General features: G+C 71.4%; 61 protein-coding genes and 2 pseudogenes (1 of these 63 only partly in view). 43 read left to right on the top strand and 20 right to left on the bottom strand.

Going from position 1 to position 53,938, the window contains the following annotated elements:
* On the top strand, positions 1 to 594 hold the 3' portion of the coding sequence (locus HD596_RS44250; protein WP_185075355.1) for an SWIM zinc finger family protein. The gene continues 528 nt to the left of window position 1, outside the view; only the last 594 of its 1,122 coding nucleotides appear in the window; its start codon lies beyond the left edge, outside the window; it ends in the stop codon at positions 592 to 594.
* Positions 595 to 629: 35 nt separating this feature from the next.
* Here the strand turns inward: HD596_RS44250 and HD596_RS44255 are convergent, their stop codons facing one another.
* The gene (locus HD596_RS44255; RefSeq protein WP_185075356.1) at positions 630 to 1,499 is read right to left on the bottom strand and encodes a LysR family transcriptional regulator; all 870 of its coding nucleotides are present in this window, start codon (positions 1,497 to 1,499) and stop codon (positions 630 to 632) included.
* 70 nt (positions 1,500 to 1,569) lie between these two features.
* Between HD596_RS44255 and HD596_RS44260 the strand changes: the two genes are divergently transcribed.
* On the top strand, positions 1,570 to 2,256 hold the full coding sequence (locus HD596_RS44260; RefSeq protein ID WP_185075357.1) for a CTP synthase C-terminal region-related (seleno)protein: 687 nt from the start codon (positions 1,570 to 1,572) through the stop codon (positions 2,254 to 2,256).
* A 12-nt stretch (positions 2,257 to 2,268) separates the two neighbouring features.
* Here the strand turns inward: HD596_RS44260 and HD596_RS44265 are convergent, their stop codons facing one another.
* From HD596_RS44265 to HD596_RS44285, 5 genes are read right to left on the bottom strand one after another with little or no spacing between them, the layout of a single operon-like run.
* Positions 2,269 to 2,739 carry an SRPBCC family protein gene (locus tag HD596_RS44265; RefSeq protein ID WP_313046332.1) on the bottom strand — a complete coding sequence of 157 codons (471 nt, stop codon included), beginning with the start codon at positions 2,737 to 2,739 and terminating at the stop codon, positions 2,269 to 2,271.
* The gene (locus tag HD596_RS44270; protein WP_185075358.1) at positions 2,736 to 3,542 is read right to left on the bottom strand and encodes a hypothetical protein; all 807 of its coding nucleotides are present in this window, start codon (positions 3,540 to 3,542) and stop codon (positions 2,736 to 2,738) included. The genes HD596_RS44265 and HD596_RS44270 overlap by 4 nt, the downstream gene beginning before the upstream one ends.
* Positions 3,458 to 3,934, bottom strand: coding sequence for an AfsR/SARP family transcriptional regulator (locus tag HD596_RS44275; protein WP_185075359.1), 477 nt, complete (start codon positions 3,932 to 3,934; stop codon positions 3,458 to 3,460). Before HD596_RS44275 ends, HD596_RS44270 begins: the two co-directional genes overlap by 85 nt.
* A 35-nt stretch (positions 3,935 to 3,969) precedes the next feature.
* Positions 3,970 to 5,301 (bottom strand): serine hydrolase domain-containing protein, encoded by a 1,332-nt coding sequence (locus HD596_RS44280; protein WP_185075360.1) that lies wholly within the window; start codon positions 5,299 to 5,301, stop codon positions 3,970 to 3,972.
* Positions 5,302 to 5,319: 18 nt separating this feature from the next.
* Positions 5,320 to 6,873 (bottom strand): hypothetical protein, encoded by a 1,554-nt coding sequence (locus HD596_RS44285; protein ID WP_185075361.1) that lies wholly within the window; start codon positions 6,871 to 6,873, stop codon positions 5,320 to 5,322.
* A gap of 266 nt (positions 6,874 to 7,139) precedes the next feature.
* On the opposite strand from HD596_RS44285, the gene HD596_RS44290 reads away from it, so the two are divergent.
* The 6 genes from HD596_RS44290 to HD596_RS44315 are packed head-to-tail and all read left to right on the top strand — an operon-like array spanning position 7,140 to position 12,698.
* On the top strand, positions 7,140 to 7,850 hold the full coding sequence (locus HD596_RS44290) for a phosphoribosylaminoimidazolesuccinocarboxamide synthase (RefSeq protein WP_221519842.1): 711 nt from the start codon (positions 7,140 to 7,142) through the stop codon (positions 7,848 to 7,850).
* Positions 7,847 to 8,548: an SDR family oxidoreductase gene (locus HD596_RS44295; RefSeq protein ID WP_185075362.1), complete on the top strand. Its 702-nt coding sequence runs from the start codon at positions 7,847 to 7,849 to the stop codon at positions 8,546 to 8,548. The genes HD596_RS44290 and HD596_RS44295 overlap by 4 nt, the downstream gene beginning before the upstream one ends.
* A gap of 46 nt (positions 8,549 to 8,594) precedes the next feature.
* Positions 8,595 to 9,749 carry an NAD(P)-dependent oxidoreductase gene (locus tag HD596_RS44300; RefSeq protein ID WP_185075363.1) on the top strand — a complete coding sequence of 385 codons (1,155 nt, stop codon included), beginning with the start codon at positions 8,595 to 8,597 and terminating at the stop codon, positions 9,747 to 9,749.
* On the top strand, positions 9,746 to 10,702 hold the full coding sequence (locus tag HD596_RS44305) for an HD domain-containing protein (protein ID WP_185075364.1): 957 nt from the start codon (positions 9,746 to 9,748) through the stop codon (positions 10,700 to 10,702). The genes HD596_RS44300 and HD596_RS44305 overlap by 4 nt, the downstream gene beginning before the upstream one ends.
* Entirely contained in the window at positions 10,702 to 11,904 is a 1,203-nt protein-coding gene (locus tag HD596_RS44310; protein ID WP_185075365.1) for an MFS transporter, read from the top strand. The genes HD596_RS44305 and HD596_RS44310 overlap by 1 nt, the downstream gene beginning before the upstream one ends.
* Entirely contained in the window at positions 11,901 to 12,698 is a 798-nt protein-coding gene (locus HD596_RS44315) for an HAD family hydrolase (protein ID WP_185075366.1), read from the top strand. Before HD596_RS44310 ends, HD596_RS44315 begins: the two co-directional genes overlap by 4 nt.
* 366 nt (positions 12,699 to 13,064) lie before the next feature.
* On the opposite strand, the pseudogene HD596_RS62785 reads toward HD596_RS44315, so the two are convergent.
* A pseudogene (locus HD596_RS62785) lies at positions 13,065 to 13,487 on the bottom strand (sigma factor); the annotation flags it as partial.
* Positions 13,488 to 13,836: 349 nt separating this feature from the next.
* Here HD596_RS62785 and HD596_RS44325 point away from each other — a divergent pair.
* From HD596_RS44325 to HD596_RS44345, 6 genes are all read left to right on the top strand, one after another.
* Positions 13,837 to 14,592 (top strand): SDR family oxidoreductase, encoded by a 756-nt coding sequence (locus HD596_RS44325; protein ID WP_185075367.1) that lies wholly within the window; start codon positions 13,837 to 13,839, stop codon positions 14,590 to 14,592.
* Positions 14,593 to 14,792: 200 nt separating this feature from the next.
* Positions 14,793 to 15,584, top strand: a complete 792-nt coding sequence (locus tag HD596_RS44330; protein WP_185075368.1) for a class I SAM-dependent methyltransferase — start codon at positions 14,793 to 14,795, stop codon at positions 15,582 to 15,584.
* Positions 15,581 to 15,715, top strand: a complete 135-nt coding sequence (locus HD596_RS64240; RefSeq protein WP_281398315.1) for a hypothetical protein — start codon at positions 15,581 to 15,583, stop codon at positions 15,713 to 15,715. The genes HD596_RS44330 and HD596_RS64240 overlap by 4 nt, the downstream gene beginning before the upstream one ends.
* 40 nt (positions 15,716 to 15,755) lie before the next feature.
* Complete coding sequence (locus HD596_RS44335; RefSeq protein ID WP_185075369.1) at positions 15,756 to 16,658, top strand: RNA polymerase sigma-70 factor; 903 nt, start codon at positions 15,756 to 15,758, stop codon at positions 16,656 to 16,658.
* A gap of 170 nt (positions 16,659 to 16,828) precedes the next feature.
* The gene (locus HD596_RS44340; protein WP_185075370.1) at positions 16,829 to 17,545 is read left to right on the top strand and encodes a sigma factor; all 717 of its coding nucleotides are present in this window, start codon (positions 16,829 to 16,831) and stop codon (positions 17,543 to 17,545) included.
* A 50-nt stretch (positions 17,546 to 17,595) separates the two neighbouring features.
* Complete coding sequence (locus HD596_RS44345) at positions 17,596 to 18,081, top strand: Ohr family peroxiredoxin (protein ID WP_221519843.1); 486 nt, start codon at positions 17,596 to 17,598, stop codon at positions 18,079 to 18,081.
* A 43-nt stretch (positions 18,082 to 18,124) separates the two neighbouring features.
* On the opposite strand, the gene HD596_RS44350 is transcribed toward HD596_RS44345, so the two are convergent.
* From HD596_RS44350 to HD596_RS44365, 4 genes are read right to left on the bottom strand one after another with little or no spacing between them, the layout of a single operon-like run.
* Positions 18,125 to 19,303, bottom strand: coding sequence for an amidohydrolase (locus tag HD596_RS44350; RefSeq protein WP_185075371.1), 1,179 nt, complete (start codon positions 19,301 to 19,303; stop codon positions 18,125 to 18,127).
* Positions 19,300 to 19,599 carry an antibiotic biosynthesis monooxygenase gene (locus HD596_RS44355; RefSeq protein ID WP_185075372.1) on the bottom strand — a complete coding sequence of 100 codons (300 nt, stop codon included), beginning with the start codon at positions 19,597 to 19,599 and terminating at the stop codon, positions 19,300 to 19,302. Before HD596_RS44355 ends, HD596_RS44350 begins: the two co-directional genes overlap by 4 nt.
* The gene (locus tag HD596_RS44360; RefSeq protein WP_185075373.1) at positions 19,596 to 20,564 is read right to left on the bottom strand and encodes an ornithine cyclodeaminase family protein; all 969 of its coding nucleotides are present in this window, start codon (positions 20,562 to 20,564) and stop codon (positions 19,596 to 19,598) included. The genes HD596_RS44355 and HD596_RS44360 overlap by 4 nt, the downstream gene beginning before the upstream one ends.
* The gene (locus tag HD596_RS44365) at positions 20,561 to 21,373 is read right to left on the bottom strand and encodes a PhzF family protein (protein ID WP_221519844.1); all 813 of its coding nucleotides are present in this window, start codon (positions 21,371 to 21,373) and stop codon (positions 20,561 to 20,563) included. Before HD596_RS44365 ends, HD596_RS44360 begins: the two co-directional genes overlap by 4 nt.
* A gap of 71 nt (positions 21,374 to 21,444) precedes the next feature.
* On the opposite strand from HD596_RS44365, the gene HD596_RS44370 reads away from it, so the two are divergent.
* From HD596_RS44370 to HD596_RS44405, 10 genes are all read left to right on the top strand, one after another.
* On the top strand, positions 21,445 to 22,332 hold the full coding sequence (locus HD596_RS44370) for a LysR family transcriptional regulator (RefSeq protein WP_185075375.1): 888 nt from the start codon (positions 21,445 to 21,447) through the stop codon (positions 22,330 to 22,332).
* 263 nt (positions 22,333 to 22,595) lie between these two features.
* Complete coding sequence (rsgA, locus tag HD596_RS44375; protein ID WP_246555307.1) at positions 22,596 to 23,678, top strand: ribosome small subunit-dependent GTPase A; 1,083 nt, start codon at positions 22,596 to 22,598, stop codon at positions 23,676 to 23,678.
* 76 nt (positions 23,679 to 23,754) lie between these two features.
* A complete protein-coding gene (locus HD596_RS44380; protein WP_185079080.1) occupies positions 23,755 to 24,264 on the top strand; it encodes a GNAT family N-acetyltransferase in 510 nt (169 codons plus the stop codon).
* 119 nt (positions 24,265 to 24,383) lie between these two features.
* Entirely contained in the window at positions 24,384 to 25,370 is a 987-nt protein-coding gene (locus tag HD596_RS44385) for an NAD-dependent epimerase/dehydratase family protein (RefSeq protein ID WP_185075377.1), read from the top strand.
* A gap of 299 nt (positions 25,371 to 25,669) precedes the next feature.
* Positions 25,670 to 25,915, top strand: a complete 246-nt coding sequence (locus HD596_RS65935; RefSeq protein WP_376776167.1) for a hypothetical protein — start codon at positions 25,670 to 25,672, stop codon at positions 25,913 to 25,915.
* Positions 25,916 to 26,538: 623 nt separating this feature from the next.
* Entirely contained in the window at positions 26,539 to 27,432 is an 894-nt protein-coding gene (locus tag HD596_RS44395; protein ID WP_185075379.1) for an SRPBCC family protein, read from the top strand.
* Positions 27,429 to 28,598 carry a zinc-dependent alcohol dehydrogenase gene (locus HD596_RS44400; protein WP_185075380.1) on the top strand — a complete coding sequence of 390 codons (1,170 nt, stop codon included), beginning with the start codon at positions 27,429 to 27,431 and terminating at the stop codon, positions 28,596 to 28,598. Before HD596_RS44395 ends, HD596_RS44400 begins: the two co-directional genes overlap by 4 nt.
* Positions 28,599 to 28,801: 203 nt before the next feature.
* A complete protein-coding gene (locus HD596_RS64245) occupies positions 28,802 to 28,924 on the top strand; it encodes a hypothetical protein (RefSeq protein WP_281398316.1) in 123 nt (40 codons plus the stop codon).
* Positions 28,925 to 29,330: 406 nt separating this feature from the next.
* The gene (locus tag HD596_RS64250; RefSeq protein ID WP_281398317.1) at positions 29,331 to 29,459 is read left to right on the top strand and encodes a hypothetical protein; all 129 of its coding nucleotides are present in this window, start codon (positions 29,331 to 29,333) and stop codon (positions 29,457 to 29,459) included.
* Positions 29,460 to 29,921: 462 nt separating this feature from the next.
* The gene (locus HD596_RS44405; RefSeq protein ID WP_246555309.1) at positions 29,922 to 30,800 is read left to right on the top strand and encodes a dienelactone hydrolase family protein; all 879 of its coding nucleotides are present in this window, start codon (positions 29,922 to 29,924) and stop codon (positions 30,798 to 30,800) included.
* A 139-nt stretch (positions 30,801 to 30,939) separates the two neighbouring features.
* On the opposite strand, the pseudogene HD596_RS44410 reads toward HD596_RS44405, so the two are convergent.
* Positions 30,940 to 31,204 (bottom strand): annotated as a pseudogene (locus tag HD596_RS44410) (OTU domain-containing protein); the annotation flags it as partial.
* 260 nt (positions 31,205 to 31,464) lie between these two features.
* Here HD596_RS44410 and HD596_RS44415 point away from each other — a divergent pair.
* The 3 genes from HD596_RS44415 to HD596_RS44420 all read left to right on the top strand — a co-directional run bounded on the left by HD596_RS44415 (position 31,465) and on the right by HD596_RS44420 (position 32,573).
* On the top strand, positions 31,465 to 31,956 hold the full coding sequence (locus HD596_RS44415) for an ATP-binding protein (protein WP_281398318.1): 492 nt from the start codon (positions 31,465 to 31,467) through the stop codon (positions 31,954 to 31,956).
* A gap of 45 nt (positions 31,957 to 32,001) precedes the next feature.
* Complete coding sequence (locus HD596_RS64255; protein WP_281398319.1) at positions 32,002 to 32,247, top strand: hypothetical protein; 246 nt, start codon at positions 32,002 to 32,004, stop codon at positions 32,245 to 32,247.
* A gap of 71 nt (positions 32,248 to 32,318) precedes the next feature.
* A complete protein-coding gene (locus HD596_RS44420; RefSeq protein ID WP_185075381.1) occupies positions 32,319 to 32,573 on the top strand; it encodes a hypothetical protein in 255 nt (84 codons plus the stop codon).
* 16 nt (positions 32,574 to 32,589) lie between these two features.
* Here the strand turns inward: HD596_RS44420 and HD596_RS44425 are convergent, their stop codons facing one another.
* Positions 32,590 to 33,207 carry a TetR/AcrR family transcriptional regulator gene (locus HD596_RS44425; RefSeq protein WP_185075382.1) on the bottom strand — a complete coding sequence of 206 codons (618 nt, stop codon included), beginning with the start codon at positions 33,205 to 33,207 and terminating at the stop codon, positions 32,590 to 32,592.
* A 72-nt stretch (positions 33,208 to 33,279) separates the two neighbouring features.
* On the opposite strand from HD596_RS44425, the gene HD596_RS44430 reads away from it, so the two are divergent.
* Positions 33,280 to 34,029 (top strand): MBL fold metallo-hydrolase, encoded by a 750-nt coding sequence (locus HD596_RS44430; RefSeq protein WP_185075383.1) that lies wholly within the window; start codon positions 33,280 to 33,282, stop codon positions 34,027 to 34,029.
* Here the strand turns inward: HD596_RS44430 and HD596_RS60855 are convergent.
* Complete coding sequence (locus HD596_RS60855; protein ID WP_221519845.1) at positions 33,951 to 34,580, bottom strand: hypothetical protein; 630 nt, start codon at positions 34,578 to 34,580, stop codon at positions 33,951 to 33,953. The two genes, HD596_RS44430 and HD596_RS60855, sit on opposite strands and share 79 nt — an antisense overlap.
* Here HD596_RS60855 and HD596_RS44440 point away from each other — a divergent pair.
* Positions 34,552 to 34,782 carry a hypothetical protein gene (locus tag HD596_RS44440; RefSeq protein WP_185075384.1) on the top strand — a complete coding sequence of 77 codons (231 nt, stop codon included), beginning with the start codon at positions 34,552 to 34,554 and terminating at the stop codon, positions 34,780 to 34,782. The genes HD596_RS60855 and HD596_RS44440 overlap by 29 nt on opposite strands.
* 44 nt (positions 34,783 to 34,826) lie before the next feature.
* Here the strand turns inward: HD596_RS44440 and HD596_RS44445 are convergent, their stop codons facing one another.
* Both HD596_RS44445 and HD596_RS44450 read right to left on the bottom strand, forming a co-directional pair.
* Positions 34,827 to 35,693: a TIGR03620 family F420-dependent LLM class oxidoreductase gene (locus tag HD596_RS44445; RefSeq protein ID WP_185075385.1), complete on the bottom strand. Its 867-nt coding sequence runs from the start codon at positions 35,691 to 35,693 to the stop codon at positions 34,827 to 34,829.
* On the bottom strand, positions 35,690 to 36,592 hold the full coding sequence (locus HD596_RS44450; RefSeq protein WP_221519846.1) for an NmrA/HSCARG family protein: 903 nt from the start codon (positions 36,590 to 36,592) through the stop codon (positions 35,690 to 35,692). Before HD596_RS44450 ends, HD596_RS44445 begins: the two co-directional genes overlap by 4 nt.
* A gap of 119 nt (positions 36,593 to 36,711) precedes the next feature.
* On the opposite strand from HD596_RS44450, the gene HD596_RS44455 reads away from it, so the two are divergent.
* A complete protein-coding gene (locus HD596_RS44455; RefSeq protein ID WP_246555311.1) occupies positions 36,712 to 37,311 on the top strand; it encodes a TetR/AcrR family transcriptional regulator in 600 nt (199 codons plus the stop codon).
* Positions 37,312 to 37,397: 86 nt separating this feature from the next.
* Positions 37,398 to 38,171, top strand: coding sequence for a hypothetical protein (locus HD596_RS44460; protein ID WP_221519847.1), 774 nt, complete (start codon positions 37,398 to 37,400; stop codon positions 38,169 to 38,171).
* Between the two features lie 21 nt (positions 38,172 to 38,192).
* Here the strand turns inward: HD596_RS44460 and HD596_RS44465 are convergent, their stop codons facing one another.
* Positions 38,193 to 38,582: a cupin domain-containing protein gene (locus HD596_RS44465; protein WP_185075386.1), complete on the bottom strand. Its 390-nt coding sequence runs from the start codon at positions 38,580 to 38,582 to the stop codon at positions 38,193 to 38,195.
* 38 nt (positions 38,583 to 38,620) lie between these two features.
* A complete protein-coding gene (locus tag HD596_RS44470; RefSeq protein ID WP_246555313.1) occupies positions 38,621 to 40,087 on the bottom strand; it encodes an MFS transporter in 1,467 nt (488 codons plus the stop codon).
* Positions 40,088 to 40,565: 478 nt separating this feature from the next.
* Between HD596_RS44470 and recD2 the strand changes: the two genes are divergently transcribed.
* The 3 genes from recD2 to HD596_RS44485 all read left to right on the top strand — a co-directional run bounded on the left by recD2 (position 40,566) and on the right by HD596_RS44485 (position 44,620).
* Entirely contained in the window at positions 40,566 to 42,770 is a 2,205-nt protein-coding gene (gene recD2 / locus HD596_RS44475) for an SF1B family DNA helicase RecD2 (protein WP_185075387.1), read from the top strand.
* 121 nt (positions 42,771 to 42,891) lie between these two features.
* On the top strand, positions 42,892 to 44,100 hold the full coding sequence (locus tag HD596_RS44480) for a L,D-transpeptidase (RefSeq protein ID WP_313046334.1): 1,209 nt from the start codon (positions 42,892 to 42,894) through the stop codon (positions 44,098 to 44,100).
* A 1-nt stretch (position 44,101) separates the two neighbouring features.
* Positions 44,102 to 44,620: a GNAT family N-acetyltransferase gene (locus tag HD596_RS44485; RefSeq protein ID WP_185075389.1), complete on the top strand. Its 519-nt coding sequence runs from the start codon at positions 44,102 to 44,104 to the stop codon at positions 44,618 to 44,620.
* Positions 44,621 to 44,785: 165 nt separating this feature from the next.
* Here HD596_RS44485 and HD596_RS44490 read toward each other — a convergent pair whose 3' ends face one another.
* The gene (locus tag HD596_RS44490) at positions 44,786 to 45,763 is read right to left on the bottom strand and encodes a radical SAM protein (protein WP_221519849.1); all 978 of its coding nucleotides are present in this window, start codon (positions 45,761 to 45,763) and stop codon (positions 44,786 to 44,788) included.
* A gap of 106 nt (positions 45,764 to 45,869) precedes the next feature.
* On the opposite strand from HD596_RS44490, the gene HD596_RS44495 reads away from it, so the two are divergent.
* The 5 genes from HD596_RS44495 to HD596_RS44515 all read left to right on the top strand — a co-directional run bounded on the left by HD596_RS44495 (position 45,870) and on the right by HD596_RS44515 (position 48,133).
* Positions 45,870 to 46,193: a DMT family transporter gene (locus tag HD596_RS44495; RefSeq protein WP_185075390.1), complete on the top strand. Its 324-nt coding sequence runs from the start codon at positions 45,870 to 45,872 to the stop codon at positions 46,191 to 46,193.
* Complete coding sequence (locus HD596_RS64260) at positions 46,190 to 46,813, top strand: TetR/AcrR family transcriptional regulator (protein WP_185075391.1); 624 nt, start codon at positions 46,190 to 46,192, stop codon at positions 46,811 to 46,813. Before HD596_RS44495 ends, HD596_RS64260 begins: the two co-directional genes overlap by 4 nt.
* Before the next feature lie 20 nt (positions 46,814 to 46,833).
* Positions 46,834 to 47,388, top strand: a complete 555-nt coding sequence (locus HD596_RS44505; protein ID WP_185075392.1) for a GNAT family N-acetyltransferase — start codon at positions 46,834 to 46,836, stop codon at positions 47,386 to 47,388.
* Positions 47,385 to 47,678, top strand: coding sequence for a DUF952 domain-containing protein (locus HD596_RS44510; RefSeq protein ID WP_185075393.1), 294 nt, complete (start codon positions 47,385 to 47,387; stop codon positions 47,676 to 47,678). The genes HD596_RS44505 and HD596_RS44510 overlap by 4 nt, the downstream gene beginning before the upstream one ends.
* A gap of 80 nt (positions 47,679 to 47,758) precedes the next feature.
* Entirely contained in the window at positions 47,759 to 48,133 is a 375-nt protein-coding gene (locus tag HD596_RS44515) for a nuclear transport factor 2 family protein (RefSeq protein WP_185075394.1), read from the top strand.
* A 64-nt stretch (positions 48,134 to 48,197) separates the two neighbouring features.
* On the opposite strand, the gene HD596_RS44520 is transcribed toward HD596_RS44515, so the two are convergent.
* Positions 48,198 to 48,485, bottom strand: coding sequence for a hypothetical protein (locus HD596_RS44520; RefSeq protein WP_185075395.1), 288 nt, complete (start codon positions 48,483 to 48,485; stop codon positions 48,198 to 48,200).
* A gap of 348 nt (positions 48,486 to 48,833) precedes the next feature.
* Here HD596_RS44520 and HD596_RS44525 point away from each other — a divergent pair, with 348 nt between their 5' ends.
* The 4 genes from HD596_RS44525 (at position 48,834) to HD596_RS44540 (ending at position 53,928) form a co-directional block, all read left to right on the top strand.
* Entirely contained in the window at positions 48,834 to 49,040 is a 207-nt protein-coding gene (locus HD596_RS44525) for a hypothetical protein (RefSeq protein ID WP_313046335.1), read from the top strand.
* A gap of 515 nt (positions 49,041 to 49,555) precedes the next feature.
* Entirely contained in the window at positions 49,556 to 51,259 is a 1,704-nt protein-coding gene (locus tag HD596_RS44530) for an enoyl-CoA hydratase-related protein (RefSeq protein WP_185075397.1), read from the top strand.
* 16 nt (positions 51,260 to 51,275) lie between these two features.
* Entirely contained in the window at positions 51,276 to 52,805 is a 1,530-nt protein-coding gene (locus HD596_RS44535; protein WP_185075398.1) for a helix-turn-helix domain-containing protein, read from the top strand.
* Between the two features lie 118 nt (positions 52,806 to 52,923).
* Complete coding sequence (locus HD596_RS44540) at positions 52,924 to 53,928, top strand: tyrosine-type recombinase/integrase (RefSeq protein ID WP_185075399.1); 1,005 nt, start codon at positions 52,924 to 52,926, stop codon at positions 53,926 to 53,928.
* Positions 53,929 to 53,938: the final 10 nt, after the last annotated feature.

Below are 53,938 nucleotides of genomic sequence, written 5' to 3' on the forward strand. Positions count from 1 at the left end.
GAGGCGCTGCAGGGGCGCCAGGCCCCGAAGAGGCCGGCCGCGGCCGCGGCCGCAGGGGTGCCGGCGGTGGAGGCGCTCGCGGCGGGCGTGCCCGCGCTGCCGGAGCCGCCGCCGGTCGAGGTCGCCTTCGCCCCGCCCGTGCTGGACCCGGCGCCGGGCGTGGACGTGGCCGCCCTGGGGGTGCTCATCGCCTCGGCCGCCTGGCGGGCGCGCGAGGTGCTGCTCCACGGGCGGTTGCCGGAGCTGTCGGAATACCAGGACCGCGTCCGCCTGGCCGCCGACCACGACCTGGACCTCGGGCTGGAGGCGGCCGTGCGGGCATGGCGGTACGGCGGCGCGCACGGCCTGGAGGTGCTCGAGCACGCCTGGACGCCACCCCGCCAGGACCTGGCCAGGTCGCAGGCCCTGCTGGAGGCCGGTTGGGAGGGCGAGCAGCCGCCGCCGCTGCAGGCCTGGCGCAACCGCTGGACCCTCGGCCCCCTGCAACTGCGCTACGGCCGCGACGGCCGCTGGTACCCCTTCACCCGCATCGAGGGTGAGTGGTGGCCCGCCGGCCCGCCGGAGCGCGACCCGGCGGCGCTGGTCAGCGGGTGAGCCGTCAGGCGCGGCGCCGGTAGAGGTGCCCGTTGTCAGCCGGACAGGACGGCGGCCAGGTCGGCCGCCGGCCCCGGGGGCAGGGCGCCGTGCAGCAGCTCGACGCGGTGCACCAGCCGGGGCGCGGCCAGCGGCAGCCCTGCCGCTGCCGCCCCGGACAGGGCGGAGGCGGGCAGGAGGGTCAGGCCGTGGCCGGCGGCCACCAGATTGAGCACGGTGTGCACGTTGTCCCCCTGATAGTCCAGCCCCACCGGGAACCCGTCGCCCACCAGGTCGCGCAGCCGGGCCAGCGGGCACAGCGGGGTCTGCAGCCAGCGCGCGTCCACCAGGTCGGCCAGCGCCAGCGCCGCCCGCCCGGCCAGGGGATGACCGGCAGGCAGGGCCACGACCAGCTCCTCCTCGCTCACCCCGACGGCCGTCATCGGCCCGGCGTCCAGCAGGCGCAGCGGGTCGGACGGGGCGGCCAGCCCGTCGGCCAGGCCCAGGTCGGCCCGCCCTTCGGCGACCATCGCGACGGCCTGGTCGCGCCCGCAGGTGTGCAGGCTCACCTCCAGGCGCGGATTGCCGGCACGCGCCCGCGCCAGCCGGGCGGCCACGACGGGGTTGACGGCCAGCGGGGTGACGGCCAGCCGCAGCCGGTGCCCGGGCCGGGCGGCGGCGCGCAGCACGTCGGCGCGGGCCGCGCGCAGGCGCAGCAGCAGCGGCCCGGCGTGCTCCAGCAGCCGCCGGCCGGCCTCGGTGGGCTCGACCGGGCGGCGCAGCAGCAGCGGCAGGCCGAGGTCGGCCTCCAGCGCGGCGATCTGCTGGGAGACGGCCGACTGGGTGTAGCCGAGCTCGGCGGCGGCCGCGGAGAACGAGCCGTGCCGGGCGACGGTCACGAACGTGGTCAGCAAATGAGGATCCATCAGTGTTGCTTATAGCAGGTCCAGAAATCATCGTTGGCGCTTAACCAGGGGTGGCGGTCAGGATGAGGGCATGAGAATCGCCCTCGTGGGGGATCGGTCCCCCAGTGTTCGTTCGCATGCCCGGATCCCGCTGGTCGTCGAGGCGCTGCGGGAGCGGGAGGGCATCGCGCTCGACCCGTACTGGATCGCCACCACCGACGTGTCCGGCCTGGAGCGCTTCGACGGGATCTGGATCGTGCCCGGCAGCCCGTACCGGGACGAGGAGGGCGCCGTGGAGGCGGCGCGCGTCGCCCGGGAGCATGGGATTCCGCTCCTGGGCACCTGCGCCGGGTTCCAGCACATGCTGCTGGAGTTCGCGCGGCACGTGTGCGGGCTGGACGTGGCGCACGCCGAGAACGAGCCGGACGCGCGTGAGTTCCTGCTGACGCCGCTGGCGTGCTCGCTGGCCGGGCACGAGGGGCGGGTGCGGATCTCGCCCGGGACGCTGATGGAGCAGATCGTGGGCGGGCCCGTCACGATGGAGTCCTACGTCTGCTCCTACGGGCTCAACGAGACCTACACCCGGACGCTGGCCGAGCACGGGCTGGTGTTCTGCGGGCACGCCGACGACGGGGCGGTGCGGGCGGCCGAGCTGCCCGGCCACCCGTTCTTCGTGGGCACGTTGTTCCAGCCGGAGCTGTCGGGGGACGGGCGGCGCGCGCACCCGGTGATCGCCGCCTTCGCCGCCGCGGTGGCCCGCCAGGCGGTTCGAACCTGACCAGTGCCCTGTCTACACCGCCCGCGCCGCCCGGGTTTCCTGGGCGAGCAGGCCGGACAGGTTGCGCAGCGAGTGGCGCAGGAGGGCGACGCTGACGGGGCGGACGAGCGGCCACAGGGCCCGGCCCAGCGGCCCGAACGGCAGTTGCAGCCGCTCGGCCCAGATCACGCGGCTGCCGCCGTCCTGGGGGCGGATGCGGATGGCGCCGTCGCCGCGCACGAACCGGCCGGTGTGGGTGACCAGCACCAGGGTCGGGGGCTGCCAGGTCGTGATCGTCATGGTGTCCAGGAAGCCGAACGGCCGCACTCCGGTGTAGGCCTCGACCGCGTGCTCGCCGACCTGGCGGGCCTCGGTCATGAACATCCACTCCCGCTGCCGCGACCAGTCGGTGATCAGCGCGAACACCTGCTCCGGCGGCGCCGGGACGTGCACGGCGGCGCCCGCGTGGACGTACCTCATCGTGGACCTCGCCGTGGACCTCACCGTGGACCTCCCCTGGCCAGCTCCACGGCGCGGGCGCGGTCGAGGGCGCGGCCGCGGGCGAAGGCCGCGGCGAAAGCCTCCTCGCCGAGGTCGTCGCGCAGGCGCGCCGCCACGCGGGCCACGTCGGGGTTGGCGGCGTCGGGGGCGCCGCGCAGCTGTTCGGCGGCGCCCAGCGTGGTGGCTCCCGCCAGCAGGTCCCCGCGCGCCGCGCACAGCTCGGCCACGGCGACCGCGACCCGCGCCAGGACCGGCATGTCGGACGCCGCCACGACCAGCTCGGCAGCCGCCTCCGCGTGGCGGGCCGCCGTCTCGTGGTCGTGCGCGGCCACCGCCAGGTGGGCCCGCCCGACCAGCAGCAGCGTGCGGAACTGCGGCGCGATCGCCGTCGTGTCCCCCATCACGTGGCAGGCCGCGGCGTAGTGGCGCCCGGCGGCCGGCAGGTCTTTCTCGTGGCGGGCCAGATGACCCAGCTCGGCATGCGCGAACGCGACATTGCGGGCGGGTGTCTGCCGGCCCTCCGGCGCGTCGATCAGCCCCCGCAGCACGGCCCTGGCCCGCTCCACGTCCCCTTTGCGTACCAGGATGGTGGCCTGCCAGCCCCGCTGGTGGGCGACGTCAGAGTCGGGGTTGAGCTCGAGCAGCAGCCGTACGGCCTCCTCCATCGCCTCCAGCGCCTGGTCGAAGTCCCCGAACACGGCATGCGTCTCGGCCAGCGACGTCAGCGCCATCGACAGCCCCCACCGTTCGCCGGCCTGCCGCAGCTCGGCGCAGCCGGCCAGCAGGTCGGCCCGCGAGCCGGCCATGTCGCCGCCACCTCGCCCAGCGCGGCCCCCCGCCACAGGCCCAGGGCCTGCTTCAGCAGCGCGGCCCGGACCGCCGGGTCGTCGTGCTGCCTGGCCCGGGCGGTGAGCCGGTCGAACTCGCCGGCGTCGGTGTCGGCCTCCAGCCGGTAGGCGCCCGGCACCGACACCAGCGCGCCGGCCTCCGGCAGCGTCCGGCGCAGGCGGGAGATGAGCGACTGCAGGGCGTTGCCGGGGTCGGCGGGCGGCTCCTCGGGCCACAGGTCCGCGGCCAGCTCCTCGACCGTGACGGCGCGGCCGGCCGCCAGCGCCAGGCGCACCAGCAGCCGGCGCAGCCGGGCACCGCCGACCGCGGCCGACTCGACCTCCAGCGGCCCCAGGATCGCCACACGCACACGACCATGCTGCCACCCCGGCGGCGGCGTGCCCCTCAGGCGTGCCAGTCGCCGGCCCCGCCCGGCACCGGCGCCTGCGGGTCGTAGGGGGTGCGGGTGAAGATGAACGTGTTGAGGTCGAGATGGTCGGGGGCCACCCGCAGCGTCTCCCCGGCGTAGTAGCCGTCCAGCCCGAGCCACGTCCCGTCGGCCTGCGGCACGAACCGCGAGGCCCGCCCGCCGCCCCCGACCGGCTCCAGCGACAGGGCGCGCTCGGGCAGCAGCCGCAGCGTGTACGGCTTGGGCCCCCAGTGCCACAGCCCCGTCAGCGCCAGCAGCCCGGGATCGGCGGCGACCGGCTGCCATTCGTCCGGCAGGCGCGGCTCGTACTCCTCCAGGATGTCCAGCAGGTCGGTCAGCAGCGAGCCCTTCATCCCCGAGGTGGTGTTGGCCATGAACAGCACCCCCACCCCGTCGCCGGGGTCGGCCCACACCGTGGCCAGGAACCCCGGCATCGACCCGGAGTGCCCCGCCAGGCGCCGCCCGCCGGGGCGGTACAGCTGCAGGCCCAGCCCGAACCCGACGCTCCAGGAGTCGCCGTCGTCCACCCCGACCGGCTCGCGCATCTCGGCCAGCGTGTCGCCGCACAGCACCCCCGCGGTGTCGCCGCCCAGGAACGCCGCCCATCGCGCCAGGTCGTGCGGCGTGGACCACAGCTGCCCGGCCGGCCCCATCGCCTCGGCGTCGTGCTCCGGCTCGGCCAGCACCACGTCGGCGTAGGGGTGGACGGCGTATCCGGTGGCGTGCGGGGCGCGCGGCCGGGCGGTGGTGTCGTCCATGCCGAGCGGGTCGAGCACCTCCGACTGCAGCGCCTTGAGCCAGGTGGTGCCGCGCAGCCTGGCCACCAGCTCGCCCAGCAGGGCGAAGCCGACGTTGGAGTAGTGGAAGCGGCGCCCGGGCCGGTGCTTGAGCTCGCCGGGCCCGAGGCGTTCCAGCAGGTCGGCGACGGGGACGCCGGGGGTGCGCTCCCACCAGGCGGTGGGCGGCTCGGCGGTCAGGCCGGCGGTGTGCGACAGCAGCTGGGCGATGGTCAGGTGGCCCAGCGGCGTGCCCGGCAGGTGCTCCTGCAGCGGGTCGGACAGCCGCAGCGCGCCCTCGTCGCGCAGCCGCATGACCACGACGGCGACCATGCTCTTGGTGATCGACCCGATCCGGTACTGGGTGGCCTGGGTCGGCGGCGCGCCGTCCACCCGGCCGCGCCCGCCGAACCACGCCGGCCTCCCGTCGCGCACGATCGCCGCCGCCAGCGACGGAACTCTGCTTTCGGCCTGTTCGACGGCCAGTCTGCGCAGCAGAGCGCGCGCCGTCGCGTGTCCCACCTGGCTCATGAGCGACAAGATTAGCCGCTAGATGAGCACCAGCTGCGGGCCTATCAGCTCACCTTGGTGCGGCTGCGGGTGGGCCTGGTCGTGGTAGTAGTGGCCGGCGTACCAGACCACGACGTTGGCGCCGTCCAGGCTCTCGCCGTTGAGGAAGCGGTTGAGCGCGGCGCGGTCGCGCGGGCCGGGGTTGCCGTCGTCGAGCTCGCGGGGGTGGTGGCGCAGGAACCACAGGTCGGACACGCCGTAGGCGTCGGCGGTGCCGTCGAACTCGCCGGGGTGGATCTGGTAGCCGCGGCCCGAGGACTTGTCGCGTACCTGCCAGTACAGGGCGGGGTGGAGGCGTTTGCGGGAGGTCTCGCGGATGATCGGCACGGGTTCGGGGATGATCGAGCCGGTGTCGTCGATCTGCTCGACCACGTCGTTGCCGGCGCCCTCGATGTCGAAGTCGAGCCGCCAGTAGGCGTGGTGGCGGTGCACCATGCACGTCATCGGGTTGGCGGTGGCGGCGAACCCGAAGCGGGGGCTGATGTCGCCGTTGTCGGCCAGGCGCCAGTCGCTGGCGTAGCGGTACCAGCCGGCGGCCAGCTCGCTGACGATGCGCAGCTGCTCGCCGTCGTGGTGGAAGGCCACGCCCTGGAAGTTGCCGGCGTCGGTCGAGGGGCGTTCCAGGATGGTACGGGGCGGGCTGTCGCACAACCGCCACCCCCAGCCGACCGGGTCGGTGCCGACCGCGTTGAAGCGGGTCTCGAAGCTGGCGTCGTCGCGGAAGGTCGTGCCCTCCTCGTACTCGACGTTCAGGACGGGCACGTGGGCCTGCCGGAGCACCAGCCGGCCGCGGTAGCGCACCTCGCGCAGCTCGACGCCGCCGCCCACGCCGGGGTTCTGCGGGGCCGAGGCGCGCGGGCGGACCACCAGCAGGTTCCACAGCTCGGTGGAGCCGCGCCGCACGCGTACCCGCACCTGGTCGGGGCCGCCGCGGTCGGTGAGCGCGTCGACGCCTTCGGGGACGCTGTGCTCGCAGTCGTGGTGCATGCGCACGTTGATCCCGGACGGGGTCCAGTCGACGGCGCGGTTGACCAGGTCGACGGCGACGATGCGGTGGCGCAGCCCGGTGGGCTCGCCGGGGGTGTAGAGGCCGAGGGTGGGGCGGCGCACGGTGGTGCCGTCGGGGTTCTCCAGGTCGGCCAGCGGCGGCATGGGCCGGTAGACGACCACGTTCTCGCCGGCCGGGAAGCGCGGGTCGGCGCGCAGGATCTCGGCGGCGGCCGCCAGCTCCTCGCGGCTGGGCTGCGGCCGGTAGGCGCTGGGGCGCAGCTCGGCGCGTTCGGGCCGGTCGAGGGTGCCGCGCAGCTCGACGGCGCGGTTGCCGACCGGGTCGAACACGGTGGCCTGGAACGGGGCGTTCTCGCCGGGGTCGTGGCCGAGGCCGGGCGCGAAGGCCACGGTGAGCCGGTCGGGGTCGGCGACCTCGAGCGCGGCCAGCGCCTCCGGGTGCTCGGCGACCGCCTGGCGCAGCCGCTGCGCGGTCAGGCCCGTGCGGGGGACCGCTTCGATCGTGACGCGTACATCGTCGCTCATGGGCTGTCTCCTCGGCACGCTGGTCGGCGCGGCTGGTCGGAAGGGCCGCTGGTGCGTTATCGGGCCGGGACGCCGCGACGTTAGCCTGCCGCGGCGATCCCGAAGCCACTTAAAGCGGATATCGACGCGTATTTCGCTTATCCGTTAGGGCGATGACAGGCGATAATACAAATAGTCTGATCAGTGAATATCTCCGGAAAGGGCTGAAGATTTCCCGGCTGAATTACGCTTGACATCGCCACTCATAAGAATGACCATGCTGTTCTGTGACCCCTCCCAAGAATGGCATTATCGGGCCGCCCACGGTCGAGGGCCGCAGCAAACGGATCTGGCGGCGCGACGACGGCACCTGCACGGTCGAGCTGATCCCCAGCCTGCGCAGCCACACCTTCGACCGCGACGAGCTCGTGCCCGCGACCGCGCGCCTGCGCCTCGACTTCTACGAGCGTGCGGCCCGCGCGCTGCACGCCTGCGGCATCCGTACGGTGTTCCGGGAGCGGCTCGGCGAGACCACCTATCTCGCCGACTACGTGCCGGCTCCGCCCTTCGAGGTCATCGTCAAGAACCGGTCCGTCGGATCGACTCTTCGCAAGTATCCCGGCCTCTTCCCCGAAGGCCATGTCTTCCGCCCCGCGGTGGTGAAGTTCGACTTCCGGACCGATCCCGAGGACCAGCCCATCGGAGAGGACTATCTGTGGGCCTACGGAGTGGATGTCGAGGAGTTCCGCCGCATTGCCCGAGAATGCAATGACTGCCTCCGGAAATGGCTGGAACCACTGGATCTCTGGGATTTCTGCCTGATCATCGGTCCGAACCCCGAAGGCGATCTCATCATCAACTCCGAAATATCGCCCGACTGCATGCGGCTGCGCGATCACCAGGGCCACTCGCTGGACAAGGACCTGTTCCGGCAGGGGGCCAGCCACGAGCACATCGTCTCCGTCTGGTCCGAACTGGTCGGCAGGCTCCCGGCATGACCGAGGCGCACCGCCCGGTCGCCATCGTGACCGGCGCGAACCGCGGCACCGGTCTGGCCATCGCCGCCGAGCTCCACGCGGGCGGCTGGGAGGCCTGGGGGCTCAACCGCACGTCGGCGGGCCAGCCCTGGCTCGCCGAAGCCCCGTGCGACCTGGAGTCGGCCGATGCGGTGACGGCCGCCGTCGAGACGGTCGCGCGCCGGCGGGGGCGGATCGACTCGCTCGTCGTCAACGCGGTCACGCGGTCCCTGGGCAGGATCGGCACGCTCAGCCTGCCCGACTGGCGGGCCGCCTTCGAGGTCAACATCGTCTCCGTGCTGCCGCTGCTCCAGGCGGCGCTGCCGTACCTGCGCCCGCGCAAGGGCAGCATCGTCCTGATGGGCAGCCACGCCGCCAGCCGCTACTTCGAGGGCGGCGCGGCCTACTGCGCCAGCAAAGCGGCCCTCAAAGCGCTGGCCGAGGTGCTCCTGCTGGAAGAGCGGCCGAACGGCGTGCGCACCACGCTGATCAGCCCCGGCGCGATCGCCAACGAGATCGGTGACGACTCACCGTTCAAGCTGTCGACGTCCTCCGTCGCCCAAGCCGTGCGGTGGGTCGTCGAGGCGCCCGCCGACACCGCGATCGGCGAGCTCGAACTGCGCCCGGCGCACCTGCCCGACATGGCTGTGACCGGCCTGAACCGGCTCCAAGCGGTCTGAAGCCGTCCGCCCGCCATCTCTCCATCTCCGCGAGGGGGACCTTCCCATGACATCCATTCTCGAGCGCAAACCCGTGGCCTCCCGCGCCGGACACGCCTCGCGCGCCTGCGACCTGCCCGTGCTGCGCAGCGCCCAGGCCGACTGGCCGATGCCGCCCGCCCGCACGATCCTGATCGCGCACCTGCTCGACACCGCCGTGCCGTACGTGCGGCTGCTGAGCCGCTCCACCGAGCTCGCCCAGATCGTCCCGGTGCCCTACAGCGCCCAGCCGGAGGCGCTGTCGCTGCTGGCAGACCTTCCGGTGAGCATGCCGGCCTCCATCGAGGAGGTAGGGCCGATGGCGGTCGCCGCCGCCCGGCTGGCCGCCCGGCCGGGCGAGCCGCCCGTGATGATCCAGGAGGTCGGCGGATACTGCGCCGGGGCGGTGCGAGACCTGGCCGCCGTGCCCGGCTTTCGCGGCATCGTGGAGGACACCAAGCAGGGGCAGTGGCAGTACGAGCGCGCCGCGCCGCTGCCCCTGCCGGTGTTCACCATCGCCGACAGCCCGCTGAAGGCCCTGGAGGACGTCCAGGTCGGGCGGTCGGTGGCCTACAGCGTCGAACGGCTGCTGCGGCTGCGCTTCTACCGGCTCCTCAGCGAACGCCGCGTCCTCGTGCTCGGCTACGGCGGGATCGGCACGGCCCTGGCCGAGCACCTGCGACGCGCCGGAGTCCAGGTCGCCGTCTACGATCCCGACGACATCCGGATGTCGGCCGCCCTGGTGCACGGGTTCCGCGTGGGCCCGCGCCAGGACCTGCTCTCCTGGGCCGAGGTGATCATCGGCGTCTCCGGCCACCGCGCCCTCACCACCGCCGACCTGCCGCACCTGCGCGACGGCGTCGTGCTGGCCAGCGGAAGCTCCAAGCAGGTCGAGTTCGACGTCGAGGGCCTGCGCCGCGCCGCGTCGGCCTCGGCCGAGGTCGACGAGGTGCTCGAACTGCGGGTGGCCGATCGCACCGTCTATCTGCTCAACGACGGCAAGCCCGTGAACTTCATGGAGCACAGCATCCTCGGATCGGTCCTTGACCTCGTCTACACCGAGCTGTATCTGTGCACGCGGGAGCTGGCCAGGCAGACCTGGGAGCCGGGGCTGCACCGCCTCGACCCGCGGCTGCAGCAGGAGCTGGCGCAGCGCTGGCGGGAGGAGTACGGACAGCGGTGAATGCGATTCTGGACAGGGTGCGGGCCCGGGTGGCCGTCGACTTCGCGACCGCCGACTCGGCCCACGACCTCGGGCACGTCGAGCGGGTCGCCGCCCTGGCGGGCGAGCTCGCGGCCCGTACGGGCGCCGACCCCCGCATCGCGCGGGTGGCCGCGTACGTTCACGACTACCACCGGGTGGAGGAGGCCAGGCAGAACCGCCGGCCCATCCGGCCCGAGGACGCCCGCGCGGCCGTGCTGGACGTCCTGGAGGGCTGCGGCGTGCCGCACGACTGGCATGCATCGATCTTGCGTGCGGTCGAGCTGACCGGCCGCTACCGTTTCGCCGACGAGGAGCTCGACGGCGGGTGCGCGATCGCCGCGGCGGTCCACGACGCCGACAACCTCGACGCGATGGGAGCCATCGGCATCGGCCGCGCCTTCGCCTACGGCGGGCTGCTCGGCGAGCCGCTGTGGGACCCGGCGACCGCCCTGAAGGACGTCTACCGGGAGGGCGAGACCTCCTCGGTGCTGGCCCACCTCTACGAGAAGCTGGTCCGGCTGGAGCAGGACATGCTCACCGAGCCCGCGCGCCGGATGGCGGCCGACCGGGCGCTGCTGCTGCGCCGCTTCGCCGCCGGGTTCCGCTCCGAGTGGGACAGCGGGCAGCCCGCCTGCTCGCGGGTCCTGTGGGACCCGCGCACCCGCTACCTGTCGGTGGCAGAGCCCCGCGGCGACGCCGACGAGCCGCTCGTGCGGGTCAGCTTCCGCGGGCGGATCTCGCTCACCTTCGACGAACAGGGACAGCCGGCGGCGGTCCACCTGCCGGACGCGCCGGACCTGCTGGCCACCGACGTGCGGATCGCCCTGTCCCAGGAACGGCCGCACCACCACATCGAGGGGACCGCCGACATCGAGCTGCACCTGCGCAAGAACCACCCGGTCGCCCTCCAACTGCACCTGTGGAGCCGGTGATGGGCTACTTCGGCCTGCTCCGGGCCCCGTACGTGACCCGCCTGCTGCTCGGGACGCTGGTCGGGCGGCTGCCCAGCGCGATGGCGGCGCTGGCGATCCCGCTGGTCCTGCGGCAGGGGGGCGCGAGCTACGACTTCGTCGGCCTGGCCGCCGGAGCCTTCGCCATCGCCGCCGCCGGCGGCGGTCCGGTGCTCGGCCGGCTGGTGGATCGGGTCGGCCAGGTCCGCGTCCTGGTGCCGGCCGCCGTCGCCGCCGGCGCGGGCCTGATCGCGATCGCGCTGGCCCCCTCCGAGCCGGTGCTCGTCATCGCCGGCGCCCTGCTGGCGGGGGCGGCGACCCCGCCGCTGGAGCCCTGCCTCAGGGTGCTGTGGCCTGACCTTGTCCCGCCCGCCCGGCTGGAGTCGGCCTACGCCATGGACTCGGCCTCCCAGGAACTGGTCTTCGTCGGTGGCCCCCTGGTCGTGGCCGGCTGCGTGGCGGCCGGATCCACGGCGGGCGCCCTGTGGGTGGGGGCGCTGCTGGGCCTGCTGGGCGTGTTCGTGGTCGCCACCGCGGCGCCCACCCGCAACTGGAAGGCTCCCGTCCGTTCGCCCGACTGGCTCGGGCCGCTGCGCAGCCGTGGCCTGAGCGTGCTGCTGGTGAGCCTGACCGGGGTCGGCGCCGCCATCGGCGGCCTCAACGTCCTGGTGGTCTTCTACACCGAGCACCGCTACGTGGTGGGCGGGGCGGCCACGCTGCTGGCGTTGAACGCCTTCGGCGCCCTGGCCGGGGGTCTCGGCTACGGGGCGGTGCGCTGGTCGTCCTCGCCGCCGCGGCGCACGCTGCTGCTGACCCTCGGGCTGGGCGGCGCGTACGCGTTGCTGTGCCTGGTGCCGTCCCCGCCGTACATGGCCGCCCTCATGATCCTCACCGGGCTCTTCCTCGCGCCCGTGCTGACGGCCGCGTTCGTCCTGGTCGGCAAGCTCGCGCCGGCCGGTACGGTCACCGAGGCCTTCGCCTGGCTGGTCACGCTGATGACGGCGGGAATCGCCCTGGGATCGACCGCGGCGGGCATCATCCTGGAACACGCCACGGAGTCCTGGGCCGCCTCCGTCGGGGTGCTGGGCGTGGCCGTGGGCGTGGTCGTCCTGGCGGCCGGGCAGCGGTGCCTGGCGGCCGGGAGCGCCGAGACCGCCGACGACCCCGCGGGGGCCGCCGTATGACACCGGTCCGGCTGCTGTGCACGGATCTGGACGGGGTGCTGCTCACCAGCGCCGGCGGCCTCAGCCGCGACACCGCCAAGGCGCTGGCCGCCGCCCGAGCCGCCGGCCTGCAGGTCATGGTCGCCACCGGGCGGCCCACCCGGGACGCTCTGGAATGGGCGCGGGAGGCCGGACTGCGGGGCCTGCTCGCCTGCAGCAACGGCGCGGTGATCTGGGACACCTGCGCCGGGCGGGTGCTGTTCGACCACTGCTTCACCGCCGGCCAGCTCAAGCGGGTCGTCGCCTGGGCCGAACGGTCGGTGCCAGGCGGTGTCCTGGGGCTGGACACCGAGCACGAGCTGGTGCTGCAACCCGGCTTCGCCGACCTGGTGCCCGGCTGCTGGCCCCACACCGCCTCGGCCGACCTCCTCGGCCGCGCCAGCCGCGGCAACCGCGCGGTCAAGGTGCTCCTGGCCCACCCCGAGCTGTCGGCGCCGCAGCTCGCCGGCGCGTTCGCCGGCGAGGCGGTCACCGGGCTGCGGGCCACGTTCTCCACCGCGCACTTCCTGGAGATCTCGCCGGAGCACGCCAACAAGGGCGAGGCCCTGCGGTGGGCGGCCGCGCACCGGCGCATCCCCCTTGCCGCCACGGCCGCCGTGGGGGACATGCCCAACGACCTTCCCATGCTCCGCAGGGCCGGCCTGCCCGCGGCCGTCGCCAACGCCCACCCCGAGGTCAAGGCGGCGGCCCGGATCCTGCTGCCCAGCAACGACGACGACGGCGTGGCCTCGCTGATCCGCGCCCTCTTGCGCTGACCGCCTCCACCTGGACCCTCGCCAACCGCTCCCCGGTAAAAGACCAGAGGCTGTGCAGACCGTGCAGAACTGCCCGTCGCGGCCCGGCCGCGTCCGGCCCGTCGCTTTCGCGCGGGTCACGCCGGGTCCGCTCCAGAACCGGTTGGCGAACGCGGCCGGGAACCGGCAACCGCGAACGGCGCCGATCACGTCCGCGGCGAAGAGCTCCTCCAGCGCGCTCATGTCGCCGCGGCGGGCGGCGGCGACGAAGGCGATGAGCAGCCTGCGTTGTTCGGCCCTGGTCACGGGGGTGCGGCGGGCGATGAGGATGCGTCTGCGGGCCCTGCTGACGAGCTGGCGTACGGCCGGTTCGTTGAGCTCGATGATGCCGGCGATCTGCCGGTAGGGGTAGTCGAACGCCTCCCGCAGCACGTACGCGGCACGTTCGGTGGGCGAGAGCCGTTCCAGCAGCAGCAGCACCGCGAACTCCAGGGCCTCGGCCCGCTCGGCGCCAAGGCAGGGATCGGCGCCGGCGTCGACGGGTTCGGGCAGCCACGGGCCGAGGCGGGTCTCGCGGCGGACGCGGGCGGACTGCGTGGCGTTGATCGCCAGCCGGGTGGTCGTGGTGGCCAGGAACGCGGCGGGATCGTCGACCGTGGCACGGTCGTAGACCTGCCAGCGCAGCCAGACGTCCTGCACCAGGTCCTCAGCCTCGGTGACGCTGGCCAGCATCCGGTAGGCGATCCCGAACAGGCGTGGCCGCACGCCGGCGAACACCGCCGCCGCCTGCTCCAGATCGGCCACCGCCATCGCCCCCTGCTGCTCACAAGTGCGATTCCTCGACTGTTACCCCCCGAACGCCGAGGTCAGGCCGGCGGGCAGGTACAGGCCAGGAAGATTTCTTCCTGTCACACCTCACGGCGCTACCCGGTCTTGCTCCCGTAACGGCTTTGCCCACCTGCGGCCAGAGGCCATCGCGCCCGTTCCCGCCGAGATCGCGGCGCTCAGGCGGGAGGTCTCAACCGTCGGTCTTGACGAGGTCTTCATCCAGAAAAGGGGAAAAGATTTCGCGGCGGCTGTCACAAGCCCGAAGGCTGCCCTGTCTTAGCTGGCGACCGGTCGGCACACGGGTGCCCCGGCGGATGGACAAGGGGACGCCATGAAGATCGTCGTGATCGGCGGGACCGGCCTGATCGGGTCTAAGCTGGTGGCCAAGCTGGCCGAGCAGGGGCAGGAGGCGGTGGTGGCGGCGCCGAGCACCGGCGTCAACACCCTGACCGGTGAAGGGCTGGCGGAGGTGCTGGCGGGCGCGCAGGTGGTGGTCGACGTGTCGAACTCGCCGTCGTTCGAGCCCGCGGCGGTGATGGAGTTCTTCGAGACCTCCACGCGCAACCTGCTGGCCGCGGAGGCGGCGGCCGGGGTCGGCCATCACGTCGCGCTGTCGGTGGTGGGCACGGAGCGGATGCCGGACAACGGCTACTTCGCAGCCAAGATCGCCCAGGAGCAGCTGATCGAGAAGTCGGGGATCCCGTTCTCGCTCGTGCACGCGACACAGTTCTTCGAGTTCGTACGTGCCATCGCCGACGAGGCCACGGACGGCGACACGGTGCGGATCGCGCCGGTGCGGTTCCAGCCCATCGCCGGTGAGGAGGTCGCGCAGGCGGTCGGCCGGGTCGCGGTCGGGGAGCCGCTGAACGGCCGCATCGAGGTGGGCGGCCCGGACGACGTCCGGATGGACGAGTTCTTCCGCGACGCCCTGGCCGCCTGGGCGGACCCGCGCACGGTGGTCACCGACCCGCAGGCCCGCTACTACGGCAGCGTGCCGGGCGAGCGGACGCTGGTGCCGGGCGAGGGCGCGATCCTCGGCACCATCCACTACCGCGACTGGCTCGACCGCACCCCCACCGGCCAGTAGTGCGCCCCAGGCAGGAAAGGTTGTTCCAGGTGCGGCGGCGACACGGCGACCATCGGGCGCGGCGACGCGGCGACCATCGGGCCCAGCCGTCGTGCCCCAAGCCCGGCCTGGGCGCCGATGGCTGCCATGACGACGACCGGACGGCCGGCGGGCAGCGCACGCGCCCCCGACGGGACCCTCGACGGGACAGGGGTTACGCGGTGACCGCATCGGCGATGGTCGCCGAATTCGATGATGTCGCCGCCTGGACCGCCGACGCCGTCGAGCAACTGGGGGAGCGCCACGCCATCCCGGCCGCCTGCCGTGGCAGCGCGAGTCCGGCGGCACTGGCCTGGCTGGCCGAGGCGTGCGAGCTGTCGCCCGGCATCAGGCTGCTGGACGTGGGCGCGGGCGCCGGCGGGCCGGCGGCCTGGGCCGTAGAGCGGTTCGGGGTCCGGCCGATCCTGCTGGAGCCGATGCCGGCCGCGGGCCGGGCCGCCGCCCGGCTGTTCGGGTTGCCCGTCATCGCGGGGGACGGGCGGCGCATTCCCCTCCGAACGGGGTCGGCCGACGCCGCCTGGTGTCTGGGGGTGCTGTGCACCGTACAGGACAAGGCCGCGGTGCTCGGCGAGATCCACCGGGTGCTGACGCCCGGCGCCTCACTGGGGCTGCTGGTGGTCATCGCCCGGGGCCCGCAGCTCCTTCCGGTGCCGGACGGCAACCACTTTCCCACCCAGGGGGAGCTTGCCGGGCTGCTCGCCGGCGCCGGGTTCGAGATCGTCGAGCAGACCGACCAGCCCGGCGGGATGCCGCCGTCCTGGTCGCGTCGCGCCGAGCAGGTCGCCGCGGTGATCGCGACCCGCCACCGGGCCGAGCCCGCGTACGCGCTGGCCGCTCACCAGGGTGAGCGCTTCACCCGCCTGTTCGCCTCCGGCCAGATCGCTGTACGACTGATCCACGCGGTCAGCCGGCCTGCCGGGCATCCACTCAAGTCACGCATGGAGGAAAGATGAGCGCTCCCAGCGGCGAGGAGATCGGCCTGCGGGGCCTGCTCGACGCGGTCGAGGCGCTGGAGGACGCCTCCCGGCCCGGCGATCACGTACGGGAAGAAGCATCCACCCCCTGCGACCGTCAAGGCAGCTGATGAACCACCTGCACCAGCGGCGAACCCGGATCGGACAAACATGCATGTGGAATCACCGGAACAGGTAAACGCACTCGAACGGGCCGCGTCCGCCTTCGTCGAGCTGCGCCCGCGCCTGTTCGGCATCGCCTATCGGATGCTCGGCAGCGCGGTGGAAGCCGAGGACATCCTTCAGGAAGTCTGGTTGCGCTGGCAGAACACCGACCGCTCGACCGTCGAGAACCCTCCGGCGTTCCTGGCGTTGATCACCACCCGCCTGGCCATCAACGTCGCCCAGTCCGCCCGTTCACGGCGCGAGGCCTACATCGGGCCCTGGCTCCCCGAACCGGTGGACACCAGCATGGACCCCACGCTGGGCGCCGAACGGGGTGAAGCGCTCGAACTCGCCTTCCTGCTGCTGCTCGAAAGGCTCACCCCCACCGAGCGGGCCGCGTACGTGCTGCGTGAGGCCTTCGTCTACCCCTACCCGCAGATCGCGGAGATCCTGCAGGTCAGCACGGTCAACGCGCGCCAGCTCGTGAGCCGCGCCCGCAAACGGCTGACCGCCGCGCGGCGCGAGCCCATCGACAAGACCGAGCATCGACACCTCCTGGCGGTCTTCCTCGACGCCGCCCAGACGGGCAACGTCGCCGCCCTGGAAGACCTCTTCGCCGCGGACGTCGTCAGCTCCTCCGACGGCAACGGCATCCGCGGGGCGGCCCGCTTCCCCCTGCTGGGCAGCGCCCGCGTGGCGAGGTTCCTGGCCGCGTACGCGCCGCGGTTCTGGCCGGGCGCCGACATCACCTGGGTCGAGGTGAACGGGCGCGCCGCCGTGCTCGTCCCGCGCAGCCGCACCGAGGTCACCCTGCTCACCATCGAGGCCTCGCCGCAGGGCATCCACCACGTCATGTGGATCGTCAACCCGGCCAAACTCGGCTCGTTCGACCGCTCGCGAGGAGGCTAGACGGGTTCGGCTGGCCTGGGGTGTCACAAGACGAGCGGCTGTCCTGTCTTAACTGCCGACTCCGAAAGAACAGAGGACATCGTGCGGACGACCCCGTTGCCCGGCGGCCACGCCGGCACCTCCACAGCGCGGAAACCGGCCTGCTCTCCTGGCTGTGAAGGTGGCCGGGCATGACCGACGTGAGCGCCGGGACGCTGGCGGAGATGCTCGACGAGCGGCAGCACCTGCTCGAGATCGCCTTGTGGATGTTCGGCTCGGAGAGCACGGCTGACCGGATCGTCCAGGAGACCTATCGCCGCTGGTACGCCCTCGACGACCAGGAGCGCGCCGGCATCGCGGTGCCGCGGGCCTGGCTGACCCGGGTCGCCGGAGGCATCTGCCTGGACCTCCTCGCCGCCGCCCCGCCTGTACCCGGCGTGTCCGGAGTGCCGTTCCCCGCCTCAGCCCCGGCACCCCACCCACACCCCCACCCCCATCCCGCCCTGCTTGCGGCACACCGGCAGGCCCGGCCCGACCGGGCGATGCTCCTCCGGCACGACCGCGTCGCCCGCCGCTTCGCCGCGGCCTGCGACCTGGGAGACACGGCCGCGCTGCGGGCGGTCCTGGCCGCGGACGCGATAGTCGTCAGCGACGGCGGCGGCAAACTCCGCGCCCCGGTACGCCCCACCTACGGCGCGGACGCGGTCGCCCGGTTCGTCACGTCCTTGCTGGCCGGCCGGCCCGTCACCGAGGTGGCCGCCGAGTCCGTGAACGGCCGGACGGGCCTGGTGCTGCGCCAGGCGGGCCGGGCCGTGGCGGTGGTGGGCGTGAGCGTCGCCGGAGCCGAGATCACCGCCGTGTGGATCGTCCTGAACCCCGACAAGCTGCGGCGCTGGCACCGCCCATGACCAGCGTGCCCTCACCCCAGGCGCCTCGCGCGCCGCTGAAAGGCGGACCGGTGAACAATCCGATGCTGTCCACGGAGCACGACTACAGCGGCTCCACGTTCAAGCCCCTCTATGTCACGCGCGTCGCCGTCAGCGGCGGCAGCTCCGCCCACGGCCGGGCCACCGGCCGGGCCCGCTCCACCGACGGCGCCCTCGACCTGCGGCTGCGGATGCCCGAGGAGCTCGGCGGCGACAACACCGGCCCGAACCCCGAGCAGCTCTTCGCCGCCGGATACGCCGCCTGCTTCCACGGCGCCCTCAGCCTGCTGGCCCGCCGGCACCTGCTCGACCCCTCCTCGATCACCGTGCAGGCGAGCGTGGCTTTCGGCCGCGACCCGGCCGACGGCGGCTACCAGCTGAGCGCCGACCTCGTCGTGACCTGGCCCGGAGTCGACCGCGACCGGGTCGCCCCGCTGCTCGCCCAGGCCGCCGCGCTGTGCCCGTACGCCAAGATGACCCGCCAGGGCATCCCCGCCACCATCGACCTCGCCCCTTGAGAACCTTCCGGCCGCCCACGTGCGCGGCGTGCGGCAAACCCCTTCAGGACGGCGGACCGGTGAGCGTGCCGGAGGACGAACCCGTCCGGCGTTGATCGCCCCCACCCGCCCCTGCCGCGTCTGTCGCGTCGGCCCCTTGACGGTAGACCTCCCGGCCCGCCACGAAGACCCGTACGGCCCGGCTCATCACGTCGAGCGGATCGCCCGACCAGAGCACCACGTCACCGTCCAGGCCGGGCCGCAGCGAACCCACCCGGTCGGCGAGGCCCATGATCGTGGCCGGGTTGACGGTGATCGACCGCAGCGCGCTCTCTCGGTCCAGCCCCTCCTTCATCGCCAGCGTCGCCTGGTGAACCAGGAGTTGAATCGGCACGCAGGAGTGGTCGGTCGTGATGGCGACCTGCACGCCGGCGGCGGCCAGCAGGCCCGGGCTGCGCAGGGTACGGTTGCGCAGTTCGACCTTCGACCTGCTGGTGAACAGGGGTCCGCTGATCACCGGGACGGCGCGCTCGGCCAGCAGGTCGGCCAGAAGGTGCGCCTCGGTGCCGTGGTGGATGACCAGCCGGTAGCCGAACTCGTCGGCCAGCCGCAGGGCGGTGGCGATGTCGTCGGCCCGGTGAGCGTGCTGGCACCACGGCAGCTCCCCGTCCAGGACGCGCCGAAGGACCTCCTGGGCGGGATCCTCGCGGGCGGCCCGGAACGCCGCGCGGATGACCGCCGCCGTGCCGAGCCGGGTGGAGGTCGCGTGGCGCTTGGGATTCTCGCCGAGCGCGCTCTTCACTCCCACCGGGTCACGTACGACCATCTCGTCGACGGTGCGTCCCGCGCACTTGACGGCCACCGCCTGACCGCCGATCGGGTTGGCGGAGCCGGGCAGGATCACGGCCGTGGTCACCCCGCCGGACAGCGCGTCGCCGAAGCCCGGCTCGGCGGGGTTGATGCCGTCGATCGCGCGCAGGTGAGCGCCGTTGAGGACGCCTTTCTCGTTCAGGTCCTCGCCGGCGGCGTCCTCGCCTTCCTCGCCGAGCCCGAGATGGGCGTGCGCCTCCACGAAGCCCGGCAGCACCCACAGGCCCGTGGCGTCCACGACGGGCATGCCCTCCGGTACGCCGATGCCCGAGCCGACGGCGGCGATGCGGCCGCCGTCGATGAGCACCGTGCCGCGCTCGATCGGCGGGCCGTTGACGGGGACGACATAACCGCCCGTGATGGCGACGTTCATGTCTCGATCTCCTCATGTTCGACGGTGGCGGACGCGCGCAGTTCGTAGGCCTCGTCGCCCGGGTAGAGCACGGCCTTGCCGATGTCGGGGCCGGCGAAGAGGCCGATCGCCTCCCAGGACTGCCAGCGGCTGATGAACCGGAACTCCACCCACCCGTCGATCTCGGTGCGTACCGTCCGGCTGCCCAGGCAGCCGGGCACCGTGGCGCATTCGGCCGCTCCGGTGGCCTGCAGATGGCGGGCGAACGCGGCCGCGTGGCGGATGGGGACTCGTCCGGTCCAGGTACGGACGATCATGCGAGGTCACGTGCCGAGGCCGGCACGGGTCGTCCGGCCGGCTCCTGCTCCAGCAGGCGCAGCGCGGTCTCGGCGGCGACGAGGTCCTGGATGCCCAGCCCCACGAGCTTGGCGATCGTGATCTGAGCCGGATCCACCCGCCCCAGGTGGCGGCCGAGCAGCACCTCGCCCAGCTCGGCATCGACGTCCGTGCCCGCGGCCCGCAGGTCGCCCGCGAATCGCCGCACGGCCGCACGGCTGTCGGCCACCACCAGGTCGGCCCGGTGGAAGCACGCGGTGTCCAGTTCGGCCTTGGTGGGGTCGTCGGCCCCCACGCCGGTGACGTGCTGGCCTGCTCGCAGCCAGTCTCCGAAGAGGATCGGCGCCGTGCTGCCCGTCGCGGTCACGATCACGTCGGCGCTGCGTACGGCCTCCTCGGCCTGGCTCGCCGCACGCGCGGTCACCCGGGGGAGCCGATCGGCCAGTGCCGCGCACATGGCCGTCGCCGCCGCCTGCCGCCGGCCCCAGACGATCACCTGCCGCACGGGCAGGACGGCACACACCGCCAGTGCCTGCAGGTACGCCTGCACCCCGGTCCCGAGCACGGTCAGCGCCGTGGCGTCCGGCCGGGCCAGCACGCGTGTCGCCACGGCTCCGGCCGCCGCGGTCCGCACGTCGGTGAGGTGGTGTTCATCGCGCAAGAGGGCCACGAGCGCGCCGGTGCGGGCGTCGTGGGCGGCGATGAACCCGCCGGCCGGCGGCTGGGCGTCGGCGAACCAGGTGGCCACCTTGACGGTGAAGATGGATCGTCCCGGCATGCACGCGGACTTGACGTGCACGTCGCCACGTTCTCCGGCGGGCCGCAGGACGGCGATCGGCGCCTCACCGCGGCCCTGGCTGAACTCGGCGAAGATCTCCGCCACCGGCTCGATGAGGTCGGCGAAGCCGACGGCGCGCCGGATCGCGGGGGAGTCGTAGACCTTCACGGCAGCTCCCGTAGCGTGCCGGTGCCGACCATCGCCACGGTGCCGCCGACGGTGACGTGGTCCTCGTGGGAGGTCACGAGGATGCGGCTGGGCCGGCCGGCGAATCGCCCTTGCGCCAGGGAGATCTCCTGGCCTGCGCGGACGCGGCCGTTCCTGAGCAGGTACGCGCCGACGCACCCGGCCGCGCTGGCGGTGGCCACGTCCTCCACGACGCCGTCGTTGTTCCAGTGCCTGCCTTCCAGGCGGTCCGCGTCCAGCAGGTAGGCGAACCGGGCGTCGCGCTCGCGCAGGAAGACGTCGAAGTCCGGCCGCGTGATGCGGGCGCGGGCCAGGGCGTCGCCCATGACCGGCACGATCAGGTACGGCAGGCCGGTGGAGACCACCTGCGGCGGCAGCCTCGCGTCGAGATCGCCGGGCGACAGGCCGAGCGCCTGCGCAATGCCCTCGTCCGGCACCGCGTCGCGGACGAATGTGGCGCGTCCCTGGTCCATCACCGCGGTACGGCCCGAGGTGGTCACATGGACGGTCCCGGTCTGGAGCTCGAAGGTCCACTCGGCCTTGCCGTGCAGTTCGTGCAGGACGGCGGCGGCGCCGAGGACCGGATGACCGGCGAAGGGCAGCTCCTCGAACAGGTCGAAGATCCGGATCCTGCGGGCGTCCCAGACGAAGGCCGTTTCGAAGTGCCGCAGCTCCTGGGTGACGGCGAGCATCTGCCGCGGGTCCAGCGGCGGCGGGTCCAGGAAGACCGCCAGGCTGTTGCCGGTGTAGGGACGGTCGGCGAACACGTCGACGTGGTGGTAGGTGAGCACGTCACGACGGTAATGACCCATCCGTGACATTGGGAAGCGCAATAATCATGTGCCTTGCATAATGGATGGTTATGGGAAAGGATTTCCAGACCGCTGATCTCCGCTCCTTCGCCGCGACCGTACGGGCCGGGAGCATCACCAGGGCCGCCACCGCCCTGCAGCTCAGCCAGCCGGCGGTGAGCCAGCGCATCCAGCGACTGGAACAGGCCGCCGGGGAGCTCCTGCTGATCAGGGACCCGAACGGGGTCAGGCTCACCGCGGCGGGCGAGATCCTGCTCGCGTACGCCGAACGGATGCTGGCCCTGCACGACGAGGCCCGCTCCATGGTCGGAGGCGCCGGTCCCACGCCGGCCGGACGGCGCACGATCGGCCTCTTGGAGGACCTCGCGATCACCACCTTGCCCGGCGCCCTGGCCGACTTCGCCGCCCTGCATCCGCACGTCGAGCTGGACGTGACCGTCGGCCCGGCGGCCACACTGCGCCGGATGGCCGACAAGGGCCGCCTGGACCTGGTCTTCGGCGACCCCACCGTGATGCCGGAGTCCACGGTGCGCTGGCAGCGGCAGGTGCCGCTCCTGTGGACCTGCGCGCCGGGCTTCGACGTGGACGCCGATCCGCTGCCCCTGGTGATGTTCGCACCGCCGTGCCGGTGGCGGCAGCCGGTGCTGGACGCGCTCAGCCGCCATGGCCTGCGGTGGCGCATCGCCTTCCAGAGCACCAGCCTGCCGGTCATCCAGTCGGCGATCTGCGCCGGCATCGGACTGGGCGCGCTGCTCGTGGACAACCTTCCGCCGACGGCGGTGCGCGCCTCCGGGCCGCTGCCGCCCGCCCCGCTGGTGGACCTCGCCATCGCCCGGCGCGCCGGCACCGACACCGACAGCGCCCTCACCACCCTCGAACGCCTGCTGCGCCGCGCCGCCTACAACAGCCTGCCGCACGAGGAGCCTTCGATGGTGTGAAGCGCGGTGAGCGCCGGCCCTCACCGCCTGCGCGATCTTTGCGCGCCGGCCGCTCGCGCTGCTATCTTGTCCAGCGCGTGACAACAGGAACTCTTCGAGGGAGGTGAGGATCAATGACCGTCGTGGTGATGGCTGCCATCTGCGGCACTCGGTCCATCCTCACGTCCCCGGGCCTTGGCTGACCCTTCCAGGCGCCTTCCCTGGCACGGATGCGGCATGTCCCATCCGCCAAGGCCCCCTTTTCTGCAAAGGGTTCCCTTCCCTTGTCATTCGAACATTCCCTTGACGATGGCCTGTCCGCGTACGGCTGGGACGCAGGGCTCGAACAGTCCTTCGCCTCCTACCGCTCCGCGGGGCTCATTCCCGCCCGCGTGGCCGGCGTCGATCGCGGCGCCTGCGACGTCATCACCGAAACCGGCCCGCAGCGGGCCCGCCTCTCGCTCCCGGCGGCGGCGGATCCGGTCGAGTCCCCGTGCACGGGCGACTGGGCGGCGCTGCGCCCCGGCCCCACGCCCGAGCTGGTCGCGCTGCTGCCGCGGCGCGGTGTCATCGTCCGGTCGTCGGCCTCGCGTACCTCCTACGGCCAGGCCCTGGCCGCCAACGTCGACACGGCGCTCGTGGCCGTCTCGCTCGCCGGCCCGCCGAATCCCAGCCGGATCGAGCGGCTGCTGGCGCTGGCGTGGGAGAGCGGCGCCCAGCCCGTGATCGTCCTGACCAAGGCGGACGAGTCAGCCGATCCCGGCCAGGCGGTGACCGCCGTCGCCGAGCTCGCCCCGGGCGTGGAGATCATCACCACCAGCGCCGCCACCGGCCAGGGCGTGGACGCGCTCGCCGCCGCGCTCACCGGCACCGTGGTCCTGCTCGGCCCGTCCGGGGCGGGCAAGTCCACGCTGGGCAACGCGCTGCTGGGCACCGAGGTCCTGCAGACCGGCGCCGTACGCGCGCAGGACGGCAAGGGCCGCCACACCACGGTCCGCCGCCGTCTGCTCCCGCTTCCCGGTGGCGGCGTGCTGATCGACACCCCCGGTCTGCGCGGCGTCGGCCTCCTGGATGCCGACGAGGGCCTGCAGCAGGTCTTCGCCGACATCGAGGAGTTCGCCGGGCAGTGCCGCTTCAGCGATTGCGGCCACGACTCCGAGCCCGGCTGCGCGGTCCAGGCGGCCATCGCCTCAGGTGATCTGAGCGAACGCCGCCTCGACAGCTACCGCAAGCTCCAGCGTGAGAACGCCTGGGCCGGCTCCCGCAGCGACGCGCGCCTGCGCGCCCAGCACGACGACCGCAAGAAGGCGATCACCCGCTCGCTGCGCGAGACCTACGCCTTCCGGGACCGGCAGCGCCGGTCGTGACCCGGGCGCGAGCATGCGCCACGGGAACGCCACCGCTAGGCCCACGACCACGACCTTGAAGAAAGACGAGCTCACCATGTCGCACACCTGGATCACCCGCCCCGAAACCCCGCAGGACATCCCCGCGATCCGCGCGGTCGCGCTCGGCGCCTTCCCCACGCCGCTGGAGGCCGACCTCATCGAGGCGCTGCGCGCCGATGCGGCCTGGTCGCCCGAGCTGTCCATCGTCGCCCAGGCCCTCGACGGCACCGTGGCCGGGTACGCGCTGCTCACCCGCTGCCACGTCGGCACCGCGCCGGCCCTGGCCCTGGGCCCGTGCGCGGTCCTGCCGCAGTACCAGAGGAGCGGAGCCGGCTCGGCCGCCATCCGCGCCGGTTTGCAGGTCGCACGCGACAGGGGCGACAACCTCGTCCTCGTGCTCGGCCACCCCGAGTACTACCCGCGCTTCGGCTTCACCCCGGCCTCGGCGTACGGGATCCGCCCCTCCTTCGAGGTGCCCGACGAGGCGATGATGGCGCTCGTCTTCGACGACACCGTCCCGGTGCCCGGCGGCACCATCGTCTACCCGGCGCCCTTCGGCGTCTGACACCCAGCCCGCCCGGGACGAGCCGCGTCCCGGGCGGGCCCGCTCCGCTCTGGGCGAATACGGTCCGCTGTCAGTGAACCGGGCCGGGTGCCCGGCGTTCGCGGTGGTTGGGTGTCGGAATGGAGATTTTGGTTCTGGGGGGAACGGCGTGGCTGGGCCGGGAGCTGTCGCGGCAGGCGATCGAGCGCGGCCATCAGGTGACGTGCCTGGCGCGCGGCGAGAGCGGCCAGGTCGCGGACGGAGCGCGGCTGGTGGCCGCCGACCGGCGTGATCCTTCAGCATATGAGCCGCTGCTCGACCGGGAGTGGGACGCCGTCATCGAGGTGTCCTGGCAGCCGGGGTTCGTCCGGCAGGCCCTGCAGGCGCTGGGCGGCCGGGCCCGGCACTGGGCCTACGTCTCCTCCGTCAGCGCCTACGCCTCCCATGCCGTACCGGATGCCGACGAGTCCACGGCCCTGCTTGCCGCGACCGATCGGGACGAGGTCGACCGCGACCTGTACGGCGAGGCGAAGGCCGCCTGCGAGCTGGCGTCGACGGCGGCGGTGGGCGAGCGGCTGCTGATTGCCCGCGCCGGCCTCATCGGCGGCCCCGGCGATCACAGCGGGCGCACCGGCTACTGGGCGGCCCGTGCCGCCCGCGACCGGCAGGGGCCGATGCTGGTGCCCGACACGCCGCACCTGGCGACCCAGGCGATCGACGTACGGGACCTGGCCGCCTGGCTGCTGGACGCGGGCGAGAAGGGCGTTGTCGGCACCTTTGACGCTGTCGGGCCGGTCGTCCCGTTCGGGGAGTGGCTGGAGTTGTCGCGTGCCGCCGGCGGGCACACCGGCCCGGTGGTCGCCGCCGACTCGGCATGGCTGCTGGCCAACGGCGTGGCCGAGTGGATGGGGCCCGAGTCGCTGCCGATGTGGGTGGTCGAGCCGGGCTGGGAAGGGTTCGGGTCCCGGACCGGGGCCGCGGCGCGCGCCGCGGGGCTGCTCCATCGGCCCAGGGAGCAGATGGTGGCCGACACGCTGGATTGGGAGCGCGAGCAGGGGCTGGAGCGTGACCGGCGGGCCGGCCTGAGTGCCCAGCGGGAGCGCGAGCTGCTCACCGCTCTCAGCTGAGAGGGTTTCTCCCATACTGGCCAGGCCGAATGCCAGCGGCCTGCGCCCGGGCAATAGGGTGCGGTATTGGCCCGACGGCGCCGACGACAGTGCCCGCTACCAGCCCGGCGGCCACCTCGTGCTGACCGCGGCGCTGCTGGAGGCCAGCACCCGGTGAACGCCCTCGTCGAGCGGCTGGTCAACGAGCCGCTCAGCAAGCGGGAGGTCGTCGAGCGCTACGCCGACGTGCTGCTGGCGATTCCGCGTTCGGAGGTCGTCGCCCAGTTCGAGGCCTACCTCGACGCCTCCAGGCGTTCGGAATTGGAGCAGGTCGTGCACGGCGTGCTCGCTCGTTCGAGGAGGTCGCCCGCCGTACTCTCGCGGCCGAGGGAGTCGAGCGGCCGGAGGAGGCGGCACGAGCCTTCGTCGCTCTGGCCGACGGTTTCGCCCTGGCCCGGATGGCGCGGCCGGAGCCGCAGGCGGATCGGCGGGCGCTGGTCGAGGGCATGAGCGCGCTGCTGGTCGGTTACCTGGCGTCACGGGGTCCCGGAGAGGGGACCCCGTGACGGGAGGCGTCAGGCGGCGTCGAGCGTAGCGGTGATCTTGCGCTGATCCTGGCCGGCCAGTGCGTCGGGCGCGGCCGCCGACATCTGCCCCGTCACCGGCCGCGGCCGGCTGTGCTATCCGCGCGCCGAGTACCTGTTCAAGACCGCCTCCGCCGACCTCGACCCGCACGGCGAAGGATGGACGCTGCATCAGATACGCCACAGCACGCTGGCCCACCTGTCCGCCGCCGGCCGCACCGCGCCGGAACTGCAGGCCAAGTCCGGCCACCAGCACCTGTCCAGCCTCGGTCGATACGTGCGCCTCGGCGAGGAGACCTCCGCCCGCATCACCGCTGAGCACGACCCCGCGGCCCGACGGCGCAAGCGCTGACACCAAGGCGCCTCTACTCACGCGGTGTGTTTCTGGCGTACTCCGGCCGTACCCCTTGTTCGGTCGTCAGCAGGTCCAGCCGGAAGGGGAAGCCCTTCGTGAACGGCCATCCAGGCGACGTGCACCTTTCGTGCCTGAATCCGCTGGTGTCATCGGTTTTGTCAGGGGCAAGGGACGGTGGACGCGGGGGCGTCAGCAGATCGGAGGCCGCCTGCGGCGTACGCACATACCACCACAACCTGCGTGAGGACACATGATGACCGACAGATTCGCCCGTGCGCTCGGGTGGGCCAGCCTCGCGCTGGGAGCGGCGCAACTGGCGGCACCACGGGCCGTGACCCGCCTGTGCGGCGTCGACGACGCGCCCGGGGCCACGGCCGTCGCCAGGCTCGCCGGCGGGCGCGAACTCCTGCACGCCGCGCTCCTGCTCGGCGCCAAGAACCCCGCCCAGTGGGCGTGGACCAGGGTCGCCGGCGACACGATGGACCTGGGCGTCCTGGGCAGAGCCGCCGCCAACCGCACCGGCGCCCGCCGCGCCCGCGCGCTGGTCGCGCTCGGCACCGTCGCCGGGATCACCGCCCTGGACGCCGTCTGCGCCCGGGGCGGCACCGCCAAGGCCAAGGGCCCGCTGCAGGTGCGCGCCTCCATCACCATCAACAAGCCGCGCGAGGAGGTCTACCACTTCTGGCGGGACCTGGAGAACCTGCCCTCCTTCATGGTCCACCTGGACTCGGTGCGCACCCTCGACCAGCGCCGTTCCCGCTGGAAGGCCAAGGGTCCGGTGGTTGACCTGGAGTGGGAGGCCGAGATCATCGACGAGCGGGCCGGCGACCTGATCGCCTGGCGGTCGGTGCCCGGCACCGGCGTCTCCACCGCCGGCCTGGTCAGCTTCACCGACGGCCCCGGCGGGCGCGGCACCGTCGTGGACGTCTCCCTGGAGTACAGCGTGCCCGGCCGCAAGCTCGCCGCCGGCGTCGCCCGCATGTTCGGCGAGCACCCCGAGCAGCAGGTCCGCGACGACCTGCGCCGCTTCAAGCAGGTCATGGAGACCGGCGAGGTGGTCCGCTCCGAGGGCAGTCCCGAGGGCCACCGCGCCCTGCGCCAGCTCCACCAGCGTCCCGCACAACCGATCGGAGGACGGGCATGAAGGCCAACGTGTGGGCGGGCCGCAACCGCGTGGAGATCCAGGACGTTCCGGACCCGCAGATCCTCAACGCGCGTGACGCGATCGTCCGCGTCTCCTCGACCACGATCTGCGGCTCCGACCTGCACCTCGTGGACGGCTACATCCCGACCGTCAAGAAGGGCGACGTCCTCGGCCACGAGTTCATGGGCGAGGTCGTCGAGGTCGGCCCCGGCGTGCGCAACCTGCACGTCGGCGACCGCGTCGTGGTGCCGTTCCCGATCGCCTGCGGCGCCTGCTTCGCCTGCCAGGACGGCCTGTACTCGGTGTGCGAGAACTCCAACCCCAACGCCGGGATGGCCGAGAAGCTGATGGGCCACTCGCCCGCCGGCATCTTCGGCTACTCCCACATGCTGGGCGGCTTCCCCGGCGGGCAGGCCGAGTACGTGCGCGTCCCGTTCGCCGACGTCGGTCCCATCAAGATCGAGGACGACCTGCCGGACGAGAAGGTACTGTTCCTGTCCGACATCTTCCCCACCGGCTTCATGGGCGCGGAGATGTGCGACATCAAGCCGGGCCAGACGATCGCCATCTGGGGCGCGGGGCCGGTCGGGCAGTTCGCCGCGGCCAGCGCGTTCCTGCTCGGCGCCGACCGGGTCATCGTCATCGACCGCTTCCCGTACCGGCTGCGGCGGGTCCAGCGCACCGGCGCCGAGGTCCTCAACTACGAAGAGGTGAACGTGCTGGAGGCGCTGCGCGACATGACCGGCGGGCGCGGCCCGGACGCCTGCATCGACGCCGTCGGCATGGAGGCGCACCACCCGACCCCGGCCATGTACGCCTACGACCGCACCAAGCAGGCCGCCCGGATGGAGACCGAGCGCCCGTACGTTCTGCGCGAGGCCATCATGGCCTGCCGCAACGGCGGCGTGGTCTCCGTCATCGGCGTCTACGGCGGATTCGTGGACAAGTTCCCGATGGGCACCGTCATGAACCGGTCGCTGACCATCCGCACCGGTCAGTGTCACGTACAGCGCTACACGGAGCCGCTGCTGCAGCGGATCCGCGCGGGCGAGATCGACCCCAGCTTCGTCATCTCACACCGGATGCCGCTCAGCGAGGCGCCGCGCGCGTTCGAGCTGTTCAAGCACAAGCAGGACGAGTTCAACAAGGTGGTCCTCACTCCGTAGCGCCTGCCTTCGCGGCCCAGAGCCGGTTCCACTCGATCTCCGCGGTGGCCCGCCGCTCCGCCCGGCGCCGTTGCGTAAGCCTCAGCCGCTCATTCCGATCCATGTCGCGCAGCGTAGTTCTTTCATCGCGTATGGGGCGAGAGGGTTTTGGCCGCAGGAAGGGCCGAGTGCCGTTAGTCCTTTCGGTGGCCTCAGCTGGTCGCATGCGGTTCGCTGGCATGCTGTGTGAGCGCCAGGTTTTCGGCTTCGAGGCGGGCGATCTGGGTGTCGAGGAAGCGGTTGTTCTCGCGGGCGGCCTTGAGCCGGTCGCGGCCGCGACATGCTGAGCCGCATCATCAGCGCGCGGCAGCCGGGTGATCGCAACCGCCGCAAGCCGCCCGGACCACTGCAAGCCGGGATCAATCCCTGCGCAAGGCGCTCCCCTTAGCGACGCAGCGTGCTCAAAGGACTGGTCCTCGGCGCCGCTCTCACCGCGGCCGCGACACTGACGCTCGCCTCCACCGGCCCCGCCTTCGCCACTCCGGTCTCGGCCGGGACGCCCGCAGCCGGCAAGGTGGCGAACAAGCTGTTCCGCGCCTGGCGGGGCCGGAGGCCGACACATGGGACTTCACCCTCATCGGCGGACCGGCCGCCTTCCTCGCCCGCCACCCTGAGGCGCTCGAGCTTAGCCATCTGAGCCGGCTGCTCAGACAGCGAGGGAATGCGAGCCGGTGGCGATCGGAGGTTGTGGTGATGAGTTCACGAGCAGGCTTCAACCCGGGCTACCCCGGTTTCTCCCGGGAGACCATGGCCTACCAGCTGATCGTCAGTATCTGTAACAAGGGCCGCAAAGCCCGCAACCGCATCGAGCCCGTCGCCTGAAGACCCCCGCGCAGTGAGGTGGCGCGGGGCGGCGACGTCATCAGGACCCACGATCCTCTAGCAGGATCCACTTTCTCGCCGATCCACTCTCCCCACTCCAGTAGGTACTCGACTCCTTGCCGCCGACTAGCAACTCCGCTGCTTTGAGCAGATGCTGGCGCATCGCCCGGCGGCTCCTGACGGCGCTCGGGCGGCAAGCGCGATGGTCGCGTCGCCGAGGACCATGTGCAAGCCTCCGAAGACGACGCGCTCAACAGACCGCTGCGTCATGACGTGCGCGAGCCCGGTACCCCGCCGGCGGCCAACACTGTCGCCATGCGCATCACCACCTTCAAGTACTCCCGCCGCCACCGAAAAGGTTCTTCTCAAGTGCCGCACCAGTCAGCGTTTGCTTTGGAGTAGTCGGTGGCGCGTCGGCGGGAATCGGTGCGCCGCAGGCGTGACCATGTGAGCCTGGCGGGCATGGCCGATCGTGCCCGGGCGGCGCGAGATCAACCGGCGCCGGACATCGTCGGCGGCCTGGCCGCCCGGATAATTGACTGGTCGCGTCAGCGGGAATGCCGATCTAATACCGCCATGCGCGTCACCTCAGAAACCGTCGCTGACGGCATCCGCGAACAGCTCTTCAGTATCGGGGACATCCCCGGGGTGCTCTGGACGCCCGCCGAGGGCTCCGGTCCCCGTCCGCTGGTCTTGATCGGGCACGGCGGCGGCCAGCACAAGAAGGGATGGGAGGTCGTCTCCCGGGCCTTCCCCTACGTCACCTCCTGCGGCTTCGCGGTCGCCGCGATCGACGCCCCAGGTACCGGCGACAGGCCGGAACACCCGGAAATCCGGCGGCTGGTGGCGCTCATCCAGGAACGAGAGGCCGCGGGCGAGCCCTTCCGGTCCTGCCCGGAGTGGCCCGCCCTCAACGAAACCGTGGCGGCGCAGCTCATCCCCGACTGGCAGACCACCCTCGACGCGCTCCAGAAACTGGACTCCGTCGGCGACAGCCAGCCCGTCGGGTACTACGGTCTGTCCCAGGGCGGTGAGATGGGCATCCGCCTCGTCGCGGCCGAACCTCGGATCACAGCCGCGGTCTTGGGCCTCGTCGGAAGCGACTGGCTCATCGACATCGCGGCGCGGATCACGATCCCGGTCGAGTTCGTACTGCAGTGGGACGATGAAGGCGCTCCGCGGGACTCGGTCATGAAGCTGTTCGACGCACTTGGCTCCGCCGAGAAGACTCTGCACGCCAACCCCGGCAGCCACTTTCGAGTCCCGTCCTTTGAAATCGACAGCTCGATCCGGTTCTTCGCCCGGCACCTGGGTAGCCCTCGCACCGCGAGCAGCTCCTGACACTGATCGGCGCCAAACGCCGACGCGCGGTCCGTCGCCAGTGCCGTGCCCACCTTCGCCGGGTCACGCCTACGGCGCAGCGATTCCGGCCGCCGCGCCACCGACTACAGGGCAAACCTTGACTGATACGGCACTAGTGTCATGCGCCTGAAATTCGTCGGCAATATTTAGCGATCGGATTCGAGGATCTCTTCGGCGGTCTTGGTCCAGACGAACGGCTTCGGGTCGTCGTTCCACTGATCCATCCAGTCGCGGATGTCCTTCTCCAGTGCTTGGACGCTCTTGTGGACTCCGCGGCGGATCAACTGGTCGGTCAGGTAGCCGAACCACCGCTCAACCCGGTTGATCCACGAAGAACCGGTCGGGGTGAAGTGCATGTGGAAGCGAGGGTGGCGGGCCAGCCAGGCGGGCCGCGGGCACCTTCACCGCCACGCATGAGCCCTGGTGGGCCGCGGCCCGTCGCAAGCACGGGGCCGCGGACGGAACCCGGGCGCTGATTGAGGTGCTGCTGTTGCACCGGCGGATGGAGCATCGGCACGTCGTGGCGGGGATGGAGGCCGCGTTGAAGGTGGGCGCGCTGACCACCGATGCCGTCGGTGGCCGTTTGTGACCAGTTGCTGCGCCGCCGCCCTGGCGGCCGGTCCGCATCCGAGGGAGAGCTGCCATGACCTCTTTTCACCGCCGCGCCCTGACCGAGGAAGCGGCCGAAGCCTCGATCTACCAGGCCTGTCAGCGGTTGCGGCTGCCGACCATCCGCAGCCAGTTCGTCGAGCTGGCCGCCGCCGCCCCGCGCGATCAGATGAGCTGTCTCGGTTTCCTGGCCGAGCTGCTGATGGCCGAATGTGATTACCGGGCCCGCAAAGCGTCGGAGCGGCGGATCAAGGCGGCGAGCTTTCCGAGACAGAAGTCGCTGCGCGAGTTCGATTTCGAGGCCAACCCCAACGTCGATCCGGCCGTCATCCACTCTCTGGCCACCTGCGACTGGGTGCGCAAAACACCTGCCGCTGTGTCTGATCAGCGGCTCAGGAACCGGGAAGTCGCACCTGCTCATCGCGCTGGGCACCGAGGCCGCGCTGGCCCGGGTTCAAGGTCAAGTACACCCTGGCCGCCAACCTGGTCAACGAGCTGGTCGAGGCCGCCGATGAGAAGGTGCTGACCAAGACCATCGCCCGCTACGGCCGCGTCGATCTGCTTTGTATCGATGATGGGCTACATGGAGCTTGACCGGCACATAGCCGAACTGCTGTTCGATGAGACGGGCACCGAGTTCTACCGGCTGGCCCAGACTCGCGCCCAGGCCAACGCCGCCACCGTCGCGGGCAAGGCGCGGGCAAGGCGCGGGCTGACCTTATTCCTGGCTCGTCCTCGACAACGCCCGGCCCCGCCGCTGGGAGGAGCGGGTCAAGATGCAGCGCCCGCAGGCGAAGCCGAGGACGAACGATCCTGACGCGGGACGAGCCGCGGCGATCGTCGCAGTGTCGAGGAAGAGCCCCCAACGACCAGCCAGGAGCCCTCATCATGACCACGCTCGAACGCACCCTCGCCAAAGCCCTCACGGAGATCGTCATCTGGCTTGATCTCAGCGAGGACGACGCTATCGCCGAGGCCTCGATGCAGCTGCTGGAGCCGGTAATCGCCCTCCTGCAGGACCTGTCCGAGCAGGACCGGCGAGCCCTCGCCGAGCTGATCGACCAGTTCGCGCAGGAGGAAACCGACCCTGAGCGGCATCTGACGGCCTGGGAAACACCCGAAACCCTGGGTCTCCTGGCCTGAGAATGTGTCTTCAGCACTAGCCGACATGGGCGGAGAGCACCTCGTCCACCAGGTTCTCGAGATCTGGCCAGGAGAGGTTGGGGCGATCGCGGCGCAGGAGCACCAGCCCGTGCATGCTCGCCCAGACGCAAAGGGTGGTCGATGAGGGCCCCTGTCCCGGCGCCTCACCCGTACACGCGCGGATGGCGTCGTCGAGCACGATGAGGGCGGGCATGCCGCGCTGCTTTCCTGGCTCCTGGCGTGGCAGCGTGGGGTTGCTGAACAGCACCCGGTACAGGCCGGGGCTACGTACGGCGAACGAGCAGTAAGCCATGCAGAGCGCGCGCAGGCGAGCCCTGGGGTCATCCCCCGCGGATCGTGCGGCCGCCGCCAGTTCCTCGGCCAGTTCGGTGAAGCGCTCCTCGAACAGCGCACCCACCAGCTCCCTCTTGTCGGCGAAGTGCAGGTAGACGCTTTGTGGCGTGATGCCGGCGGCCCGGGCCACGGCGCGCAGGGACGGGCCGTCGTCCTCGCCGGGCATCTCCTCCAGCAACCGGCCGACGGCAGCGATCAGGTCTGCACGGAGGCGTTCGCCTTCGCCTCGGGGATTGCGTGCGCGTGGCCGTGACCGGCCCTCGTCCGGCTGAACGCTCATGGTTGACGACGTTACCAGATACCTGTCTACTTATAGCTGTAAGCAGACGGGTGTCTACTAAAGAGGTCCGCCATGAGTACAACCGTGCAGCGCATCGTTCACGCCAGCACCTTGATCGATTTCGATGGCGCCATGATCCTGACCGATCCCTGGTTCTCCGAGCGGCGTGGTTACCGCCAGGGCGAGCCCCGTTCGGTACGGTCCGCTGCGGACCTGCCGGAGCTGGCCGGGATCGTGATCAGTCACGGCCACTACGACCACTGCGACGTGGACGCGCTGGCCGGCTACCCGAACAAGTCCGTGCCCGTCGCCACCACCCGGGGCGTGGCCGACAAGCTGCACGCCGTGGGGTTCACCACGGTCACGGAGCTGGCCGACTGGGAGAGTATCGAGCTCGGCCCGGTACGCGTCACCGCGACGCCGGCCCGGCATTCGGTGCCCGAGTCCACCTTCATGCTGCAGGCCGACGGCAGGTCGGTGTTCTTCGGCGCCGACACCCTGCGTGTTCCGGAACTGGATGAAATCGCCGCCCGCTTCCCCGAGATCGACTTGGCGCTGCTGCCCATCAACGGCTTGAGCATCCGGCCGATGTTCAACCACAAGGTCGTCATGGATGCCGAGGAGGCCGCCGACCTCACCAGAGCCCTGCGTCCCCGGCTGGCCGTGCCGATCCACTACGCCTACACCGCCGGCCCGGTACGTGACCGCCTGCTCCTCAAGCTCGACCGCAACCGCCCTGACCTCTACCGCGACGCCACCGCCGACCTGGCCCCGGACACTGATGTCCGAATCCTGTCCACCGGGGAGGCTCTGTCTCTGTGACCCGGTCCACGGCGCCGGGCCGCGGTCGGCGGGGGTTGGCACGCGATCGCACAGGGTCCGTCAGCGGTGTGGCTCAAAGCTGCCGCCTCGAACTCGGCCGCGACCCGAGCGGTCGCGGCGGTGGCGTCGGTGAAGTCGATGCCGGCGATCCATTCGGCGGGGCGGTTCAGCTCGACGTACGTGTGAAGGATGTTGCCCGCCTCGCGGTGCGCGATGATCCCCTTTCCCGGGCTCAGCGCGTACATCGCGCCAACACCGACCGCCTCGGCCGTCGCAGTGTGCCGCTCGTCGGCGTCGTACAGGTAGGTGTCGATGAACGTCGTGCCGACGTACTCGGGCTCGGCGTCGGAGAGCAGCGGGCGGACCTTCGACCAGGCGCCGTCGGCACCGACGAGGAGAGCGCTGGCCACGGTCGAGCCGTCGGCGAAGGTCAGCTCGTGACGGCCGGCGCCGAGAGGCCGGACATCGGTGACCTTGCCGGATCCGGAGGAGGGCAGGCGGGCGGCCGCGGGGATCGCGACGGTGACGAGCCTGTCGATCGCGTTCGGCACGGCGGTGGCGGGGGTCCTGGTCAACCTGGGCGGCGGGTCGATGCTGGACTCGGCGCGGTACGTGTTGTTCGGGCTGGCGCTGCTGTGCGCGTCCGGCGCCCTGACCGCGCACGCGGTGAACCGGACCGATCCCGCGCTCACCGCCCATCCCGAGTCCCGCTCGGCGTCGTCTCCCGAGTCCCGCTCGGCGTCGTCGCTGTGAACGCCTCGGCGTCGTCGCTGTGAATGTCCACCGGTGAGGGCCGTTCACAGCAGCAGCGCGGCCAGATCCTCCCATTGACGCAGCGGCGGCCGGTCCGGGGTGGCCGTGAGCACGTGCAGGCTGACGTGGTCCGCGCCCGCCTGGAGGTGCTCGCCGACGCGGCGGGCGACCTCCTCGGGGCCGCCGGTCGCCACCAGCGCGTCGACCAGCCGCTCGTCCAGCGACTCGGGGTCGTCGAAGCCCAGCCGGCGCAGCGGCGTGAGCCGGTTGGGCAGGGCGGCGGCCGCGTGGGCGCGGGCCAGCTCGGCCGCGCGGGAAGCTGACGGGTCGAGGACGGCGAGCTGGGTGACCGCCAGCAGCGGCCGCGGCCCGAGCAGGCCGCGGGCGTGGCGGGTGTGGGTGACCGGCATGCCCAGCGGGTGGGCGCCCGCGGCCCGTTCGGCGGCGAGTTCGAGCATCCTGGGGCCCAGCGCGGCCAGGATGCGAGGCGCCGCGGGGACCGGCGGGCCGAACGGGGCGGCGTCCATCGCCTCCAGGTAGGCGCGCATGGTCGCGACCGGCGGGCCGAAGCGGTGGCCGCGTACGCCGGTCACCACGGCGGGGTGGCCGACCCCGAGGCCCAGCAGGAACCGCCCAGGGAACGCCTCGGCGAGGGTGCGCTGCGCGGCCGCGGTGGTGACGGCGTCGCGGGCGTGGATGCCGGCGGTGCCGGTGGCGACGACGGTCCGCCGGGTGAGCGACAGCAGCAGGGCCGCCTGCGCCATGGCCTCGCGGCCGGTCGTCTCGGGGAACCACAGCGCCGGGTAGCCGAGGTCCTCGACGGCCGCGGCCGCCTCACGCAGGACGGGGGCCGGGTAGCGGTCCAGCTCGCCCGCCCAGATGCCGACCCGTCCGAGCTCGGGTGCGCTCATCGCGCGTCGTGTGCGGTCAGGAAGCCGTCGATCGCGGCCGCGCCGGTGCGGGCCAGCCAGGTGCGCAGATCCATCAGCTCGGGGTACAGCGCGCGGGCGAAGGAGACGTCGGCGCGCCAGCCGCGTTCGTTGAGCCAGGTGTAGGCGAAGGCGAACTCCTCGCCGGCCCGGGCGATCACCTCGATCGGGACCTGGACGTAGGGCAGCGGCCGGCCGATGGCCTCGGAGATGGCCGCGGTGATCTCCAGCGGGGTCAGCTCGTCGCCGGCCAGGTCCACCGCACGGCCGATCCACTCCTGCGGCCGGGCGAAGGCCAGGGCCGCGAAGGCGCCGACGTCGTCGACGGCCATGATCTGCTGCGGTACGGCCGGCTCGAACGCGGTGGTCACGGCGCCGTCGTGCAGGTGATAGGCGCCGGTGTAGTTCTCCATGAACGAGACCGGGCGCAGGAAGGTCGCGGGCAGGCCCAGCCGGGTGATGTGCTGCTCGATGCGCCACTTGCTCACCACGTTCTGGGGCAGCTTCTCGGTGTCGTGGCGGCCCGCGCCGGCGACGGAGGCGTAGACCAGGTGCCGCACGCCGGCGGCGTGGGCGGCCTCGGCGACGTTGCGGCCCCAGGCGACCTCGTGGTCGGCGGTGAAGCCGGCCGGGGTGCCGGGGGAGCCGACGGTGGGCTGGACGCTGAACAGGCCGTGGGCGCCCTCGGCGGCGGCGGTGAGGGAGGCGGGGTCGTCCATCTCGGCGCGTACGAGCCGGGCTCCGGCCTGCGCCAGCGCCCGGGCCCCGGCGGCGTCCGGGTCGCGGGTCACCGCCCGTACGTGCCAGCCGTCGGCGAGCAGCCGGGCCGTCACGGCGCGGCCCTGCAGGCCGGTCGCCCCGATCACGACGATGGTCTTCACGATGGTGTCTCCAGGAGGTGGGCGTGCGGAGGCCACCCACCTAACCGGGGTGGCCCTCCGTTTACAGGTGAGTACGATATGGAGGGCCACCCCGGTTTTGCAAGCCCGCTGGAGAACGCATGCCGCACGACAGCCGTACGACCTCGCCCGCGCGGCCGATGCGCGCCGATGCGCGCCGCAACTACGACCGCATCCTGGCCGCGGCCGCCGAAGCCATCGCCGAACAGGGAGCCGAGGCGTCCCTGGAGGAGATCGCCCGCCGCGCCGGCGTCGGCTCGGCCACGCTGCACCGGCACTTCCCGTCCCGGCAGCAGCTGCTGGAGGCCGTCTTCCGGGACAAGGTCGAGGCCCTGTGCGCCGGCGCCGCCGACCTGGCCGGCCACCCGGACGCGGGGCAGGCGCTGGTGACCTGGCTGGGCGCTGTGGCCACGCACGCCGTCTCCAACCGCGGCCTGGCCGCCTCACTGATGCGCGGCGCCCACGACGGCGACCCCACCCTGGGCGCCACCTGCCACGCGATGATCGTGACCGCCGGCGACGCCCTGCTGGCCCGCGCCCGCCACGCGAACGCCGTACGCGCCGACGTGGCCATCGCCGACCTGCTCACCCTCGTCAACGCCATCTGCCTGGCCGTCGAACACGAACCCGACGGCGCCGCCCAGGCCGACCGGCTGCTCAACCTCGCCCTCACCGGAGTGGGCCCCACCCGGCAGAGCTGAGGGGCAGGGGAGCGGCGTCAATGGAGCCGATCCGTGGTAGGAACTTTCGGGATGGAATTCTTCTGCCCGTTCGGCGGGCGGCGGTGATGCGCAGACTTCGAGGTGACGTCGTGCTCGTGCTGGGCATCGAGGTGCCGGACGACCTGCTCGAACGGTGGCTCGGCTGGTTCGCGCCGCCGGTGCAGCCTTTCGTGATCCCGCCCGATCTGGCCGCCTCCCTCAAGCTCGACGACGACCGGGACCGGCTCACGCCCGAGGTCAGGGACACCTTCTGCCTCTACGGCCTGGGTTCGTCGGCGCTGGTGTGGCTGACCGAGGCCGGCGCGCGCCGGCTGCCGGCCGCGGTCAGGCGCAGCCAGCCCACGCCGCACCGCTGGCCCGCCTCGATCGCCGGGCGCGAGCTCGGGGCCGTGGTCACCTACGTCGAGAAGGGGCGCCGCCCCAGCCGGCACCGCGACGTCGCCCCCGCCACGTGGGAGGCCATCGCCTCCGCGCTGCCCGGAGCGCGTCACCTCGCCGGGACCTTCCCTGCCCGAAGCGGCCCGAACTGCTTCGCCACGGTGATGGCGGCCTGCGGTGTCGAAGACGCGCAGGAGGCGTGGATGCTCCGCGAGCCGTTCGAGGACTGGCTCGCCGAGCACACCGCGAAGGGCGGGCGCGACGGCGAGCCGGGCACCGTCCTGGTCTGGCGGAGCGCCGACGGAGCCGCGCAGCACGCCGCGCTCACCCTCGGGGACGGCTGGGCGCTTCACAAGCCCTCCCAAGGCTGGATGAGCCCGACAAAGGTCCTCACCCTGGGGGAGCTGAAGTACAGCGCCCGAGCCGCAGGCCGGCGCCTTCACCGCCACCACCTTCGGTGACTTCGCCCCCCCGGGCGATGGCTAGGCTTCGGCGCGTTTCTCCAGCCGGCTGCCCCGCGGCAAGGTGACGGCCATGATGTTGCTGGGGATGTCCAGCTCGATGCGGTGCCACCGCCCGCGCGGGACGATGGCGGCGGTCCCGGCCGTCAGCCTGATCTCTTCCTCCTCCTGCCCCGGCCGCTCCGGACGCAGATAGAGGCGGATCTTCCCGACCAGGCAGGAGATGACCTCCTCGGCCTCGGGATGCACCTCCCAGTGGTCGGCGTGGACGTCGGCGCCGGTCCTGGCGTGGAAGGCCGTCAGCCGCCAGCCGTCCGGGTCGGCCTCCATCGTCGCCTTCCCGGCGTGGATCTTGCCGCCTTGGCGCAGGTGGACAGAGGACGCGAAGAGATCGATCGGGTGCACAGACATGCCGAGACGCCCCTTTTCTGCGGTGGGTGGATCGCCGGTCAATCCCGGGCGGAGAGCGAAACACGGTCATCGACCTGCCCGGCCCGCGCGGGCGGGTTGTCCCCGCGCAGGACCGTCAGGGCGATGAGGACGGCGCCGAGCAGGAGCACGGCGCCCAGGCTCAGGCCGAGCGCGTAACCGTCGTTGAGGGCCTCGGGCGTGACGGCCTGGCCGGTGCGGTCGTGCGCGACGGTGCCCAGGACGGCCAGCCCGAGCGAGGCGCCGATCTGGCGGGAGCTGTTGAGCAGGCCCGAGGCGGCGCCGGTCTCATGGGCCGCGACGCCGACGGTCGCGGTGGAGACCACCGGCCCCAGGCACAGCCCGAAGCCGACGCCGGCGACGATCGAGGGCCCCAGGACGTCCGTGACGAACGCGCCGTCCGCGCTGATCAGGCCGAACCAGGCGAACCCGGCCGCCGTCAGCAGCCCGCCGATGACCAGCAGCGTACGCGGCGCGAGCCGGTAGCCGAGTTTGACCGCCAGCACGGAGCCGGCCACCACGCCCAGCGCGAACGGCAGGAACTCCACCCCCGTCAGGGCCGGCCCCGTCCCGAGCACGCGTTGCAGGTAGAGGGAGGCGAAGTAGAAGGCCGCAGCCATGGCCGCCCCCACCAGCAGGTTGTAGGCGTTCGCGCCGGCGACCGACCGGTTGGCCAACAGGCCGAGCCGGATCAGCGGCTCGCGGGCCGTGGTCCGCTCGACGACGATGAACGCGGCCAGCAGCACGACGGCGACCGCCAGCGTCGCCACGGTGACCGGCGAGGTCCACGCGTACCGGTCAGTGCGGACGATCCCGAACACCAGCAGGGTCATGCCCGCCGTGGCCAGAACCGCGCCGAGCACGTCCGGACGGGCGCCGCGCACCGGAGGCGGCCCGGCGGGCACCGCCCGCCACGTCAGCGCCAGCGCGCAAGCGGCCATGGGCACGCTCACGAACATCACCCACCGCCAGCCGGCGTACTCGGTGAGCACGCCGCCGATCAGGACGCCGAGCGCGCCCCCGGCGGCGTTCGTCGCGCTCCAGATCCCGAACGCCCGCACGCGCGCCCGGCCCGCGGGGAACGTCGTCGTCAGCAGCGCCAGCGCGGCCGGGGCCAGGGCGGCGGCCCCGATGCCCTGCGCGGCCCGGGCGGCGACCAGCTGACCGGGTTCCTGGGCGAGACCGCCGGCGAGCGAGGCCAGACCGAACAGGGCGAGCCCGAGCAGCAGGACCGGCTTGCGGCCGTAGCGGTCGGCGGCCTTGCCGCCCAGCAGGAGCAGCCCGCCGAAGGTGAGCGCATAGGCGTGGATCACCCAGGTCAGGCCCACCGCGCTGAATCCCAGGCCGGCGGCGATCTGCGCAAGCCCGACGTTGACGACCGACAGGTCCAGCGACACCATGAACTGGACGACGGCCACCGCGGCGAGGGTGAGCCCCGGCCGGGCACCCGGTTCGGCGAGCGCGCCCGCTGATCGTCTGCTGGTCAACGCGGCTCAGTCCTTCGAACCGCAGGGATCGTCGCGGCCCGGACCCGGCTGCGCGCAGGTGATGCGGGCGGGGGAGCGGGCCGCACCGTACGCGGGTGGCCCGGTGATGTGGCGACTGGGGTTGTCATGACCGCCATCGTCGTCCAGCTGCTGCTCGGGGGCGTCCTGCGAGCGAAGTCATCTGCCGCTACCGCCCCGGGATCAACGACCGGCCCGACTACGACGCCGGGAGTAGGCACCGACGGTGCTGCCCATGCCCCCGGCCCGTCCGCGCCCTGAACCTGGCAGCCACCGCCATCCGCGGCACCGCCATCCGCCTGCGGCTCCGTCAGGCGCCGACGGCCAACGATCCGTCTTTCGCACGAGCGTCCTAAAGACGTCCCCGAGATGCCTCACCCGCCCAGCCATCCGCCGGCCGCGCGGCAGGCCGCCCGTGCTGGTTTACTCTTGCGACAAAGCAGGCGGGAGAGGGGTTTGTGTGAAGCCTGGCGCGGATGGTCCACCCGTTTCATCCTTGGATGCCGTTCTCGAACGCATCACCTACGCCAACGAGGAGACCGGCTACACCATCGCCCGCGTCGCCACCGAACGCTCCGGCTCCGAACTGCTCACCGTCGTCGGCCCGCTGCTCGGCGCCCAGGTCGGCGAGTCGCTGCGGCTGCTGGGCCGCTGGAGTTCCCATCCCCGCTACGGCCGCCAGTTCGAGGTGCGCTCCTACACCACCGTCCTGCCCGCCACCATCCAGGGCATCCGCCGCTACCTCGGCTCCGGCCTGATCAAGGGCATCGGCCCCAAGATGGCCGAGCGCATCGTCGACCACTTCGGCACCGACACCCTCGAGGTCATCGAACAGCAGCCGCAGCGCCTGGTCGAAGTGCCCGGCCTGGGACCCAAACGGACCAAGATGATCGCCGCCGCCTGGGAGGAACAGAAGATCATCAAAGAGGTGATGATCTTCCTGCAGGGCGTCGGCGTGTCCACCTCGATCGCGGTGCGCATCTTCAAGCAGTACGGCGAATCGTCGATCTCCGTCGTCAAGACCCGCCCGTACCAGCTGGCCGACGACGTGTGGGGGATCGGCTTCAAGACCGCCGACACCATCGCCCAAGCCGTCGGCATCCCCCACGACAGCCCCGAACGCGTCAAAGCCGGCCTGCGCTACACCCTGTCCCAGGCCGCCGACGACGGCCACTGCTACCTGCCCGCCCCCAACCTCGTCGCCGACGCCGTCAAGATCCTCGACGTGCCCGCCGACCTCGTCACCACCTGCCTCGAAGAGCTCATCGAAGCCGAAGGCGCCGTACGCGAACCCATCCCGGCCGGCGACAACGTCGTACCCGCCGTCTACCTGCCGCCCTTCCACCGCGCCGAGAACTCCCTGGCCTCCGGCCTGCACGCACTCCTGCGCTCCTCCCACGACCGGCTCAAAGCCTTCGCCGACGTCGACTGGGAACGCGCCGAGACCTGGCTGCACGGCCAGACCGGCGCGGACCTGGCCTCCGAGCAGCGCCAGGCCGTCCGCCTGGCCCTGACGGAGAAGGTCGCCGTCCTGACCGGCGGGCCCGGCTGCGGCAAGAGCTTCACCGTACGCTCCATCGTCCTGCTCGCCCGCGCCAAACGCGCCAAGGTCATCCTGGCCGCCCCCACCGGCCGCGCCGCCAAACGCCTGGCCGAACTGACCGGACACGAGGCCACCACCGTCCACCGGCTGCTGCAGCTGCGCCCCGGCGGCGAGGCCACCTTCGACCGCGACAACCCCCTCGACGCCGACCTCGTCGTCGTCGACGAAGCCTCCATGCTCGACCTGCTGCTGGCCAACAAACTCGTCAAAGCCGTCGCGCCCGGCGCCCACCTGCTGTTCGTCGGCGACGTCGACCAGCTGCCCTCCGTCGGCGCCGGCGAGGTCCTCAAAGACCTGCTCGCCGCCGACGACATCCCCCGCGTACGCCTGACGCAGATCTTCCGCCAGGCCCAGGAGTCCGGCGTCGTCGTCAACGCCCACCGCGTCAACACCGGCCACCACCCCCTCCTGCAGGGCATGAACGACTTCTTCCTGTTCCCCTGCGAGGAGGCCGAGGAGATCGCCGCCCTGACCGTCGACGTCGTCGCCCGCCGCATCCCGCGCCGCTTCGGCCTCGACCCGCGCCGCGACGTCCAGGTCCTGGCCCCCATGCACCGCGGCGCCGCCGGCGCCGGCGCCCTCAACACCGCCCTGCAGGAAGCCCTCACCCCCGCCCGCGAGGGCATGCCCGAACGCCGCTACGGCGGCCGCGTCTTCCGCATCGGCGACAAGGTCACCCAGCTACGCAACAACTACGACAAAGGCGCCGCCGGAGTGTTCAACGGCACCGTCGGCATCGTCACCGACCTGCGGCCCGACGAACACAAGCTCACCGTCGTCACCGACGAGGACGAGGCCGTCGACTACGCCTTCGACGAACTCGACGAGCTCGCCCACGCCTACGCCGTCTCCATCCACCGCTCCCAGGGCAGCGAATACCCGGCCGTCGTCGTCCCGCTGGCCACCAGCGCCTGGATGATGCTGCAGCGCAACCTCCTCTACACCGCCATCACCCGGGCCAAGAAACTCGTCGTCATCGTCGGCTCCCGCCGCGCCCTGGCCCAGGCCGTCCGCACCAAGGGAGCCGGACGGCGCCACACCGGCCTGACCCACCGCCTCTGACGGGCCCTTTCCCAGGCACAAGTGATTGAAATGTGACCGAACTCTCCCAAATGATTCCTCGTCTTACATGCATCAGCATTAAGGTTTTTGAGGTGCGTTTGGTGCCGTGGGGGAAAGGACAGTGTTGAACGTTACGCCCGCTTGGAGGAAGCCCGCCACCGCAGTCGCGCTGCTCACCGCAGCCACACTGACGGCCTCATGCTCATCGGGCACCACCCCCGGCGGCGGCAGCGGGGGAGCGGGCGCGCCCGAAGCCACCACGAGCGCCACCCCCCAAGCCCCCACCGTCAAGATCAGCCCCGCCGAAGGCAGCGGCAAGGTCAACCCCGAAAAGAAGATCGTCGTCACCGCCGACGGCGGCCCCCTCGACAACGTCACCGTCGAGGCCTCGGGCGAACAGATCGAGGGCAAATACAACACCGACAAGACCAAGTGGGTCTCCAAGACCGCACTCAAGCCCTCCACCGACTACACCGTCAACGCCACCGCCGGCGCCACCACCGCCACCAGCACCTTCACCACCGCCAAACCCGAACGCGCCCTCCAGATCGCCGACGTGACCCCCCACGCCAAGGGCGAGACCCTCGGCGTCGGCGCCCCCATCATCGTCACCTTCAACCAGCCCGTCACCAGCAAGGCCACCATCGAACGCGCCCTGCAGGTCGAGGCGGAAAAGCCCGTCACCGGCGCCTGGCGCTGGATCAACGACACCGTCGCCATCTACCGCACCGCCAAATACTGGCCCGCCCACCAGAAGGTCACCTTCAACGCCAACATCACCGGCATCAAGGGCGGCGACGGCCTCTACGGCGTCAAGGACTACACCGCCACCCTCAAGATCGGCGCCCGGCAGATCAGCAAGGTCGACACCAAAAAGCACATGATGTACGTCTACAAAGACGGCAAACGCGTCCAGACCATGCGCATCAGCGCCGGAATGGCCACCACCCGCGAATACACCACCACCTCCGGCATCCACCTCACCATGGAACGCGGCAACCCCGTCCGCATGATCTCCCCAGGCCGCAAAAAAGGCGACCCCGGCTACTACGACGTCATGATCGACCACGCCGTCCGCATCTCCAACTCCGGCGAATACGTCCACGCCAAAGACAACGTCTGGGCCCAAGGCGTCCGCAACGTCAGCCACGGCTGCGTCAACGCCCGCCCCGACCAGGCCAAATGGTTCTACGACAACTTCCAGCGCGGCGACGTCGTCGACATCACCGGCACCACCCGCCAACTCGAATGGAACAACGGCTGGGGCTTTTGGCAACTACCGTTCAAAGAGTGGAAGAAGGGCAGCGCCCTGAAGAACAGCAAGGCCTGACATGACCCACCCCAGCACCCTCCCGCGCATCCGCGAAGGCCGCGACGGCGACGTCCCCATCGTCTTGAACATGTTCGACAGCGCCGTCACCTGGCTCACCGCCCAAGGACGCACCGGCCAATGGGGCACCAGCCCCTTCACCGGCAACCCCCGCCGCACCCGCCAGATCACCGGCTGGCTCGAACTCGGCGGCATGCGCATCGCCGAACTCGACGACCAGCCCGCCGGCTGCATCGTCGTCGGCGGCGCCCACGACTACGTCACCCCCGCCACCGAACCCGAACTCTACATCCAGGCCCTGGTCACCGACCGCCGCTACCACGGCCACGGCATCGGCCGCGCCCTGCTCGACTGGGCCGCCAACGAAGCCGCCGAACGCGGCGTCGGCCTGCTGCGCGTCGACTGCTACGCCGGCGACGACGGCCGCCTGGTCGCCTACTACGAAAGCTGCGGCTTCACCCGCATCGCACCCTTCACCGTGGGGGAGTGGCCCGGCATGCTCCTGCAGCGCCGCATCTGACGGCCGCATCGACCCGATCCCGGCGTCGGCGCCCCCGAACCTGGTCGCGGCGTCAACGCCGCCGACGCCGCATCTGACCTGACCCCGGCGTCAACGCCGCCGACTCCACGACCAGCCGCCGCACCCCGGGACACCCACCAGGCCCCACCAGGCCCCGCCAGAGCCTCACACCAGCGACAGCTGCGCCGCCCGCGGCGGCCGCGGACCCACCTCCGGCGCCCCGCACCCCATCCCGTACACCTGGCACAACTGCGCGATCTGCCCCGTGATACGCCGCTCATAATCCGGCGAAGGCAACCCCGCCCGGTCGTACAACTCCTCATACCGCTCCACCAACTGCGGATGCGCCCCCGCCAGCCACTCCCCGTACCACGCCCGCGTCCCCGGCGGCAGCCGCAACACCACCGGCTCCACCGCCCGCGCCCCCGCCGCCGCGATCCGCCGCACCGTGGCACCCAGCTGATCGGCCGCATCACTCAGCAACGGCAGCACCGGCGCCATCAGCACCCGGCAATCCACCCCCGCCTCCACCAGCGCCGACACCAGCTCCAGCCGCGCCTGCGCCGTCGGCGCCCCCGGCTCCACCGCCCGCCGGATCCGCTCGTCCACGAACGCGATCGACACCGCCACCCGCGCCCCGGCCTCCGCCAGCAAAGCGGCATCCCGCAACACCAGCGCACTCTTGGTGTAAACCGTGAACGGCACCGCCGCCTGCGACAGCGCCCCGATCACCCCCGGCATCAGCCGATACGTCTCCTCGGCCACCTGATAACAGTCGCCGCTGACCCCCACCGCCAGCTCCTGGCCGTCCCAGCGCACCAGCTCCGCCCGCAACCGGGCCACCGCGTTCGGCTTCACCACGATCCGCGTGTCGAAATCACGCCCCGCATCCAGCCCCAGCCGCCCATGACCAGCACGGGCACCGCAACCCCGGCAGGCATGGGCGCAGCCACGATAGGGGGACACGGCCCACCGCTGGGCGATGCCCGCGGTCGGCGGCACCCGCTCGATCATCGTGCGGGCCTGCAACTCGTAGAAACCGTCACGCACCACCGCACGCCGCTCGATCAGCGGACGCTCATCAGCGGCCTCGTCGACAAGCGCAAGCGCGTCCCAACCCACACCGACCAATGGAACACGCATTCGACACCCTTTTCAAGCTGTTCCACACAACCACACCCGCCCTGACCCGATCCGGCACCCCAGCTAAAATGGCACACACGTACCACTTTTCGTCTGGGGGACCCCCATGCCCTGGCTCCTGCTCGCCCTCGCCATCACCACAGAAGTCCTCGCCACCACCGCACTCAAACTCTCCAACGGACTCACCCACCCCGGCTGGACCATCGCCGTCGCCACCGGCTACATCACCTCCTTCACCCTGCTGTCCCAAGCACTCAAACACCACCTCGACATGGGCACCGCCTACGCCATCTGGTCCGGCGCCGGCACCGCCGCCATCGCCCTCATCGGCGCCGCCTTCATGGGGGAGACCCTCACCCCACCCAAGATCGGCGGTATCCTCCTCATCATCGGCGGCGTCGTAGTCCTCAACCTCGCAGGTGGCCATTGAACCCGCACCACGACCCCACCCAGCCGGGCGAGCGACCCCACACCCAACCAGGGGAGCGGCCCCACCCACACCCGCCCACCCAAGCCCGCGGACGCCGCCGCCGCGCCACCCTCCTGACCGCCGCCGTCGACCTGCTCACCCAAGGCGGCTTCGCCGCCGTCACCCACCGAGCCGTCGCCCACCACGCCAACCTCCCCCTCGCCGCCACCACCTACTACTTCGCCTCCCGCGACCAACTCCTCGCCGAAGCCTTCGCCCAACTCGTCGAAACCGAACTCACCACCACCCGCACCTGGATCACCGACCACGGCCTGACCGCCCTCACCGACCAGATCGCCACCGCCGACCGCACCCGCCAACTCGGCCTCTGGGAGCTCTACGTCCACGCCGGCCGCGACCCCGTCCTCCAGCAGATTGCCCGCCGCTGGGCCGACGGCTGCATCCGCATCATCGCCGACACCCTCCACCTGCCCGAGACCGACACCCGCGTCCGCCTCCTCTACACCACCCTCAGCACCCTCTGGCTCGAGCAAGTCGTCGAACAACGCCCCCTCGACGAAGCCCGCACCCTCCTCACCCTCGCCGTCAAAACCGCCGAAAACGCATTGCCGCCCCCCTGACCCCTCCCTACACTTCCTCCGTGCTCAAACCCCACTACCCGATCACCACCGACCGCCTCCTGCTACGCCCCTTCACCCACGACGACCTCGACGCCGTCCACGCCTACGAATCCCGCCCCGACGTCGCCCGCTACCTCTACTGGGAACCCCGCGACCGCGACACCACCCAAACCTTCCTCGACAAAAGGGCCACCCGCACCGCCCTCCACGACGAAGGCGACGCCATCGACCTGGCCATCACCCTGCGCCACACCGGCCAACTCATCGGCCAGACCCTGCTCATCTGGACCAGCAGACAACACCGCCAAGGCGAAATCGGCTACATCCTCCACCCCGACCACCACGGCCACGGCTACGCCCCCGAAGCCGCCCGCCAAATGCTCCGCCTCGGCTTCGACGACCTCGGCCTCCACCGCATCACCGGCCGCCTCGACGCCCGCAACACCGCCTCCGCCCGCGTCCTGGAAAAACTCCACATGCGCCGCGAAGCCACCCTCATCGACAACGAATACGTCAAAGGCGAATGGACCACCGAAGCCATCTACGCCATCCTCCACACCGAATGGACGCCATGACCCCCATCCACCACCTCGCCCTGCAAACCGACTGGGAACACGCCCAGAAAGCGGGGGAGTACCGCATCTCCACCCTCGGCCACACCCTCGAGGAGACCGGCTTCATCCACTGCAGCCGCGACCTGGCCCAACTACGCGGCGTCCACACCACCTTCTACGCCCACGTCACCGAACCCCTGCTCATCCTCGACATCGACCCCACCGGCCTCGACATCCGCCTCGAAAACGGCTTCCCCCACCTGTACGGGCCCCTGCCCATCACCGCCGTCACCGCCGTACACCCCTGGTAACACGCGGGGGAGCAGGCCACTCACCTCAACCCGCACAAAACCGCCCACACACCCAACCCCGAACCCCCACAATGAGCCCCATGAACCCCCGAACCGCCGCCCAACGCTTCGCCGACACCTGGCAACACGGCTGGACCCACCACGACACCGCCGCCATCATCACCCTCTACCGCGACGACGCCACCCACACCAGCATGCCCTTCCGCCCACCACACCAGGGCAAACAAGCCATCGCCGACTACATCCAATGGTCCTTCACCGGCGAGACCAACCCCCACGTCACCTTCGCCGACCCCATCGTCGACGGCGACACGGCCGCCATCGAATTCCGGGTCCACGCCCACGACAACGGCCGCCCCATCACCCTCGCAGGCTGCGTCTTCGCCCGCTTCGACCCCGACGGCCTCGCCACCGAGACCCGCGACTACTGGCACACCACCGACGGCCACCAATAACCCCGACACCGGCCCGCACGACCGGCCACCCGCACCCCCGCACGGGACCAACACACCAAAACGATCAGCGCACCACCCGCAGCGGCGTCCGCACCGGCACCTGCACAGGCGCCACCGGCGCCACCGCCGGCTCCGGACGCACCATCTGCTGCGTCTGCTGCTGGGCCTGCTCCTCAGCACGCCGCTCCGCGCACCCACCCGCGCAGTAGCCGTTCGTCACAATGAGGCGCCCCCGCAGCGGCGTGTATGCCTCCTTACCCGTCGCAGGTACGACCCCCTGGCACACCGGGCATAACACCGACTGGCTCCCCACGTGCTGCTCCTCTCGCGGCGCGAATAGCAGGACTTCCACCTTAAAACCACACCTCGCGTCAAGGACAGCGAATCGACAGAACGTCAAACTCTCCGTAAGCGCCCAGGGGAGCCCGCCACACCACCGCACCGAACCCCAAAACCCCCGCTCAACCACCGCAACCCGCCCCGCCACACCACCCGGACCCCCGCCGTGCAGCCCGGGAAAAAAATCCCATCAGACCCACCGGTCCCACCCGCCGAGGGGAGCGGCGAACCCCTCCCGAAAGCGGTTACTTGACATAATGTTCATTATCAAGCAACTGGCATGAACCGCCCGAGCCCGGGAAGACGCCTTGACATGTCCGCCCTGGCGATCTCAACCCCCGGTCTCGTCGCACTCACAGGCGTGATCACCGCACTGGCCATCTGGCTGATCATCCTGGCCGCCCGGCTCACCAGAAACCCACGCAACCGGCCCGGCGTCAGCATGGACATGGTTGATCAAGCCCGCGAGCTCAAGTCGCTCGGCCAGATCCAGGAAGCCGTGTTCTTCGTACGCGGCGAGACCGGCATGAGCCAGCGAGCCGCCGCCCGCTTCGTCAAGCGCCTGTGACCCCCCTCCCGGCGCCCAGCCTCGACATCTCATCCCATACCGGACAGAAGCTGAATTCTGTTTGGTATGGGATATAAAGTAGCAAACGGCGCTTAAAGGGCGTTAGCGCCCGGACGCGCCACCCCCGCCCCGGTTCATGCCCGCACGCCGGCGCTCAAGGCCGTGCGGCCCCTTGGGGCCGGCGAGGCTCCTTCGGGGTGCGTCGCGGGGAGCCGCCCGGGGCCGCTCCCCCGGGTTGGAGCTCCCGGGTGGGGGTTTCGGCTCGGGTGTCACGTACGGTGGCGCTCCCACCACAGGTGGATGTTTCGGGCAAATTAGGTCAATTAGGGCTGGTCAGGGCGGTTTTTTGTCCGGAACTGTCACCAGCAGTCGGCGATCCGTGTCAGCATCGATGACATGTATGGGCCATATGGGACTGTCTTAAATGCGTGGGGCCGGAGGGACCGCCCCTCCCGCTGAGCGGTCTCTCGCCCCTTGAAGTCCGTGTCGTCCCCTTGCTGGAAAGAAGTCCCCCGTTGCGTATCTTGCTGCTGTGCTCCTCGTTCAACGGCCTGACCCAGCGTTGCTGGCTGGAGTTGCGCCGGGCCGGTCATGACGTCGGTGTCGAGCTGGCCGTGTCGGAGCAGGCGATGGTGGAGGCGGCCGAGCTGGCCAAGCCGGATCTGGTGATCTGCCCGTTCTTGAAGGAGCGGGTGCCTGAGCGGCTGTGGCAGGCGCATCGTACGGTGATCATTCACCCGGGTCCTCCTGGGGACCGTGGGCCGTCGTCGCTGGACTGGGCGATCTTGGAGGCCGAGCCCGAGTGGGGGGTGACGGCGTTGCAGGCGGTGGAGGAGATGGACGCGGGTCCGATCTGGGGTTTCCGGACGTTCGCGATGCCGTCGGAGGCGCCGCGTAAGTCGGCGTTGTACAACGGGCCGGTGGCGGATGCGGCGGTGGAGCTGGTGGCGGAGGTGGCTGCCAAGGCGGCGGATCCGTCGTTCGTGCCGGTGCCGTTGGATTACCGTTCGCCGGAGGTGCGGGGGCGGTTGCGGCGGGCGATGCGGCACTCTGATCGGGAGTTTTCCTGGGAGGAGTCGACGGAGGAGATCGTTCGGCGGGTGCGGGCGGCTGATGGGTCGCCTGGTGGTCGGTCGGTGTTGTGTGATGTGCCGGTGCGGGTGTTCGACGTGTATCGGGGGCCGGAGCTGGGTGGGCGGCCGGGTGAGGTGGCGGCGCGGCGTGAGGGTGCGGTGCTGGTGAACACCGGTGATGGTTCGGTGTGGGTGGGGCATGTGCGGTTGGAGCAGGAGGGGGCGGTGAAGCTTCCGGCGGGGTTGGCGTTGGGTGATCGGGTGGCGTCGGCGCCGGAGCGTTCGGGGTACAGCGAGATCACGTATGACCGTAGTGATGGTGTGGGGGTGGTGAGTTTCGACTTCTACAACGGGGCGATGTCGTCGGATCAGTGCCGGAGGTTGGCGTCGGCGTTGCGGTATGCGGTGGCGCAGGACACGAGGGTGCTGGTGGTGCGGGGTGGGGAGACGTTCTCCAACGGTATTCATCTGAATGTGATCGAGGCGTCGCGTCATCCGGAGTTGGAGGCGTGGGCGAACATCAATGCGATCAACGCGGTGTGCCGGGAGATCGTGGGGTGTACGAGTCAGCTGGTGGTGACGTCGATCGGGGGGAACGCGGGCGCGGGTGGGGTGATGATGGGTCTGGGGGCGGACCGGGTGATCATCCGGGAGTCGGTGGTGTTGAATCCGCATTACCGGACGATGGGGTTGTTCGGGAGTGAGTACTGGACGTATGTGTTGCCGCGGCGGGTGGGGGCGGAGACGGCGCGGCGGTTGACGCGGCAGGCGTTGCCGGTGGGGGCTGCGGAGGCGGTGGAGTTGGGGTTGGCGGATCGGATGCTGGCGGGTTCGCGGTTGGACTTCGAGCGGCGGGTGCTGGAGTACGCGGAGCGGTTGGCGGTGGATCCGGGTTATGATCGGCTGCTTGCCGGTCGGCGGCAGGCTCGGGAGGTGGATGAGCGGCGTAGGCCGTTGGACGCGTACCGGGCTGAGGAGCTGGCGGAGATGAGCCGGGACATGTTCGATGATCGGCATGAGTTCCGGGCGGCGCGGCGGGCGTTCGTGCACAAGGTGCGGGCTGAGGTGACTCCGGAGCATTTGGTGCGTCTTGGTGGGTTGTCCGGCGCGTCGGGGGCTGCTGGGGCTGGGGCATCTCATATGTGAGATATGGTCTCGTGTTGTGTCAGATGATTACCTTGTACGGATCGGCCGGTTGATCCGGGATGCGCGTCAGCATCGTGGTTGGACGCAGCTGCAGCTGGCGGATGCTCTGGCGACGTCGCAGAGTGCGGTCAACCGGATCGAGCGCGGCAACCAGAACATCAGTCTTGAGATGATCGCCCGGATCGGTGAGGCGCTCGACAGTGAGATCGTCTCGCTGGGGTATGCGGGGCCGATGCATCTGCGGGTGGTGGGTGGCCGCCGGCTGTCGGGCAGCATCGATGTCAAGACGTCGAAGAACGCGTGCGTGGCGTTGTTGTGCGCGTCGTTGCTGAACTCGGGGCGGACGATTCTGCGCAAGGTGGCGCGGATCGAGGAGGTCTACCGGATCCTGGAGGTGCTGGCCTCGATCGGGGTGCGGGCCCGGTGGATCAACGAGGGCAGCGATCTGGAGATCGTTCCTCCGGCTCGGCTGGAGCTGGAGGCGATGGACACGGAGGCGGCGCGCCGTACCAGGAGCGTGATCATGTTCCTGGGGCCGTTGATGCACCGTACGGAGCAGTTCCAGATCCCCTATGCGGGGGGTTGTGATCTGGGGACGCGTACGGTGCAGCCGCACATGTCGGCGCTGAAGCATTTCGGGCTGGACATCACGGCGACGGGCGGGTTCTATCACGCGCGGGTGGATCGGGGGGCGGCGCCGTCGCGGCCGATCGTGTTGACCGAGCGGGGTGACACGGTGACGGAGAACGCGCTGCTGGCGGCGGCGCGGCATGACGGGGTGACGGTGATCCGTAACGCCTCCTCCAACTACATGGTGCAGGATCTGTGCTTCTTCCTGGAGCAGCTCGGGGTGCGGGTGGAGGGGGTGGGGACGACGACGTTGACGGTGCATGGCCTGCCGGACATCGAGCGGGATGTCGACTACTCCCCCTCTGAGGATCCGGTGGAGGCGATGAGTCTGCTGGCGGCGGCGGTGGTGACGTCGTCGGAGCTGACGATCTGCCGGGTGCCGGTGGAGTTCCTGGAGATCGAGCTGGCGGTGCTCGAGGAGATGGGCCTCGATTGTGATCGGGGGCGGGAGTATGCGGCGGCCAATGGTCGTACGCGGTTGGTGGATCTGACGGTGCGGCCGTCGAAGCTGGTCTCCCCCATCGACAAGATCCATCCGATGCCGTTCCCGGGGCTGAACATCGACAATGTGCCGTTCTTCGCGGCGATCGCGGCGTCGGCGCAGGGGTCGACGTTGATCCATGACTGGGTCTACGACAATCGGGCGATCTATCTGACGGAGCTGACGCGGCTGGGGGCGTCGGTGAAGTTGCTGGATCCGCATCGGGTGCTGGTGGAGGGTCCGACGCGGTGGCGCAGCGCGGAGATGATGTGCCCGCCGGCGTTGCGGCCGGCGGTGGTGGTGCTGCTGGCGATGATGGCGGCGGAGGGCACGTCGGTGTTGCGGAACGTGTACGTGATCAATCGTGGGTATGAGGATCTGGCGGAGCGGCTGAACGCTCTGGGTGCGCGGATCGAGACCTTCCGCGACATCTAGGGCCTCGGCCCTGGGCGGGCGCCTGTGTCGGGCGCCTGCCTTGGGGGCGGGTGTTTCTGTCGGTGTCGGCCGCTACCGTCGTGCTTGGTTCGTCGTGGCGCGAGGGAAGGGGTGGCCGGTGCGGCCTGCGGAGCTCGAGCGGTTGACGGTGGCGGAGGCGGCTGACCGCTATGTGGAGCTGGTGCGGGCGCGGACGGTGACGGGGGCGTTGTCGTCGTCGACAGCCGAGGTGTATGCGCGGGATGTGGCGACGTTGGTGGAGCTGGCCGGCGCGGATGTGGTGCTGGACGATCTGACGGGCGCGGATGTGGATGCGCTGCTGCTGGCGTTCGCCCGCCGGCCGGATGGGCGGCTGCGCACGCCGAGTGGGGGGCAGTCGCCGTCGTCTCAGGCGCGGTTTCGGCGCTCGATCTCGGCGTTGTTCAAGCATGCGACGCTGGCGGGGTGGGTGCAGATCAATCCGATGACGGCTTCGACGGTGACGTCGAAGGAGCGTGGGGGGTTGCGGCCGCAGCGGCGGGCGTTGACGCGGGAGCAGGCGCAGGGGTTGATCGGGGCGGCGCGGACGTTGGGGGATGTTCCCGCGCCGGAGGGCAAGCGGCGGGATCAGCGTACGGAGTTGCGTGATGCGGTGATCGTGCTGTTGCTGGCGACGGTGGGGCCGCGGGTGTCGGAGTTGGTGCGGGCGAATGTGGAGGATTTCTTCACCAACGACGGGGTGCGGTATTGGCGGATCTTCGGCAAGGGCGGGCGGACGCGGGATGTGCCGTTGCCGGATGATGTGGCGGGGGTGTTGCAGGAGTATCTGGCGCGGGGGCGGCCGGCGGTGGCGGAGAAGGCGTTGCTGCTGTCGTGGCGGGGGCGGCGGCTGGCGCGGGGGGATGTGCAGGCGGTGATCGATCGGGTGCAGCGGCGGGTGGATCCGGATCAGCGGCGTTCGGTGACGCCGCACGGGTTGCGGCATACGACGGCGACGCATCTGCTGGCCGATGCGGTGGACATGGATGCGGTGCGGCGGGTGCTGGGGCACAGTGATCTGGCGACGCTGGGGCGGTATCGGGATGAGCTGCCGGGTGAGCTGGAGGTGGCGATGCGGGCTCATCCGTTGTTGCGCGGCCGGTGAGGTTTCCGGG

It is taken from the genome of Nonomuraea jabiensis (genome assembly GCF_014204795.1).
Taxonomy (GTDB): Bacteria; Actinomycetota; Actinomycetes; order Streptosporangiales; family Streptosporangiaceae; genus Nonomuraea; species Nonomuraea jabiensis.

Excerpts from the sequence above, each read along its gene's own strand:
- HD596_RS44285 (WP_185075361.1), bottom strand. The coding sequence starts at position 6,873 with ATGAGCGACGATGTACGCGTCACGATCGAAGCGGTCCCCCGCACGGGC.
- HD596_RS64245 (WP_281398316.1), top strand. The coding sequence starts at position 28,802 with ATGCGGTTCGCTGGCATGCTGTGTGAGCGCCAGGTTTTCGGCTTCGAG.
- HD596_RS44260 (WP_185075357.1), top strand. The coding sequence starts at position 1,570 with ATGAGAATCGCCCTCGTGGGGGATCGGTCCCCCAGTGTTCGTTCGCAT.
- HD596_RS64250 (WP_281398317.1), top strand. The coding sequence starts at position 29,331 with ATGAGTTCACGAGCAGGCTTCAACCCGGGCTACCCCGGTTTCTCCCGG.
- HD596_RS44455 (WP_246555311.1), top strand. The coding sequence starts at position 36,712 with ATGCCGCACGACAGCCGTACGACCTCGCCCGCGCGGCCGATGCGCGCC.
- HD596_RS64255 (WP_281398319.1), top strand. The coding sequence starts at position 32,002 with ATGATGGGCTACATGGAGCTTGACCGGCACATAGCCGAACTGCTGTTC.
- HD596_RS44335 (WP_185075369.1), top strand. The coding sequence starts at position 15,756 with ATGCATGTGGAATCACCGGAACAGGTAAACGCACTCGAACGGGCCGCG.
- HD596_RS44395 (WP_185075379.1), top strand. The coding sequence starts at position 26,539 with ATGATGACCGACAGATTCGCCCGTGCGCTCGGGTGGGCCAGCCTCGCG.
- HD596_RS44380 (WP_185079080.1), top strand. The coding sequence starts at position 23,755 with ATGTCGCACACCTGGATCACCCGCCCCGAAACCCCGCAGGACATCCCC.
- HD596_RS44325 (WP_185075367.1), top strand. The coding sequence starts at position 13,837 with ATGAAGATCGTCGTGATCGGCGGGACCGGCCTGATCGGGTCTAAGCTG.
- HD596_RS44310 (WP_185075365.1), top strand. The coding sequence starts at position 10,702 with ATGGGCTACTTCGGCCTGCTCCGGGCCCCGTACGTGACCCGCCTGCTG.
- HD596_RS44405 (WP_246555309.1), top strand. The coding sequence starts at position 29,922 with ATGGCCGATCGTGCCCGGGCGGCGCGAGATCAACCGGCGCCGGACATC.
- HD596_RS44510 (WP_185075393.1), top strand. The coding sequence starts at position 47,385 with ATGACCCCCATCCACCACCTCGCCCTGCAAACCGACTGGGAACACGCC.
- HD596_RS44300 (WP_185075363.1), top strand. The coding sequence starts at position 8,595 with ATGACATCCATTCTCGAGCGCAAACCCGTGGCCTCCCGCGCCGGACAC.
- HD596_RS44280 (WP_185075360.1), bottom strand. The coding sequence starts at position 5,301 with ATGAGCCAGGTGGGACACGCGACGGCGCGCGCTCTGCTGCGCAGACTG.
- HD596_RS44255 (WP_185075356.1), bottom strand. The coding sequence starts at position 1,499 with ATGGATCCTCATTTGCTGACCACGTTCGTGACCGTCGCCCGGCACGGC.
- HD596_RS44350 (WP_185075371.1), bottom strand. The coding sequence starts at position 19,303 with ATGAACGTCGCCATCACGGGCGGTTATGTCGTCCCCGTCAACGGCCCG.
- HD596_RS44370 (WP_185075375.1), top strand. The coding sequence starts at position 21,445 with ATGGGAAAGGATTTCCAGACCGCTGATCTCCGCTCCTTCGCCGCGACC.
- HD596_RS44465 (WP_185075386.1), bottom strand. The coding sequence starts at position 38,582 with ATGTCTGTGCACCCGATCGATCTCTTCGCGTCCTCTGTCCACCTGCGC.
- HD596_RS44385 (WP_185075377.1), top strand. The coding sequence starts at position 24,384 with ATGGAGATTTTGGTTCTGGGGGGAACGGCGTGGCTGGGCCGGGAGCTG.
- HD596_RS44485 (WP_185075389.1), top strand. The coding sequence starts at position 44,102 with ATGACCCACCCCAGCACCCTCCCGCGCATCCGCGAAGGCCGCGACGGC.
- HD596_RS44415 (WP_281398318.1), top strand. The coding sequence starts at position 31,465 with ATGACCTCTTTTCACCGCCGCGCCCTGACCGAGGAAGCGGCCGAAGCC.
- HD596_RS44515 (WP_185075394.1), top strand. The coding sequence starts at position 47,759 with ATGAACCCCCGAACCGCCGCCCAACGCTTCGCCGACACCTGGCAACAC.
- HD596_RS44355 (WP_185075372.1), bottom strand. The coding sequence starts at position 19,599 with ATGATCGTCCGTACCTGGACCGGACGAGTCCCCATCCGCCACGCGGCC.
- HD596_RS44425 (WP_185075382.1), bottom strand. The coding sequence starts at position 33,207 with ATGAGCGTTCAGCCGGACGAGGGCCGGTCACGGCCACGCGCACGCAAT.
- HD596_RS44340 (WP_185075370.1), top strand. The coding sequence starts at position 16,829 with ATGACCGACGTGAGCGCCGGGACGCTGGCGGAGATGCTCGACGAGCGG.
- HD596_RS44495 (WP_185075390.1), top strand. The coding sequence starts at position 45,870 with ATGCCCTGGCTCCTGCTCGCCCTCGCCATCACCACAGAAGTCCTCGCC.
- HD596_RS44445 (WP_185075385.1), bottom strand. The coding sequence starts at position 35,693 with ATGAGCGCACCCGAGCTCGGACGGGTCGGCATCTGGGCGGGCGAGCTG.
- HD596_RS44490 (WP_221519849.1), bottom strand. The coding sequence starts at position 45,763 with ATGCGTGTTCCATTGGTCGGTGTGGGTTGGGACGCGCTTGCGCTTGTC.
- HD596_RS44295 (WP_185075362.1), top strand. The coding sequence starts at position 7,847 with ATGACCGAGGCGCACCGCCCGGTCGCCATCGTGACCGGCGCGAACCGC.
- HD596_RS64240 (WP_281398315.1), top strand. The coding sequence starts at position 15,581 with ATGAGCGCTCCCAGCGGCGAGGAGATCGGCCTGCGGGGCCTGCTCGAC.
- HD596_RS44400 (WP_185075380.1), top strand. The coding sequence starts at position 27,429 with ATGAAGGCCAACGTGTGGGCGGGCCGCAACCGCGTGGAGATCCAGGAC.
- HD596_RS44420 (WP_185075381.1), top strand. The coding sequence starts at position 32,319 with ATGACCACGCTCGAACGCACCCTCGCCAAAGCCCTCACGGAGATCGTC.
- HD596_RS44270 (WP_185075358.1), bottom strand. The coding sequence starts at position 3,542 with ATGGCCGGCTCGCGGGCCGACCTGCTGGCCGGCTGCGCCGAGCTGCGG.
- HD596_RS44460 (WP_221519847.1), top strand. The coding sequence starts at position 37,398 with ATGCGCAGACTTCGAGGTGACGTCGTGCTCGTGCTGGGCATCGAGGTG.
- HD596_RS44430 (WP_185075383.1), top strand. The coding sequence starts at position 33,280 with ATGAGTACAACCGTGCAGCGCATCGTTCACGCCAGCACCTTGATCGAT.
- HD596_RS44315 (WP_185075366.1), top strand. The coding sequence starts at position 11,901 with ATGACACCGGTCCGGCTGCTGTGCACGGATCTGGACGGGGTGCTGCTC.